The sequence below is a fragment of the Stenotrophomonas sp. STEN054 genome, from assembly GCF_056854535.1.
Genome location: NZ_JBXFWG010000003.1, coordinates 1 through 57671 on the forward strand (window position 1 = coordinate 1; position 57671 = coordinate 57671).

Consider the following 57671-nt stretch of genomic DNA (forward strand, 5'->3'; position numbering starts at 1 on the left):
CATCCGTCAGATATCGATATCCGACTCCGTGCCGACCAACGGTCGGCACCCACCAGAGCAATGCGCTGTTCCGACAGATCGCGGGAAACTGTCGAAGGCGGGGTAGGTCCGGTTGAGGGGGTGTGAGCGGCATGGATGCCGCGACCAGGCCCCCATGGACGGGTTTACGGCGTCCCCCTCAACCGGACCCACCCGCCATCCCACGGAATGCCAGCTTTTGAAGTTGACGTTGCCGTGGCTTGGAGCGGGTGCAGGGCTGCAAGCCCTGCAATCCCAAACCACTCAGTAAAGCGTGCGCTCCGGCGCGCCGGCCGGCGGCGGGGTGTACTGGTACAGCCAGGTCTCGGTGAGCGGCTTGCCACCACTGCGCAGGTACAGGCGGATGTCGATCTGCTCGGTACTGCCCTCCGGTGGCACCAGGTCGAACATCGCGCGGTAGCCCTTGATCTCGCGCAGCGGCCGCGCCGACACGATCTCCACCCGGCCGCGGCTGGCTTCCACCACCGCCTCCACCTCGCCCTTGTCGATCAGGCTGGCCAGCTCGCCGCCTTCGAAATCCACCGCGAAGCGCCAGCTGAAGTACTCGCGCTTCTTGCCCACCACGCCACCCAGCCCGGTGTGGGTCGCCACGCAGTGCGCCAGCGGTGTGCGGGCCGGCGGTTCGGCACCCCAGAACAGGCGGTAGCCGACCAGCAGTTCCTGGCCCGGCTGCGGCTTTTCCTTCGGGTTCCAGAACGCCACGATGTTGTCGAAGGTCTCGTCCACGGTGGGAATCTCCACCAGCTGCACCGAGCCATCGCCCCACTCGCCCTTCGGTTCCACCCACAGGCACGGGCGCTTCTCGTAGAACACGCCGTCATCCTGGTAATGGTCGAAGTTGCGGTCACGCTGCAGCAGGCCGAAGCCGCGCGGGTTGCGGTCGACGAACATGTTGAAGCGCAGGTTGCGCGGGTTCACCAGCGGACGCCAGATCCATTCGCCGCCACCGGTCCACATCGACAGGCCATCGGTGTCGTGGATTTCCGGGCGCCAGTCCCAGCCCATGCGGCGGTCGTTCTCGCCCACCTGGTACATGCTGGTGCACGGAGCGATGCCCAGGCGTTCGATGGCCTTGCGCGGATACAGCGCGCTGTCGATGTCCATCAGCAGCACGTCGCCATTGGTGATGGCGAAGCGGTAGGCGCCAGCCACGCTGGGCGAATCCAGCAGGCCGTAGACCACGATCGTGTCCGAGTCGGCCGCAGGCTGCTCCAGGTAGTACGCGATGAAATCGGGGAATTCCTCCGGCTTGCCCATGCCGGTATCGATGGCCAGCGCACGCGCGGACTGGCCGTACTGGCCTTCCTTGCCGACGGCGCGGAAGTAGCTGGCACCGAGGAAGGCAGCAAAGTCGCGGTCGGTGTCCTTGCGGGTGTTCAGGCGGAAACCGGCAAAGCCCAGGTCCGCCGGCAGCTCGCCGTTCTTCAGGCCGCTCTTGCCGTAGTTGAACGCCGCACCGTCGTAGGCCAGTTCCTGCGCCTTGCCATCGACCACGTCGAACATCCGCACCGGCGAATGGAAGTACAGGCCCAGGTGGAAGAACTTCGCTTGGAACTTGCCGGGCTGGTCGGCCCACAGCGCATGGTCCTGGCGGTAACCAATCGACTGGTACTGGTCCCAGTCCAAGGCTTCCAGCGGCTTGGGCAGCACCCGCTTGTGGCTCTGGTAAGGCGCCTGCGCCAGCGCGCGGGCCTGGCCCTTCAGGGTGGCGAAATCGAACGGCTGCGGCTGGCCGAGCCGGCGCAGGCCGAGCTGTCCACTCTTGCCGGCCGCGCAGGCCGGCAGGGTCGGCAGGCCGAAGGCGGCCAGGGCCAGGGAGGCATTGCGGAGGAAGTCGCGTCGTTGCATGCAGGCGCGGAAGCAAGGGGAAGGTCGGCCATCATAGGCAGACAAACGTTAACGGGCAGCGGAGGGCTGTATGGCTGGTTCAGCCTGCGCCAGCGCGGCCAGCCGCTCGTCCAGCTCACGCAGGGCCGGGGCCTGTGCCCCGCGCTGGGCCAGCAACAGCTGGCGTGCTTCGGCCAGCGCCGCGTGTGCCGCGTCCGGCTGGCCGGCCTGCTGCAGCGCGCCTGCCTGCGCCAGCAGCGCCTGCGGCAGCAGGGCCGTATGGTCGGGCTGACGCCAGATCGCCACCGCCCGCGCGTAGTGCCTGGCCGCCAGGGCAGCATCGCCGTGATCGCTGGCCCATTGCCCCAGCGCGAACTCACCCTGGCCAACCTCGCGGTGGGCCGGACCCAGCGCGGCAAGCAGCTGTGCCTGGACCTGCTGCAGTTCCTGCCCGGCCTGCTGGCCCTGCCCTCGCTGCAGGGCCAGCATCGCGCGCGCACGGCGCACCACCAGCGCCTCGGGATGGCGAGGGCCCCAGGCATCCTGTGCCGCCTGCCAGGCCAGTTCCAGTTCGGTGGCGGCCGCCTCGGTCTGACCCTGCCGTGCGAGTACCTCGCCCAGCTGGCGGTGCAGGCCAATCACCTGCGGGCTACGGCCATCGGCCGGTTGGTCCAGCAGGGCCAGTGCCTGCCGGTAACCGGCCAGCGCGGCAGCCAGGTGGTCGGCGCCGGCAGCCAGCCCGGCGAGGTCGGCGAGTGACTCGGCGCGACCAAAGCGCTGGCCGATGCCCTGGTGGCGCAGGGCGAGCGCTTGTTCGAACGAGGCACGCGCGTCGTCCGCGTTGCCCAGCTGGGCCTGGCAGCGGCCCAGCTGGCTGTGGAATTCGGCCACCGTCGCCGGTAACGCATCGGCCTCGCGGGCCGCCAACGGCTGCAGCGGCTGCAGGTGCGCCAGGCAATCGCGGTCGCGGCCCAGCATGCGCAGCGCGCGACCACGCTGGGTCACCGCTTCCAGCTGCAGGGCGGGCGGCACGTCGTCCACCTGCTGCAGCAGCCGGCGCTGCTGGTCTAAGGTCTGCAGGGCCAGTTGGTAATCCCCCAGGCCGATCCGCAGGCGGCCGATCACCCCTTCCAGCGCGGCCAGCGCCAGTGGCTGGTCGGCCAGTTCGGCCTCGCCACGCTGCTGCCCGGTGGCCAGCAGCTGCGGCACGTCGAAATGGCCGTGGCGCTCGCTTGCCGCCTTGTCGAACAGGCTGACGGTGAAATCCTGCATGGCCTGCGCGCGGGTCATTTCCACCTGCGCCTGGCGTGCCTGCCACAGCGCGATGGAGGTGGTGCCGAGCAGGGCCAGCACGGCCACCGAGGCCAGCGCCACGCCCCAGCGGTGGCGGCCGATGTATTTGTTCACGCGGTAGCCCACGCCGGGCGGCCGGGCCTGGATCGGCCGGCCCTGCAGATAGCGCTGCAGGTCGCCGGCCAGCGCCTCGGCCGAGGCGTAGCGCTGCACGGGATCCTTCTGCAGGGCCTTTTCCAGCAGCACGTCGAGGTCACCACGCAGCTGCCGGGCCTGACGCTGCAGCGCACGCCGCGCGGCGCCGGGCTGGTCGGCCAGGCGCAGCAGCAGTGACGATGCACGGGGCACCTGCACGTCGAGGATCGAGCGCTCCCATTCGACATCGCTGTGCCGGCGCAGGCGGTAGGGCTTGTGCCCGGTCACCACTTCAAACAGCACCACGCCCAGCGAATAGACGTCGGTGAGGGTGGTCACCGCCTCGCCGCGTACCTGTTCCGGCGCGGCGTAGTGCAGGGTGAACGCGCGTACTTCGGTGGGCGGCTGGGTGGCGTCGGCGGTGTCGTGGTCGAGCAGCGCGGCGATGCCGAAATCCAGCAGCTTCACCGTGCCGTCGGCGCGGACCAGGATGTTGGAAGGCTTGAGGTCGCGGTGCACCACCAGGTTGGCGTGGGCATGGCTGACCACCGCGCAGACCTGCAGCATCAGCTGCAGGCGCGTTTCCAGCGACGGTTCCAGGCGTCGGCAGTAATCGCTGATCGGCTCGCCTTCCACGTAGTCCAGGGCCAGGTAGGGCTGGCCATGCTGGTCCACGCCGGCATCCAACAGCTGGGCCAGGTGGGGGTGCTGCAGCCGGGCGAGGATCTGCCGTTCGCGGCCGAAGCGCTGGCGCAGCCCGGGATCGGCCACGCCGCTGCGCAGCAGCTTCAGCGCCACCTGGCGCTGGTACAGGCCATCACAACGCTCGGCCAGCCAGACCTCGCCCATGCCGCCCTCGCCCAGCGGGCTCAGCAGGCGGTAGGGGCCCACTTGGCTGCCCGCGCGCCCGGGTGGCGCCGCGGTCCACAGCGGCTGGGCCATGAACTCCTGGCTGTCGGCCTCCTGCAGCAGCAGGTGTTCCAGGTCGCGGCCCAGGGTCGGGTCGTGCTCGGCCAGACGCTCCAGGCGCATCTGCCGTGCCTCCGGGGCCAGCTCCAGCAGCTGGTCCAGCCAGGACGAAAGCAGCTGCCAGCGCGCGGCATCCATGGTCGGCCTGTGCGCCTCAGTCGCCGCGCATCGCCGCCAGCAGGAACAGCCGCGCCTTCTGCCAGTCACGGCGGATGCTGCGCTCCGAGCGTTGGCTGAGTTCGGCGATCTCCTGTTCGGACAGGCCGGCGAAGTAGCGCAGCTCGACCACCCGCGCCAGGTGCCCATCGACGGCCTGCAGGCGCTCCAGGGCCACGTCCAGGGCCAGCAGGTCCTCGTCCAGGCGCACGCCGCTGCTGCTGTTCTCGGGAATTTCGGCCACCCGTTTCAGGTCGCCGCCGCGCTTGCGCGCCAGCCGGTTGCGCGCGTAGTCGACCACCACGCTGCGCATGGCCGAGGCGGCATAGGCGAAGAAATGCGCGCGGTCCTCGAAGCGCGTCGCGCCGCGGCTGCCGAGCAGTTTCAGGTAGGACTCGTGCACCAGCGAGGTGGCGTCCAGGGTGCGTCCCTGCTGGCCGGCCAGCTGGCGCCGGGCCATCCCGTGCAGCTCCTGGTACAGCGCGGTCAGCACGCGGTCCAGCGCCGTGCGGTCACCGCCGCGCGCAGCGTCCAGCCAGACGGTGATATCCGGTCCTTCGTCCATCGCAACGCCCCCCGCAGCGGATGCTGAGCGGACTATAACGCTGCCGGTGTGCGCTGCATGAAGAGATTCAGCGCTGGCAGCGGCTGCACCACACGCTGGCGCGCTGGCCGATCATTGCGTGCTTGAGCGGGCGACCGCACTGCGGGCAAGGCAGGCCATCGCGGCCGTAGACCAGCAGCTCCTGCTCGAAGTAGCCCGGGGCGCCATCGGGGCTGATGAAATCGCGCAGGGTGGTGCCGCCACGGGTGATGGCGTAGCCGAGGGTGTCCTTCACTTCGCGGGACAGGCGCCGGTAGCGTTCGCGCGAGACCTTGCCGGCCTCGCGCAGCGGGCTGATGCCGGCCTTGAACAGGCTTTCGGCGGCGTAGATGTTGCCCACCCCGACCACCACCGCCTGGTCCATCAGGAAAGTCTTCACCGGGGCGCTGCGGCCACGACTGCGCTCGAACAGGTAATCGCCATCGAAAGCCTCGTCCAGCGGCTCCGGGCCCAGCCCCCGCAGCAGCGGGTGCACCTCGCCGGCCGGCTGCCAGAGCAGGCTGCCAAAGCGGCGCGGGTCGTTGAAACGCAGCAGGCGGCCGTTGTCCAGGCTGATGTCCACGTGGTCGTGCGTTCGCAGCGGCGTGTCACCCGGCAGCACGCGCAAGCTGCCGGACATGCCCAGGTGCAGCACGGCGCTGCCCACGGCGGTGTCCAGCAGCAGGTACTTGGCCCGCCGGTGCACCGCGTCGATGCGCTGCCCCGGCAGCAGATCGGCCACTTGCGGTGGAATCGGCCAGCGCAGGTCGGCGCGGCGCAGGATCACCCCATGGACGCGGCGGCCTTGCAGATGCGGCGCCAGGCCGCGGCGGGTGGTTTCTACTTCTGTCTCTTATACACATCTGACGCTGCCGACGACGAAAAAAAAAAGGGGGGGGGGGGGGGGGGGGGGGGGGGGGGGCGGCGGGGGCGGCTCGTGCGCGCGGGGCGGCGGCGGCGGCCCCGCCGCGGGCCCCCCCCGCGACCGCGGAACTGCAGATTCAGCGCGGCGGCGCCGAAAGTTCACGTGCATCCAGGTAGCCATCGCCGTTGGCATCCTGCTTGTGGAAGCGCTGCACGATCATCTGGCGCTGCTGCTCGCGGATGATCGGCCTGCCCTTGCCACCGGGCAGTTCGTCGGCGGTCAGCACGCCATCGCCGTTGCTGTCCATGTGGTCGAAGGCATACAGCATCCACTGCACGTACTCGGCTTCGCTCACCTTGCCATCGCCGTCGCTGTCCATGCGCTGCAGGTAGGTGGCGGTGTCAGTGACCTGCGCGGAGGCGACCAGCGGCAGCAGGCACAGCAGCGGAACCAGCAGCTGCCTCATACGCCCACCAGGGTGTAGCCCTTCAACCGCGCGGCGTAGGCCTGCAGGGCGGCAATGCCGCTTTCCTCGGCCTCGTGGCACCACGCCTGCAGGTGGCGCAGGCGCTCGGCGGCGTCATGGCCGCGGGCTTCCAGCAGCGCGGCCAGGCGCGCGCGGTACTCGACCAGGGTGCGGATGCGCGGGCGCTGCGCGACCCATTCGCTGAGCTGGGCGCGGCTGTCCGGCTGCAGCCAGCGGCCATCGTTGACCAGGCCCCGGCGCAGGCGGCGCGGCAGCAGGCGACGCAGCTTGGCCCCGGCCTGGGCGGCTTCTTCGCGCAGGGCCGGCATGAGCACGTTGCGCTGGTAATCGGTCATTGCCTGGAAGCGGTGCGACAGCAGCGCCTTCAGGGTCTCGGCATCGGGCACGGCGATGTTCGGGCGCACGTCCATGGCCGGCGCCACCCGCAGCACCTTGGCCAGTCGCAGCGCCTGCAGCAGTCGGATCGCGCTCCAGCCGATGTCGAACTCCCAGCGGCGCATCGCAAAGCGCGCCGAGCTGGGGAAGGCATGGTGGTTGTTGTGCAGTTCCTCGCCACCGATCCAGAACGCCCACGGCGTCAGGTTGGTGGAGGTGTCGGCCGACTCGTAGTTGCGGTAACCCCACCAGTGGCCCAGGCCGTTGACCACGCCCGCGGCCCAGAACGGAATCCAGGCCATCTGGATCGCCCACAGGGCCACGCCGGGCAGGCCGAACAGCACGCTGTTGATGACCAGCAGCAGCACCGGGCCGAGGGTGGCGCGCGGGGTGTACAGGTGGCGCTCGATGGCGTCGTCCGGCGTGCCGCGGCCGTACTGTTCGATGTCCGCAGGCATGCCGCGGGCTTCGCGGTACAGCTCCACGCCATGCCAGAACACTTTGCCGATGCCACGGGTAACCGGGCTGTGGGGGTCGTCCTCGGTTTCCACCTTGGCGTGGTGCTTGCGGTGTATGGCCACCCACTCGCGGGTGATCATCGAGGTGGTCAGCCAGAGCCAGAAGCGGAACACATGCGCGACGGCGGGATGGAAATCGACCCCGCGATGGGCCTGGCTGCGGTGCAGGTAGAGCGTGACCGAGAAGATGGTGAGCTGGGTGAACACCAGCAGCACCGCCAGCATGGCCCAGCCGCCCAGGCCAAGCACGCCACCGGTGAGCAGGGAGATCAGGGCATCGGGCATGGCGGCACTCCAGATCGACGCGGGGATGACAGACATGATGGGCGCTTAAGCTGCAAACTGCACCCTCGCGGCGGTGTTCGTGCACCGTCATAAAGTGCCACCGTTCACAGTTGGGGACCTGAGTTGTCGAGCCTTGATCCGCGCGCCCATGCCGTTACCGCTGCCCCGTCCACCGGGGCGCTGCCTCCGCTGATCGAACTGGACCAGGCCAGCGTGGTCCGCGGACAGGTGAAGGTCCTGCACGGGCTCAGCCTGCGCATCGCGCAGGGCCAGCACACCGCGCTGCTGGGCCCGAACGGCTGCGGCAAATCGACCTTCATCAAGCTGATCACCCGCGAGCTGTACCCGCTGGCCCTGGCCGACGGCCGGGTCGCGGTGAAGGTGCTGGGACAGAACCGCTGGCAGGTTGATCGCCTGCGCTCGCAGCTGGGCATCGTCACCGGCGACCTCAGCAGCAACCTGTCCGACAGGCCGGGCCTGACCGTGGAACAGGCGGTGCTGTCCGGCTTCTTCGCCAGCTATGTGGTGCCGGCGTTCCGCGAGGTGACGGCGGACATGCAGGCGCGGGTGGGCGAGACGCTGGCAATGACCGGCGCGCTGGCCCTGCGCGAGCGCGCCTATGCGGAACTGTCGGCCGGCGAGACCCGCCGCGTGCTGATCGCCCGTGCCCTGGTCAACCGGCCGCAGGCGCTGCTGCTGGACGAGCCGTCCACCGGCCTGGACCTGGTGGCGCGGCAGCAGCTGGTGGCGACCATGCGCGTGCTGGCCCAGCAGGGCATCACCCTGGTGCTGGTGACCCACCATATCGAGGAAGTGATTCCCGAGATCGAGCGCGTGGTGCTGCTGCGCGATGGCCGCGTGCTGGCCGACGGCACCCGCGAAGAACTGCTGCGCGACGAGCCGCTGTCGGCGGTGTTTGGTGGTGCGATCAGCGTGGTGGAACAGAATGGGGTCTTGACCGCGTACGCGGGGTAATCGGCAGCCGAGCATGGGCTCGGCTCTACATCATGCAACGCAGCGGGCCGGGGTATCCGGCCCGCTGCCTTTACTCAGAACCGCAGCGCCAGCGCGCGCGATTCGATCGGGGCCATCCGGCTCTGGTCCTGCAGTTGCAGGTCACGCAGCTCATACGGTGCGCCGAAGCCGGCCGGCAGCGCGGCCTGGTCGAACGGCAGCACCAGCACGCCACGGCCGGCACCTTCGAACCACGCCGCTGCATGTGCCTGTGCCACCGGCTTCAACTGGCCATCGACGCCAGTGGCGTACAGCGTGCCGCGCGCTTCGTAACGGCCCGCGGCGGCCACCTGCAGCGGCAGGCTCACCTGGCGGCTGGCGGCATCGGGCGTGGCCTGGCCGCTGAAGCGCGCGGTCGGCTGCGCCACCGCGAAGGCCACCTTGCCATCGCGCAGCACGCCGTCGGCCTGGGTGAACACCTGCAGTTCCCACAGGCCCTGCGCCGTGCTGGCTTCGGCCGGAATACGCACCTGCGCGCCCAGGCTGCCATCGCTGGTGCGCCGCAGCCGTTGCGGCCAGCTGCGGCCATCCGGCGCCACCAGCAGGGCTTCACCGCCCAGGCTGCCGCGGCGCGTGGCCAGCGTCGCGGTGCTGGCACCATCTTCCAGCAGGCGTGCCTGCAGCTGCACGCTGCCGCCGGCCAGCACCTGCGCCGGGTTGGCCTGTACCTCCAGCCGCACCGGGCTGTTGGGTTCCAGCACCTGCACCACGTAGCGGCCCTGCGCCTGCGCGCTCTGCAGCCGGTAGGCGCCCACTGCGCTGCTGGCACCGGTGCGCAGCATGCTGCTGCCATCGTTCACCGCCATGCCCGCGGCGTGCAGCTGCCGCGCATCGACGCTGCGCGCCACGCTGGTGCGGCCGGCCGCATCGCGCACCTGCAGGGCATCGGCGGGCAGCGCGCGGGCACCGGCACCCGGGCTGACCTGGATCACCGCATCCGGCGCGGTCAGCGGCAGGTCCAGGCCGCGTTGCAGTTCAGCGGCGTCGACCTGCTGCCAGTAGCTGCGGCTGACCGCCGCGTAGGCGCCCGGTGCCTGCAGCGGCTGCGCCGGGTCCAGGGCCCAGGCGAAGGCCAGCGGCACGCGCTCGCTGTCATCGGCCGGCAGCGGTGCGGCCACCAGTGCCGCGGGCACCTGGTCACCGGCAGCGGCGGCACGCAGCGCCTGTGCGGCATGCACCGGCGCGGCGGCAAGTGCGGCCAGTACGGCTGCGGCCAGCTGGGTGGAATGGATCTTCATGGTCATCTCCCTCACTGGGTCAGGTCATTGCGCAGGATCGTGCCGAGGCCGAAGCACTCGCGGCGGCTCTGGTTATGGCTCAGCGGCTCGGCGCCCTGGGTACGCGCCTTGTCGGTGAACCACAGGCTGCCCGCCGCCTTCTGGCTGCTGCATTCCAGGAAACCGTCCGAGCAGGACGACAGCCAGTTCTGGGTGAACTCCAGGCCTACGTTGGCCGCATAGCCACCGCAGTAGCTGTTGCTGTCCCACACGGCCGATTCGACATCGCTGCCGACCACCGCGCGGAAGGGCTTGGGCAACGCCGGGCGGCCGGCGGTGCCGTACAGGTTCTGCGCGTTGTAGGTGGCCATGTGGCCGACCTGCTGCATGCGCACGGCATCGCTCTTGTAGCCCAGCAGCCAGCCCAGCGAGGTTTCGAAGGTGTTGCCGTTGAGCACCGCATCGGCCAGCGGCGTGCCCGCCGAGGACGGCGCGAGCGCGGTGACCTTGCGCACTGTGCTGATGATCTTCGGGTAGCGGCTGTCGTAGGTGGGGTTGGACAGGATCCAGCGCACCACGTTGCCGCCATTGGAATGGGTGATGACCACCAGCTGGGTGATGCCGCGGCTGTCGATGAAGCGGGTCAGCTGGTTGGCCAGGCAGCCGGCGGCCTCAGGCTTCCACATGTACTGGGTGAAATCACAGTTGATGACCACGTAGTTGCTGCTGTTCGGCAGGCCCTGGCGCACGGTGTCGATGATCGCCGGCTGCCAGTAGTCCTGGGTGGCATCGGTCTGTGCGCCGGTGCCGTGCACGAAGGCCACGCCGTAGACATCGGCGGCCTGCGCCGGGGTGCAGGCCAGGCCCAGCAGCAGGGCCAGGGCGGTACTTCCTGTTGCGGTACGGCGCATCGCATCTCTCCCTCGTCAGCGGATCCCCCCGGCCCGGCTGTGGGCCGATGCTCGCTGCGAACGTGCGTGAAAGTCCGTGCGCTGCGCCCGTTTTCGGGAGATTGGCGACGTTGGATGCTGTTGTTGCAGGATCGTGACCGGAGCACGCCACCATGCCGGGTCTGGCCGTATGACCCATGGACGCTGCGGGCGGCAGGAGGGGCTGCGATCATGGCCTCTGTGTTTCCTGTCTCGAGCCTGCCCATGTCTTTGCCTGCCCTCCCCGCCCGCCCCCTGCTCGGCTTGGCCATCGCCCTGTCGCTGGCCGGTTGCGCGTCCACCGCCACCGCACCGACCGCGGTGGAATCCAACGTCACCACCAAGGCGGTGGGCTACCTCGACAAGGCCGCCGTGCCGGCCAGCATCGCCCTGGTGCCGGCGCCACCGGCAGCCGGTTCGGCCGGCTTCGCGCTGGATGAGCAGGTCAGTCGCGAAGCCCGCGCCCTGCGCGGCACGCCGCGCTTCAGCCAGGCGACCCGCGATGCCGAGCTCGGCTTCCCCGAGGGTGCCAACCAGTTCTCCTGCGCCGCCGACATCGACGTGGACGCGGTGAAGACCCCCGCCCTGTACCGCCTGCTGGAGCGCAGCCGCATCGATGCCAGCGCGGCCACCAAGGCCGCCAAGAACCAGTACCAGCGTCCGCGCCCCTTCATGGTCAACGGCGAGCCGACCTGCACGCCCGACGATGAAGCCGGCCTGCGCAGGAACGGCTCCTACCCTTCGGGCCACACCTCCATCGGCTGGGCCTGGGCCCTGATCCTTTCGGAGATCGCGCCGGACCGCGCCGATGCCATCCAGGCGCGTGGCCGCAACTACGGCGAGAGCCGCCTGGTGTGCAACGTGCACTGGCAGAGCGACATCCTCGAAGGGCGTTTCATGGGCGCCGCCGCGGTGGCGCGCCTGCATGACAACGCGGCGTTCAACAAGGATCTGCTGGCGGCGCGCAAGGAGATTGCTGATGCACGCAAGGCCGGCCTGCATTCCAGCCGCGACTGCGCGGCCGAGGAAGCGGTGCTGAAGGTGCGGCCGGAAAGCGCGCTGTAAAGCATCGTCGCTGCGCTCGCCGGGGGCGGGCCCGCCCGGCCCCCCGCCGGGGGGGGGGGGGGGGGGCGGGGGGCGCGCGGCGCCCCGCCACCCCCGGCGGCGGGGGGCGGGGCGGGCGCGCGCGCGCCCCCCCGCGCGGGGGGTGGGGCCGGGCGCGCCCCCCCCCCGGCGGCCCAGGAAAACAGAAGGGCCGGCATTTCGCCGGCCCTTCTTCATTGCATCACGCCTGCAACCGCATCAGAACTTCGCGGTGAACTCGACGCCGAACGTGCGCGGCTCGTTGAGGAAGCCGGTCAGGTTGTTGAAGTCGATCGCACCGACCACGCGGGTCTGGTTGGTCAGGTTGCGGCCGAACACGGCCACGTCGTACTGGCCGTAATCCCAGTTGTAGCCCACGCGCAGGCCACCTTCCAGCGAGCTGCGGCTGCGGAACTCCGGCGACTCGTACAGGAAGAAGTTCACAGCACTCTTGTACGCCCAGTCGGTGTAGACGTAGACCTCGCTGGCATCGTTCACCGGGAAGCCGGCACGCAGGGTCAGGTTGTGGATCCACTTCGGCGCCTGCGGCAGCGGGTTGCCGTTGACCAGCGCGTAGGTGCCACCGTTGATGAGGGTGGTCGGGTCGGTGATGGTGCAGCCACCGCCACAGATCGCCACGGCCAGATCCTTGTCCTTGATCTCGGTGTCGTTGTAGCTGCTGCCCAGGGTCATCAGCACGTGGTCGGTCAGGTACGCCTCGAAGTCCAGCTCGAAGCCCTGGCCGATGGTCTTGTCGGCGTTGAGCAGGGTGGCGGTGTTGTTGCTGCCACCCACGGCGATCAGCTGCTGGCCATCGACGTTGTAGCGGAACACGTTGAAGCCGAGGCGTGCGCGACGGTCGAACAGGTCGGCCTTGATGCCGGCTTCATACGAGATCACCTTCTCCGAATCGGCCTGGGTGACGCCGCCGAAGGCCAGGCGGCCCTGGATCGACGGTGCACGGAAGCCCTTGGCCACGCGCGCATAGGCGTTGATGTTGTCGGTGATCTGGTAGACGCCGCTCAGGTCCCAGCTGACGTCGTCGACATCGCTGTTGGCCAGGTACGGGCCGCTGACCGGCGTACCGCCCGGCACGGCCTGCAGCACGCTGGCGGTGAAGTCCTTCTTGTCCTGGGTGTAACGCACGCCGGCACGCAGCTTGAAGCGGTCGGTCACGTCCAGGTCGCCCGAGGCGAACGCGGCCCAGGCCTTGTTGCGCTGGCTCTGCACGGCGTGGCCGGTCTGCGGGTTGCCCGGGGTCAGCGAGTCGTAGTTGAAGCTGTCGATGGTGACGTCTTCATCGAAGTAGAAGACGCCGGCCTGCCAGTCGAAGCGGCCCCACTCGTTGGACTCGACGCGGAATTCCTGCGTCCACTGGCGGTGATGCGGCAGGCCGTCAGCCGATTCGGACGGGAACGGAATGTTGCCCGGGCCGTAGTTGCCGGCGCCCAGGAACGAAGCACCATAGCCGCCATCGACGTCGCCGTGGTTCAGCGATTCGGCGGTTTCATAGCCGGTGATCGAGTGCAGGGTGACACGGCCCAGGTCCCACTTGATGCGTGCGCTGCCGCCCCAGGTTTCCAGGTTGGAGAAGTTCAGGCCGTCGGTGGAGACCTTGTCGCGGTCGAAGTTCTCGACCAGCGCATTGCTACCCGGCTGGATGATGTTGGCGCGGAACAGGCGCGCGGTGCCGTTGAGCTTGCGCTTGTGCAGGTTGAACAGCGCTTCGACGTCGTCACCTTCGTACAGGAACTGCACGCGGCCAGCGGCCTCGTCATAGCCTTCGAAGCCCGAGCTCGGCGCGTTGGCGACGGTGTTGTCGACGTAGTTCTCGCGGCGCTGGTACAGCGCCGACACGCGCGCCGACCAGCGGCTGGTCAGCGGCCCGCCGTAGGCGCCCTGTACGTTCCAGGTGTCATACGTGCCGTAGGACATCTTCACGTAGCCATCGGCGTCCTGCGAAGGACGGGCCGAATCGAACTTCACCACGCCGGCCGGGGTGTTGCGGCCGAACAGCGTGCCCTGCGGGCCACGCAGCACTTCCACGCCAGCCAGGTCGAACAGCGGGAAGCCCTTCAGCAGCGGGCTTTCCTGCACCACGTCGTCGTACACCAGCGACACCGGCTGCGAAGCGTTGAGATCGAAGTCGGTGTTGCCCAGGCCGCGGATGTAGAAGCGCGGGAAGGCACGGCCGTACGACGATTCGATGTTCAGGCTCGGCACGCGCGCGGACAGGAAGCGGATGTCGTCGCCGGCGGAGCCGAGCACATCCAGCTTCTCGCCCTGGATCGCGGTGATCGCGACCGGCACGTCCTTGGCGTTCTCGACGCGGCGCTGCGCGGTGACCTGGAGGGCATCGAGGGCAACCGGATCCTTGGCAGCAGGGGTTTCCTGGGCGGCTGCTACCAGCGGCAGCAGGGCGGAAAGAGCGGCAACGAGGGGACGCGCGACCGGAGTGCGGCCACGGAAAGTGCGGGTCGGAGACATGGCGGTAGGCTGTGTTTGGAGGGGTGGTGAAACGGCGCTACCAGATAATTGTTGCAATACAGCACCTGCGTCGCAAATGCCGATCGTTCATGGCCCCTCACCGGCAGGGCCCGCGTCGGGCCGCTAGACTCGGTATTTCCCCTTGCCAAAGAGCTGCTGCGATGACCCAGTGGTACTTCCATGCCGCCGGCCAGGCCGAGCGGATCGGCCCACTCGACGAGGACGCTGCGCGCCATTTTGCGCAGGCCAACCCGCGCGCGCTGGCCTGGCGCCAGGGCATGGAAGGGTGGGCACCCGTGTCCGAAATCAACCTTCTGCATGGCGCTGCGGCCCCTGCCGCACCCGCCCCGGCACCGCCGGTCCTGCCCGCTGCCGCACCAGCGGCGACTGAAACCGTCAGCAGCAGCGGCGGCCACGGCGATCCGATCGATTTCCGCATCGTCGGCCATGAAATGCAGTTCGTGGAAATCGGCCTGGACCCGGGCGAGAGCGCGATCGCCGAAGCCGGTGCGCTGATGTTCAAGGAATCCACGGTGCAGATGGACACCGTGTTCGGCGATGGCTCGCAGGCCAGCAGCGGCTTCATGGGCAAGGTGATGGCCGCCGGCCGCCGCGTGGTGACCGGCGAGAGCCTGTTCGCCACCGTCTACACCCAGACCGGCACTGGCCGCGGCAAGGTCGCCTTCGCCGCGCCCTACCCCGGCACGGTGCTGCCGATGAAGCTGGACCAGCACGGCGGACGCCTGATCTGCCAGAAGGACAGCTTCCTGGCCGGCGCGCGCGGCGTGCGCATCGGCGTGCAGTTCCAGCGCAGGATCATGACCGGACTGTTCGGCGGCGAAGGCTTCGTCATGCAGAAGCTGGAAGGCGACGGCTGGGTCTTCATCCATGCCGGCGGTTGCGTGATCGAGCGCGAGCTGGCTGCCGGCGAGCGCCTGGACGTGGATACCGGCTGCGTGGTGGCCTACCACCCGACGGTGGAGATGGACGTGCGCCGGGTCAGCGGCATCAAGAGCATGCTGTTCGGTGGCGAGGGCGTGTTCCTGGCCACCCTGACCGGGCCGGGCAAGGTCTGGCTGCAGTCGCTGCCGTTCTCGCGCCTGGCCGGGCGCATGTGGATGGCCGCGCCGCAGGGTGGCGGCAAGCGCCGCGGCGAAAGCGGGTTCCTGGGCGGCGACAGCCGGTTCTGACCCCGCACGGTAGCGCCGGGCCATGCCCGGCGAGCACAGCGGCACCTGAACCATCCGCCGGGCATGGCCCGGCGCTACCCATGGATTTTGCATCCTTCGGTATGCTGGCGCCCTTTCCTGAATCCGGCGCCCCGAGCGCATTGCCGATGAGCCTTTTCCGCCCCCGCGTGCTGCTGTCCGTCGCCCTGCTCGGCCTGCTGGCCGGTTGCGGTGGCGAAGAGGTCCGCCCCACTCCGCCGCCGCAGCCGACCCTGGTGCCGCAGGCCAAGCCGATCAAGATCGGCATCGCCCTCGGTGGTGGTGCGGCCAAGGGCTTTGCCCACATCGGCGTGATCAAGATGCTGGAAGCCAACGGCTTCGAACCGGTGGTGGTGTCGGGCACCAGCGCCGGCAGCGTGGTCGGCGCGCTGTATGCCAGCGGCATGGACGCGTTCCAGATGCAGAGCAGGGCCGTGGCACTGGATGAAGCCAGCATCCGCGACGTGCGCCTGTTCTCCGGCGGCCTGGTGCAGGGCCAGAAGCTGCAGGATTACGTCAACGAACAGGTGGCCAACCGCCCGGCCGAAAAGCTGAAGAAACCGTTCGCCGCGGTCGCCACCCAGCTGGAAACCGGCGAGCGCGCGATCTTCGTGCGCGGCAACGTCGGCCAGGCCGTGCGCGCGTCCAGCAGCATTCCCGGCGTGTTCGAGCCGGTGAAGATCGGTGGCCGCAACTACATCGACGGTGGCGTGGTCAGCCCGGTGCCGGTGGATGCCGCGCGCCAGCTGGGCGCCGAGTTCGTCATCGCCGTGGACATCTCCAGCAAGGCCAGCGGCAAGGCGCCGACCGGCATGCTGGGCATCGTCAACCAGTCGATCTCGATCATGGGCCAGCGCCTGGGCGAACAGGAACTGGCACGCGCCGACATCGTCATCCGGCCGAAGGTGCTGGACATCGGCGCTGCCGATTTCAGCCAGCGCGGCACCGCCATTCTCGAAGGCGAGAAGGCCGCGATGGCGGCAATGCCGCAGATCCGCGCGAAGATCCAGCAGCTGCAGAAGGCACGTGCCGCTGCACTGGCACCGGCCGCACCGGTGGCACCGAAGTGCGATGAGCCCTCGCGTCTGGGCAAGCTGATGGGCCGCAAGGACAAGTGCTGAGTGTTGCGGCGCGCCGCTGCTGAGCGGCGCCTGATCGTGTCCTAGCGCGCAGGCCGGTATCCGCTGGCGTGCTGCCGCTCGCGCTTGCGTGCCTGCCGCGCCTGTTCCTGCAGTGCGGCCGTGTGCTGCAGGTGTTCCATGCCATCGACAGGCACATGCAGCTGGCGCCGCGCGCGGGTCATGGCCAGATAGGCCGCGCGCACCGGGTTGTGCCAGATACGACTGCCCTGCCCTGCACTGAAGCAGCTGGGCGACAGTGCAACCACGTCGAACTGCAGGTTCTTCGCGTGTTCGGCCAGGCACAGCACTACTCGCGCCTCCGCAGGCGTGTCCTGGTCGTCCAGCGCCTGCAGCAGTGACTGCACGCGGTCGGCGGAGGCGAACAGTTCCAGCAGCGCGCCCTGCCCTTCGCCGGCCTGCGCGGCCAGCGAGCGCTCCCATTCGGGGTTCGACGCGCCGTCGCGGTGCCGCCGCCATGCATCCAGCGGCCCCTGCAACGCACTGCGCAGCGCGCGCAGCGATGCCGGGTGCAGGTAGGGGTGCAACCCGTGCGCGTGCAGCCGGGCGGCATCCAGGGCCAGATCGGCGGCATTGCCGTGGATGCGCAGGCCCTCGGCCGGCACCTGCGACCAGTCGCGGTAATGCAGCACGCCGGTGGCGCGATCGGCGGCACCGACGAACGGACCGCTGTCCTGGCCCAGGCCGTCCAGCGCCAACGCCTGGTTGACCAGGCCATCGACCTGGTTGCCCTGGCGCACTGACTGGTGCATTTCCAGCACCTTCGAGGCGGCCCAGCGCGGCACGGTGCCGGACAGGCACTGGTGCGGATCGCCGAGGCTGACCACACCCGGGGCGTGACCGGCCAGCAGCTGCTTCCACGACGCACTCAGGTCGTGCGCCTCGTCCACCAGCAGCATGCCCATGTCCTGCGGCGGGGTGACGCCGCGCAGTGCCAACCATTTGCCGATGTGCGCGGGGCTGAGGCTCAGCAGCGTGCTCCGCTGCAGCTCGGCATCGAACATGCTGCGCCAGACGTGCTCGGCCGCCGCCAGGTAGGGCGCCACGTCGAGCATCGCGGCCGGCACCGACCGGTCGAAATGCTGGAACGCCATGCGCGGTGCGGACGAGGCGCACCAGCGGTTGATGGCCTCGAAGGCGGTCAGCAGCACCTGCTCCGGGCTGCGCCCGCCGATCCCCTGCAGGCCGATGCGGCCGGCGATCTCGCGCGGGGTGCGGGTGCTGCGCCGGTAGCTGGCGACGAAGCCGTCGGTCTGGCCGTTGCGCGCGGCGTGCCGGGCCACGCGGTTGGCGAATTCGATCTGGGTCAGCAGGCGCACCGCGGTGCTGGCCGGCAGGCGGGCGCGGAAGGCTTCGACCTGGCCGCGCGACGGCGCGATGTAGGTGTAGCGGCCCGGCCGCGCATCCATCAGCGCCAGCACCAGGTGGCCCTTGCCGGTACCGGCGTAGCCATCGAGGTCGATCAGCTCATCCGGATTGGCGGCGATCGCGCGCAGCACGCGGGCCTGCTCGGAGGTGTACAGGCCATGGTGCTCGACTGCACGCGCGTCGCTGGCAACGGCCTCGTCCTGGTCGTCGTCCTCGTCGTCGCTGGCGAACGCGGCCGGGAAACGGATCTCATGTTCGGCCAGGGTTTCCTGGCAGGCCTGCTGCAGGGCCAGGCCGGGGTACCCGCTGGGCGACTGCACGATGAACTCCTGCAGGATCTCCGCCGGGGCCAGCAGCACGCCATGGGCGGCCAGCGCGGCCAGCCAGGCATCGAGTTCCGGTTGGCCACCGCCGCCGGCGCCGGCAAGCTGCGCCGCCGCGCCGTCATGGCTGGCAAACAACGCACAGGCCTCGTGCAGCAGGCGCTCGATTTCCGCGGGTGTGTGCAGGCGCGCGCGGCACAGCTGCGCAGCCATCAACCCGGCCTGTTCCAGCGCGGTCTGCGGCGGCGTGCCATGGGCGATGTAGCGCGCCAGCGACTTGCGCTGCAGCGGCAGGAAGGTGGTGGTAAGCACCGGGTGCTGGAGTTCGGACATGCCTGGAACCGGAAGGGAACGCTGCGGCGCGCGCAGGGCGGTGATGCTCGGCTACCCGCCCGGCGCCGTCAAATCGCGGGGGCCGTTCATTCCAGCTGCGACAGCGGCAGCGCCTGGAAGCCCTTCACCGTGCGCAGCACGAAGCTGGAATTGGCATCGGCCACGCCTCCCGCGTTCAGCAGCTTGTCCAGCAGGAAGCGCGAGAAGTGTTCAAGATCGCGCACGTAGACGTGCAGCAGGTAGTCCATGTCGCCGGTCAGGGCGTGGCAGGCCACCACCTCATCCCAGCCCTGCACGCTGTCCACGAAGTGGCCGATGGCGGCCTGGTCGTGCTTTTCCAGCTGCACGCGGACGAAGGCCTGCAGGCCCAGGCGCAGCTGGCGCGGCTCCAGGCGCGCACCGTAGCCGACGATCACCCCTTCGCTTTCCAGCCGCTGCAGGCGGCGCAGGCAGGCCGACGGCGACAGGTTCACCCGCGTCGCCAACTCCGCGTTGGTGGCGCGACCATCACGCTGGATCTCGGCCAACAGGCGTATATCCGTGCGATCGAACTGGACTTCTCCGGCCATTGTTGCCCCGCAACACGGTGAGTACGCAAGGATATTGCGCCACAAGCCCCGTTACGCGCAACTTTTGCAACCCTGTTGCGCGCGCCCTGCCATAGCATCGTCCTATCCCTTCAAGGAGTGCCCCATGGACCTCGCCCAGCCCCGCCGCGTCGAACACCAGCAGACCGACAAGGGCTACGTGCCGGTGTACACCACCGCGCTCGTCGAGCAGCCGTGGGAGACCTACACCGCCGACGACCACGCCACCTGGAGCACGCTGTACCAGCGCCAGCGCGAGCTGCTGGTCGGCCGCGCCTGCCAGGAGTTCCTCGACGCGCAGGACGAGATGGGCATGAACGCGCACATGATCCCGCGCTTCGACCAGCTCAACGAAGTGCTGGGCGCGGCCACCGGCTGGACCCTGGTGGGTGTGGAAGGCCTGCTGCCGGAACTGGATTTCTTCGACCACCTGGCCAACCGCCGCTTCCCGGTGACCTGGTGGATCCGCCGCCCGGACCAGATCGACTACATCGCCGAACCGGACCTGTTCCACGACCTGTTCGGCCACGTGCCGCTGCTGATGAACCCGGTGTTCGCCGACTTCATGGAGGCCTACGGCCGCGGCGGCGTCAAAGCCCACGCGATAGGCCCGGACGCGCTGCAGAACCTCACCCGCCTGTACTGGTACACGGTGGAGTTCGGCCTGATCGACACCGCCGACGGCCTGCGCATCTACGGCGCGGGCATCGTCTCGTCCAAGGGCGAATCGCTGTACTCGCTGGAATCGGCCGCGCCCAACCGCATCGGCTTCGACCTGCAGCGGATCATGCGTACGAAGTACCGCATCGATACCTTCCAGAAGACCTACTTCGTCATCGACAGCTTCGAGCAGCTGATGCAGGCGACATCGCCGGACTTCAGTCCGATCTACGCCGCACTGGCCGACCAGGCGCACCTGCCAGCCGGCGACTTGCAGGCCGACGACCACGTGTTCCAGGCCGGTACGGGTGAAGGTTGGGCGGACGGCGGCGACGTGTGATGCGCGCTGCCGCGCGGGTATCCTGCTCGGCATGACTGATGCATTTGCTTCGCTGCGCGTAACCGACGTCGCCTTCAACGACGACTTCATCCTGCTGACCCTGGCCGATGGCCGCCGCACCCGCCAGCCACTGCGCTGGGCGCCCGCGCTGTTCGAAGCCACGGCCGAACAGCGCGCGCACTGGGTTGCCACGGCCAATGGCCTGGGCGTGAACTGGCCGGCGCTGCTGCCGCCGAGCGAGACAGGCGTGGTCGATATCCCCAACCAGGTGTGGGATGACCGCTACGAGGCCGCGCTGGCGCGCCTGCAGGCGGCCGCGTGGACGCTGGATGCGCTGTCCGATGAGGACCAGCAGGTGGTGGCGCTGTGGCGCATGGAAGCGGACATCAACAACGGCGGCTTCATGCAGTTCCTGTGCAACTGGGGCGACCCGACCTGCCAACTGGCGCTGCGTGCGCTGCAGGCGATGGGCGCGGTGCAGACCCACGCGATCCTGGCCGGCATGCGCGGGCTGCTGGATCGGCTGCAGGACGACCCGGCGATCAAGCAGCTGCACGACCTGTACGGCGCGATGACCGAGGACGAGCAAGCCGCCCTGCACGCCTTCGACGAAGCCTATTTCGAGCGGCCGGAAGACTTGGCGCGGCTGGGGCTGAAGCACTTCGGCCCGGAGCCGTTGTAAGGCCGGGCCGAGCATGGGCTCGGCACTGCCCGTGTAGAGCCGAGCCCATGCTCGGCTGCGGTCAATCGGTTGCAAAGCAGCCGAGCATCGGCTCGGCTCTACAGGTTCACCGTGGGTACGCCAGCAGCACCACCAGATCCTCCTCACCCACCTGCTGCAGCGCGTGCGTGCTGCCCGTGCGGGTCAGCAGTGCGTGGCCCGCACGCACGTCGTGCTGCTTGCCATCCAGCACGTAGCTGCCCTGCCCGCTCACGATGTAGTAGATCTCATCCTTGTGCTGCGGGTGCAGGCCGATGCCGGCGCCCTTGTGCAGCACGCGCTTGCGCAGCACGAACGGAAGGTCCGTCGCGTCGGCGAAGGAGGGGTACGCAGTGGTCGGTCCTGCGCCGCCATGCGGGCCGGGCTGCATGCGGGCAACCGTGTCTTCATGCAACACCTGGGAAGGCCGCTGCACATCGGCGCCCTGCCCTGCGCCCATCACATCGCAATCGATGTCACGCACCAGCGCTGGTTTCAGCGCCGGGAGCAGCGGCACCGCCTCGCGCAGCACCAGGCAGGCCACCGCATTGGCACCGGCCACGCTGAAATGCGTGCCGTCGGCCTTGTTCTGCTCGGGCACGAACAGGAAATACGGCCGCGCACCCTGCTCGCCCAGCGCACGGATCCAACGCGTGCTGTGATCGTTGAGCTCGATCAGCGCGACGTGCTCGCGCGCCGCCAGCTGCTGCATCGCCAGCGTGTAGCGCGCATGCGTATCCAGCAGCGATCCGAAGTCATACAGCAGCCGCGCCACGGGCGTGACCAGCACCGGCGTGGCGCCCTGGTCGCGCGCCACCTGCACGTAGCGCATCAGCAGGCGCGGATAGTCGCTGTCCGGATCGGTGTAACGCGTGCGGTCTTCGAACTTCGCATCGTTGTGGCCGAACTGGATCAGCAGCACGTCGCCGCGGCGCAGCTCGCGGGCGATCGCCTCCAGCCGGCCTTCGTCGATGAAGCTGCGCGTGCTGCGCCCGCCCTTGGCGTGATTGTGTACCTCGAAGCGTGCCGGGTCCAGGTAGCTCTGCAGCGCCTGGCCCCAGCCCGCCTGCGGCGCACGTTCCGGTCCGTACTCGGCGGCGGTGGAATCGCCCGCGATGAACAGCCGCACCGGCGCCGCCTGCGCGGTGGTGCACGAGAGCAGCAACAGCAGCAACAGGTTGCGCATGGCGGAGCCCCTGTGGAGCCGAGCCATGCTCGGCTGCTTTTTCGATCAGAGCGCGACAGCCGAGCATGGGCTCGGCTCTACCGAACGGCGCGCCTCAGCGCGCCAGCCAGCCGCCATCCACCGGCAGCACCGCACCGTTGATGTAATCCGACGCCGACGACGCCAGGAACACCGCTGCACCGGCCAGGTCTTCCGGGTTGCCCCAGCGGCCTGCCGGAATGCGCTCGAGAATCGCCTTGTTGCGGTCCGCATCGGCACGCAGGGCGGCCGTGTTGTCGGTGGCCATGTAGCCCGGCGCGATGGCGTTGATGTTCACGCCCTTGCCCGCCCACTCGTTGGCCAGCAGGCGGGTGATGCCGGCGATGCCGCTCTTGCTGGCGGTGTACGACGGCACGCGGACGCCGCCCTGGAACGACAGCATCGAGGCGATGTTGATGATCTTGCCGTGGCCCTGTTCGATGAAGTGGCGGCCGGCCGCCTGCGAGATGAAGAACGCAGACTTGATGTTGACGTTCATCACGTCGTCCCAGTCCTGCTCGCTGAAGTCCACCGCATCGGCGCGGCGGATCAGGCCGGCGTTGTTGACCAGGATGTCGAGCCCGCCCAGGCCTCCGATGGTTTCGCGTACCACGCGCGCCACCGGCTCGATGCTGATCAGGTTGGCTTCGATGGCCAGGCAGCGGCGGCCCAGCGCGGTGATTTTTTCGATGGTTTCGGTGGGCGGGGCGATGCCGGCCACGGCGACGTCGGCGCCAGCGGCAGCCAGTGCCACGGCGATGCCCTGGCCCAGGCCGGTATTACCACCGGTTACCAGAGCGACCTTGCCTTCCAGGCTGAAGGGATTAGCCATTGCGTGTGCGTTCCTTGGTAGAGGCGAGCGGGGGATGCGGCGACGGCCGCCGGCACGCGGTGCACGGCGGCCGCGCAGGGCTTACTTGAGCTGGCAGATGTCCAGCACGTGCATGTCGGTGTAATCCAGGTTCTCGCCACCCATCGCCCAGATGAAGGCGTAGTTGCTGGTACCGGCACCCATGTGGATCGACCACGGCGGCGACACCACCGCTTCGTTGTTCTGCATGACGATGTGGCGCTGCGCGTCCGGTTCGCCCATGAAGTGGTAGACGCGGTCGTTGGCGCCGAGGTCGAAGTAGAAGTAGACCTCGCTGCGGCGGTCATGCAGGTGCGGCGGCATGGTGTTCCAGACGCTGCCCGGCTTGAGCACGGTCAGGCCCAGCAGCAGCTGCGAGGACTGGCAGGTGGCCGGCACGATGTACTGGTAGATGGTGCGCTCGTTGCTGGTTTCCAGCGCGCCGCGGTCCAGCGCCACCGCATCCTTGATCGACAGCTGCTTGGTTTCGAAGCGCGCGTGGGCCGGGGTCGAGGCCAGGTAGAACTGTGCCGGGTTGGCGGCGTCCTGCGAAGCGAACACGACGTCCTTGCTGCCCATCGCCACGTACAGGCCATCCTTCGGCCCCAGCGTGTAGACGGTGCCGTCGACGGTGACCGTACCGGTGCCGCTGCCGACGTTGATCACGCCCAGCTCGCGGCGCTCCAGGAACGGATGACCGGCGGCCGAGGCCGGTTCGGTCTGCGCCGGCAGGGCCAGCGGGGCATCGATCGGGGCCGCGCCGCCAAGCACGAAGCGCTCGTAGTGTGTGTACTTCAGGGTCACCTCGCCGGCATTGAACAGGCCGTCGAGCAGGTACAGCTCGCGCAGCTGGTCGTTGCTGGCGCCCTTGATGGCGTCGGGATGGGTGGCGTAGTGGGTCTTGCAGTACATGGCTTCTCCAGAGCAGGGGGCGGGCCGAAGGGTTCGGCCCCGGCGCGGTTCGCGGTCGATTCTAGCGACGTTGGTAACCGGTGTCATTTTGCGCCGCACGATAGCGGGGGCTGGGTGGGGGCGATCAATAGGGGGGAAGAGTCACCACCAACGGTGGTGACCTACCGGATTGAGGCCTGAAGGTGTCACGACCAACGGTCGCGACCTGCAGGACTGCTGCCGCAGGCATCAGTCCTCTGGCGGCTGGCAGGAGTCGCGCACGATCAGGTGCGGGCGCACGCTGGCGATCTGCAGCGCGGCCTGGCTGTCGGGCTGGATCAGCATCGCCGCGGCGGTGCGGCCGGTGTCGCGGGTATGGCGGCGCACCGAGGTCAGCGACGGCCACAGGCGCGAGGCCAGCGGGCTGTCGTCGTAGCCGACGATGGACAGCTGGCGCGGGATGTTGATGCCCGCACGCAGCGCCACCTTGTAGATGCCCGCGGCCATTTCATCGTTGCCGGTGAAGATGGCGGTCGGCCGGCGCTTGCCCAGCAGCAGCTTCTCGGCGGCGGCCACGCCCGATTCGAAGGTGTAGCCGGCCTCGATGATGCGGTCCTTCGGCAGCTCGATGCCACGCTGTGCCAGCGCGTCGATGAAGCCGGCGGTGCGCTCGTGCGCGGAGCGATAGGCGCTGGGGCCGGTCACCAGGGCAATCTCGCGGTGGCCCAGCGAAAGCAGATAATCGGCCGCTTCGGCCGCACCGTCGCGGTCGTGGGTGACCACCATCTGCGAGGTTTCATCCAGCGGCAGCGCGGCCACGCGGGTGAAGCGGCAGCCGATCTCATCCAGCATGTCGGCCAGCGCCTGGTCTTCGGAGGCACGCGGCACCAGGATCACCCCGTGCAGCTTCTGCTGCTGCACGAAGCGGCGCACGCCGTCGATGTAGCCCGGGCTGCGGCTGTCGCAGGGGTGCACGACCAGTTCGAAACTGGAACCGCGCAGCGCGTCCAGCGCGCCGTACTGCATGTCCACGATGTACTGGGCGGTCGGGTTGTCGTAGACCATGCCGATAAGGAAGGAGCGGCGGAAGGCCAGGCCACGGGCCAGCGGATCAGGCGTGTAGCCGACCTCGCGCATCAGCGCCTCGACCTTGTCGCGCGTGTCCTTGCGCACCAGGGGCGAGTTGTTGATGATCCGTGAAACCGTTTTCTTCGATACTCCCGACAGTCGCGCGATGTCGTTGATCGTGGCGGCCTTGCCCTTCGCCAATGCCGGCGTGGCGGCATCGTTCTTGTTGCGCACTGACATGTAGTGAACCCGGTAAGTCTGGGGATTCCAGCGCGCGCTCAGTCCAGCGCGCGATAGCGGAAGCTGCGGAAGGTTACCGCACCGTCGCCGGCCGCATACAGCGCCGGTTTCAGTGCCAGGAACTTGCCAGCCACATTGTGATGGTAACCGGACACTTCCATCTGAACCGGGTACTTCTCCCAGCGCTGGCCATCGGTGCTGGAGTGGATCGTCACGATGTGGCGGTTGTTGGTCACCCGCAGCCACAGCTTGCCGCCCTTTGCGCTGTCCGCCAAGCGGGTGGGGCGCTCCTCGCCGTAGCGGTGCATGATGAACTTCTCGCCGTTGCTGCCCACGCCCACGTACAGGCGGTCGCTGTAGAACAGCAGGGCGCCGCCCACCGCGCCCGGGGCGATGTCCATCTCCACCTCGAACTGGTAGGCCTTGTCGCCGGCGATGGCGGTCAGCGGCGAGCTGTCGCGCGGGGTCTCGCCCTTGCCCTGCAGCACCAGGCCCTGGCCGCTGAAGCCCAGCCGCCGGTACTCGTCCTGGGCCGGGTTGAAGAATGACCATTGCGGGCCGAGCACCTTGCCGCGGAAGTCGTCGGACAGGGCCATGCCATGTGCGCCCACCGATTCACCGGACGGCTTGCGCAGCGGCTGGCCGAGGTCGCCGCCCTTGGCCAGGAACCAGCCGTCGGCGGTCCACTCGATCGGCTCCAGCAGGGCCTGCCGGCCCAGCGTCCAGTACCCGTTCTCGTAGCCGTGGTACATCATCCACCAGCGCCCGTCGGTGCCTTCGATCACCGTGGCATGGCCGCGCGACCACCACGGCTCGGCGGCCGACTGGGTGCGCATGATCGGGTTGTTCGGCGCGTTCACCCACGGCCCATGGATCGAGCGCGAGCGCGCGGTGATCACCATGTGTCCGGTCGGCGGGCCGGCGGTGCCGCCCACGGCGGTGGTCATGTAGTACCAGCCATCGCGGAAGTGGATCTTCGGGCCTTCCTGCGCATAGGCCTCCACGTCCCAGCTCTGCGGGTACTTCCAGCCGTCGTAGACGTGCTTGGGCGTACCCACCACGCTCAGGCCATCGTCGGCCAGCTGCACGTAGTCGCCGCCGCTGAGGAACAGGTAGCGCCTGCCGTCCTCGCCCACGGCGTGGCCGGGGTCGATGTAGCCGCCCAGGCCGATGTCGATCGGCTCGCTCCACGGGCCCTTGATGCTGTCGGCCCAGACCACGAAGTTGCTGCGGCTGTCGCCGGTGCGGGCCGGGAAATAGATGTAGTAGCGACCCTCGTGCTTGACGATGTCCGGCGCCCAGATCGCGCCCACGTTCTTCGTGATCGCATGGCCCAGCGGCTGCCAGTTCACCAGGTCGCGCGAATGCCAGATCGGCAGGCCGGGGTAGGCATCGAACGAGGACAGGGTGAGGTAGTAGTCCTCGCCGTCCTTCAGCACCGACGGATCGGGCCGGTCACCGGCAAACACCGGGTTGAGGAAGGTGCCGTCGCCGAGGTCGGCCTGGCGCTGGTTCTCGATGCCACGCTTCCACGAGGTGCCGGGTGCCTGCGCCTGCGCGAGGGCGGGCACGGCCAGCAGAAGCGTAGCGGCAAGCAGGGACTTCAGAGCGGTGCGCGAGAGCATCGGGTTCCTCCGTGGTGCGGGTGCAGTGACAACGTCAGGGAGCAGGCCGGCCAATGCGGGCGCGCCAGGCGGGCGCGTCGCGGTCGAGCAGGGCCTGCGGCCAAGTGCCGTACCAGTGGTAGCCAGTGCGCCGCTCGCGGCCGACCTGTTCGTAGGTCTGCAGGCGTTCGCCCTGGCGGTTGGCCAGCACTACGCTGTTGTCGGCGAGGTCGTGGAAGCGGCCCCACAGCAGCGGTGCAGCCGGGTCGGCCAGCAGGCGGCGATCAACGGTGCTGCGGTGGTGGGCGAACTGTTCGGCCGGTGCGTCGACGGTCTGCAGGCGCAGGCCGTGCAGCGCGTTCGCCTGGAACCACGCCAGCGCGCCCTCGATGGCCTGCACCGTCTGCGGCGACGGATCGGGAATGGACATCAGGTAACGCACCACGCCCACGCTTTCGTCGGTCACCAGTGCGGCCAGTTCGAATTTTCGTCCGGGTGCCGGCTGCAGCGTGGTGGCATCGTACTGGCCGGCCCAGAGCGTCGGCTGGCCGTGCTGGCGTACCTGCAGGCGCAGCAGGCAGGCATCACCGCGCTGCACTGCCGTGGCCACCCGCGCGCGGCGCGCGGCGTCGACGAAGGCGAAGCGCGGTGCGTCCTGCACCTGGCGCAGGGTGGCCAGCACGCCGCTGGTGACGTCGTCGGCGAAGGTGATGCGCTCGTGGTAATCGGTGCGCGCCGGCACCGAATGTGGCCAGCCGCCACACCTTTGGATCTGCTGGTCGAGGATGAAGTCGAGCCCGCGCAGTGCGGCGTCGCGATAGCGGCTGTCGCTGCTGCGGGCGAAGGCTTCGGCGAGGTAGTCGACCTGGGTGTAGGTGGTGCGGTTGTCGAAGCTGCCGCCAGGCTCATCCCGGGCAGCGCGGGCGGCCTCGCGCGCTGCGGCGTCCAGCACCCGCAGCGGGTCCTGGTTGACCGGCCAGCCGCCAGAGCGGCGTTGCAGCAACAGCAGGTTGTCGGCGATCTGCCGGTACTGCTGCGGTTCCAACCGCGCGTAACCGTCCGCATGGCCGCTGCGCCAGTGGTTCACCCCGTCGTTGAAGCCGCCCACCGGGATGGCAGGCGCTGCCGCTGGCGGCGCGGCATGGGCTGCGGTGGCGGCCATGCCCACACCCAGCAGCAGCGGCAGCGCGCGACGCCGGATCACGCGCGCAGCGCGGCCGGCAGCCAAAGCGACAGCTGCGGGAAGAAGGTGACGATCAGCAGCACCGCCAGCGCGGCGAACCAGAACGGCCAGATGGTGCGCATGCTCTGGCCGACGGTGATCTTGCCGATCGACGTACCGATGAACAGCACCGAGCCTACCGGCGGCGTCACCAGGCCGAGGCCACCGGTCAACACCAGCACCAGGCCGAAGTGGATCGGATCGATGCCATAGGCCCTGGCCACCGGCAGGAAGATCGGCGTGCAGATCAGGATCATCGGCGCCAGGTCCATGAAGGTGCCCAGCAGCAGCAGCATCACCACGATCATCAGCAGCACCATGAACTGGCTGTGCGCGAACGACTGCAGGAAGTCCACCGCGGCGGTCGGCACCTGCAGGTAGGCCAGCAGCCAGCCGAACACCGCGGCGGTGGCGATGACGAACAGGATGACGCCGGTGCTGCGTGCGGCATGGATGACCGTGTCGAAGAATTCGCGCCAGCGCAGCTGCCGGTACAGCACGGTGGTCACCAGCAGGGCGTAGACCACGGCGATGGCCGCGCTCTCCACGGCGGTGAAGATGCCGGCACGGATACCGACGAAGATCAGCGCCACCAGGCCCAGGCCGGGCAGGGCGGAGATCACGCGCAGCAGCACCGCGCGCCAGCCCGGGAACACTTCCACGCCATAGCCGCGGCGGCGTGCCACGGCGTAGCCGGTGAGCATCAGGGCGACGGTCATAAGCAGTGCCGGCACGATACCTGCGGCGAACAGATCCGCGATGGACAGGCCACCACCGGCCGCGGCCGAGAACAGGATCAGGTTGTGCGAGGGCGGCACCAGCAGCGCCACCAGCGCGGCGGTGATGCTGACGTTCACCGCGAAATCGCGGTCGTAGCCGCGCTTGACCATCTGCGGGATCATCGTGCCGCCGACCGCCGAGACATCGGCGATGGCCGAGCCGGAAACGCCGCCGAAGAAGAGCGACGACAGGATCGAGACCTGGCCGAGGCCACCGCGCAGGCGGCCGACCAGCGAGGACGCCAGTGCGATCAGGCGCTCGGAGATGCCGCCGCGCATCATGATTTCGCCGGCGAAGATGAACAGTGGAATGGCGATCAGCGAGGCCGAGCCGGTGCCGGCCGAGATCTGCTGCACCAGCACGATGCTGGGGATATCCAGGTAGAGCAGGGTGGCCAGTGCGGCCGCGGCCAGTGCGTAGGCCACCGGGACGCCGAGCAGCAGCAGCACGGCGAATACGGCGAACAGGATGGTGATGCCCATGGGTCAACGATCTCCTTCAGCGTCGTCGCTGCCAGCGTCGCTGGCCTGCAGCGCTTTCCACGCACGGTTGAGTGCGAACAGCACCATCAGCGCACCACCCACCGCCAGCGGCAGGTAGTTGATGCTCTGCGGCAGGTTGGCACCGGCCGCCTTGATGTCCATCCCGTCCAGCAGCAGGTCGGCCGACCAGAAGGCGATGAAGCCGCCCAGCACTGCCACCACCAGCTGGATCAGCACATCGACGGCACGGCGCAGGCCGGGGGCCATATAGGCGTGCAGCAGGAAGAAGCCGAAGTGGCGATTGGTGTGCACGCCACAGGCCGCGCCCAGGCTCATCGCCGTGGCCAGCAGCAGCAGGGTGACCGGCTCGGTCCAGCTGGGCGAATCGTTGATGACGTAGCGGGCGAACACCTGCCAGCCCTGCACCACCACCAGCCCGAGGAGGGCGGCGACGGCACAGTAGATGGCGATGTCGGCGATGCGGTCCAGCAGGCGCTGTCCCGGCCCGGCGGCGGGCGACAAGGTCTCGGTCATGGCAGGTTCCTCAGGCAGCGCGGATGCGGTCGACCAGCGCGGCGATGTCCGGCTGTTGCAGATACTCCTTCAGCAGCGGCTGGGCCGCGGCGCGGAAGGCGGGCATGTCCACTTCGTTGGCTTTCACCCCGAAGTCGAGCACCGCGCGGCGCGCAATGCTTTCCGATGCATCCCACTGTTCGCGCATCACGGCCACCGAAGCACGCGCGGTGTGCAGCAGCAGCTGGCGGTCATCCGGCGAAAGGCGTTCGAAGCTGGCGCGCGACATCAGCAGCACGTCCGGCGCGTAGGAGTGATCACTCTGCGACCAGTAGTGCGCGGCCTCGAAATGGCGGCTGGAATGGAAGCTGCGCATGTTGTTCTCGGCACCGTCGATCATGTGCGTTTCCATGCCCGAGAACGTGTCGCCCAGCGACATCGGCGTGGGGTTGGCACCGAGCAGGCGCATCAGCTGGATGAAGATGTCCGAGGAGGCCACGCGCAGCTTCAGGCCATGCAGGTCCTTCGGCGAAACGATCGGATGCTTGGTGTTGTAGAAGCAGCGCGCGCCGGAATCGTAGATCGCCAGACCGACCAGGTCGCGGCTTTCGAAGCCGCGCAGCACGGCCTCGGCCACGCCGTCGTCCAGTGCGGCACGCTGGTGCGCCACCGACTTGAACACGTACGGCAGGCACAGCGCCTGGGTCAGCGGGAAGGCGTTGTTCAGCGCACCGGCGTAGACACGGGTGATGTCGATGGCACCGAAACGGGCCATGTCGATCGCTTCCGACTCGCGGCCGAGCTGGCCCGAGTGATACTGGCGCAGCCGCAGGCGGCCATTGGTCTCGCGTTCCAGCGTCTGCCCGATCCACTTCACCGCAGTGACGGTGGGGTAGTCGGCCACGTGCACGTCGGTGGCGGTCAGCAGGGTGCCGCCGTCAACGCCAGCAGCCCGCCCGCGGCCACAGGCCGCGAGCATCGGCGTGGCCAGGGCTGCAGCGCCACCGGCCAGGAAGTTACGTCGTGTGATCATCTGCGCCCTCCCGCGCGTGTTCACCAGGGCTGGCCGGCGGTCATCCCGCTGGCACGGCCCGGCAGGCAATGTCGCCGAAGCCGGCAAAACGCACCAGCGCGGTCTGCCCGGCGGTGATGTCATGGATGCCGGTGGCGTTGCCGGTGGCGATCAGGTCGCCCTTGCGCAGCGGCCGGCCACGCAGCGCCGAACGGGACAGCGCGAACGCATAGGCGGCGCGCAGGCCACCGGGCAGGCGCGTTGCACCACCGGTGCCGACCACTTCGCCCTCGATCAACGTCTCGGCGCGCAGCGAGGTTTCATCGCGCGCGGTCCAGTCGACGATTTCCGGCCCCAGCACCAGGCCGTTGTTGTTGCCGAAATCGGACACCACCACGCGCGGACCGAGTTCATTGATGGTGGCCAGCGGGCTGCTGGCCACTTCCACGCCGATGTAAAGGCGCGCGGGCAGCGCTTCGGCCTGTTCCGGCGACCAGTGCAGTTGTCCGGCCGGAGCATCCTCCAAAAGCTCCAGCACGTACTCCGCTTCGACCGCGGCAAAGCCGCCGACGAACACCGGGATGTCCGTTGTTCCACCGGTAGCATTTTTCAGCTGACGAGAGAAAACCGGGCCCAGCAGGCGGTCATCCGCGGAAACATCACGGCGCTCGGCGGCGATGTAGCCCACTTTCCAGCCGACCAGGCGGTCATCCCAGGCGGCGATGGCCAGGTCCTGTACCTGGTAGGCACCCACCAGGGTGTCCGGGATCGTGCCCGGGAATGCGGCCAATGACTTCCCCGCGCGGCGGGCGGTGGTGAAGGCCTGGGCGATCGCGGCCGCATCGTCCGGCGGCGGCGTCTGCCCATGTGTGCCGTGTTCGTTGCTCAAGAACGGTCTCCCTGTGTTTGTTGCACTGCCCATCGACAGCGTCTGCAGGAGGTGTATATGGTAAACCGGTGTCATCGTGCAAGCCGCAGCGCATCACATGCTGCCACCGGATGCACCAGGCACCCTGTCCCCGTCCTGCCGGAGCCGTTGCCTGCCATGCGTCTGCGTCCTGTCGTGCTGTTGTTGTGCGGGCTGTTGCTGGCCCTGCCGTTGACCTCCACCGCCGCGCCGCCGCGCGACAACGAACGCCCCGGCCAGGAGCTGGCCGGCGAGCGGATCGCCCTGTGGCCGGACGGCCAGGTCCCGGGCGAGCAGGGCCCGGCACGGCCGGCGCGGGTGGTCGAGCGCAGCAGCGACCCGGCGCACCCCGACCGCTACATCGACCAGGTCGATGCGCCCTACCTGCTGGTGCATGCACCGGCACGGCCGAACGGGCGCGCGTTGCTGGTCATCCCCGGCGGCGGCTACCAGCGCGTGGTGATCGACAAGGAAGACAGTGCTCTGGTGCCGGAATGGGTGGACCGCGCCGGCTACACCCTGTTCGTGCTGCGCTACCGCCTGCCGCAGCCCGGCCGCGACCGCCAGGCCGCGCTGGCCGATGCGCAGCGTGCGCTGCGGGTGGTGCGCGGGCAGGCCGCGCGGCGCGGGCTGGATGCCGACAGCATCTCGGTGATGGGTTTTTCCGCCGGCGGCCACGTCGCTGCGCGGCTGGCCACCGGCTTCGATGCCGCGGTGTACCCGGCACGCGATGCCATCGACCGGCTGAGCGCGCGCCCGGCTCGCGCGGTGCTGGTGTATCCGGTCATCGACATGGGCGCGCATGCGCACAGCGGCTCGCGCGGGCGCCTGCTCGGCGATCACCCCGATGCGGCGCTTGCCGCGCGGTATTCGATGCAGCAGCAGGTGAGCGTGGACATGCCGCCGACCCTGCTGATCCACGCCAACGACGACCGCGTGGTGAGCGTGCACAACAGCGAGCTGATGGCTGCGGCACTGGCCACGGCCGGGGTCGAGCACGAGCTGCATGTGTTCGCCCACGGTGGCCATGGTTTCGGGATGCGCGTGCCGGCGGGGTCGACGCTGGCGGTATGGCCGAAGCTGGCGCAAGCGTGGTTGGCGGCTGGGTCAGAGCCCCTCTCCTCCGGCGAGGGGATCCGACCCCGGGGTGGCCGATGAACACCGCACCGAACGATCTGCAGCGCCGCCGTTTCCTGCGCGACAGCGCGCGCTGGGCATTGGCCACGGCCACCGTGGCGGCACTGCCGGCCGCGCTGGCGGCACCGGGCCCGCGCGATGACACCCAGGTGCTGGCGCGGGTTCGTGGCGGCCGCGTGCGTGGCCAGCGCGAACAGGGCGTGCTGGTGTTCCGTGGCCTGCGCTATGGCGCGGACACGGCCAGCTACCGCTTCCAGCCACCGCGGCCCGAAGCGGCCTGGCGCGGCATCGCCGACGCACTGGACTACGGCGCGGCGGCACCGCAGGGGGGCACCGAGGGCCCCGGCAGCGAGGACTGCCTGTTCCTCAACGTGTGGACGCCGGCGCTGGATGCGCGCGCGCGGCGGCCAGTGCTGGTCTACATCCACGGCGGTGGCTTCAACAACGGCTCCGGCAGCGACCCGCTGTACGACGGCAGCGCGCTGTGCCGGCGCGGCGACGTGGTGGTGGTCACCCTCAACCATCGCCTGAACACCTTCGGCTACCTGTACCTGGGCGCGCTGGGCGACCCGCGCTACGCCGCGTCCGGCAATGCCGGCCAGCTGGATCTGGTGCAGGCGCTGCAGTGGGTGCGCGAGCACGCCACGACCTTCGGCGGCGACCCGGGCAACATCACCGTGTTCGGCCAGTCCGGCGGCGGTGCCAAGATCGCCACGCTGATGGCGATGCCGGCCGCACGCGGCCTGTTCCAGCGGGCGTGGACGATGAGCGGCCAGCAGGTCACCGCCGCCGGCCCACGCGCGGCCGCACAGCGCGCGGCGGTGGCGATGGACGCGGTGCACGCGCCGGACCTGGCCGCGCTGCTGCGCCTGCCGGCAGCCGATCTGCTGGCAGCCACCCGCGCCCGCGATCCGTCGCGGGTGGAGGACACCGCGCTGTACTTCGGGCCGGTGCTGGACGAGGTGGTGCTGCCGGTGCATCCGTTCTGGCCACAGGCACCGGCACAGTCGGCCGCCATCCCGATGGTGATCGGCAACACCCACGATGAAACCCGCGCCTTCCTCGGCAACGACCCGGGCAACTTCGCGCTGGACTGGAACACCCTGCCGGCGCAGCTGGAAAAACAGCAGTTCGTCGATCTGCTGCCGTCGGTGGTGATCGCGCACTACCGCCGCCTCTATCCGCACTACACGGCGTCGGAGGTGTTCTTCGCCGCCACCACCGCCGGGCGCTCCTGGCGTGGCGCGGTGGAGGAGCTGGAAGCACGCGCGCGGCAGCCGGCCACGGCAGCGCCGACCTGGTCCTACCAGCTCGACTGGCCCTCGCCGGTGGAGGAGGGACGCCTGCGCGCCTTCCACACCCTGGATATCCCGCTGGTGTTCGACAACGCCGGCCTGCCCACGGCGCGCACCGGCGGTGGCGAAGACGCGCGCGCGCTGGCAGGCACCATGAGCGACGCGCTGATCGCCTTCGCCCGCCACGGCGACCCCAACCACGCCGGGCTGCCGGACTGGGCGCCGTACACCCTGCCGCAGCGGCGCACGATGCTGTTCGACGTGCACAGCCGCGGCGCCGATGACCCGCGCGGTGGCGAGCGCGAGCTCTACCAGCGCGTCCCCTTCCTGCAACGAGGTACCGCCTGAGATGCGCCTGCTGCCTGTCCTGTTTGCCCTGGCCGTGGCCGGCGCGGCCCACGCCGCTGTCGACCCGTCGATCAACGACCGCCCGGCACCCACGCCGATCCGCGCCAGCAAGATCGTGCTGGTCGGCGATTCCACCACCGCCGTGCAGGGCGGCTGGGGCCCGGCCTTCTGCGCCGACCACGTGACCTCGTTCGCCGCCTGCCTGAACCTGGCGCGCGGTGGCCGCAGCACCTACAACTATCGCGCCGAGGGTTCGTGGGCGCTGGTCGAGGCAGAGATGCGTACGCCGGGCTACGCCGCCATCTGGGTGCTGATCCAGTTCGGCCACAACGACCAGCCCGGCAAGCCGGGGCGCTCGACCGACCTGCAGCATGAGTTCCCCGACAACCTGCGCCGCTACGTGCAGCAGGTGCGCGCGGCCGGCGCCAGACCGGTGCTGCTGACCCCGCTGACCCGACGCCAGTTCGTCGATGGCGTGCTGGTGGACGACCTGGCACCGTGGGCCGACAGCGTGCGGGCGGTGGCGCGCGAACTGCAGGTGCCGCTGGTGGATCTGCATGGCCGCAGCCGCGCCCTGGTCCAGGCGCTGGGGCCGGTAGCGGCGATGCGGCTTGCGCAGGCACCCGCCACGCAGGCGCAGGTGGCCAGCGCCCTGGGCGGCACCACGGTCGGCGCCAGCCCGGCCCTGGCCGGCGCGCCAGCTTCGGTGCAGAACGCCGCGCTGGAACCGATGGGGCAGGCCAAGCAGGCCTTCGATTACACCCACCTGGGCGACGAGGGCGCGCGGGTGTTCGCCACCTTGGTGGCCACGGAACTGGCGCGCGAGGTGCCGGAGCTGCGCGCACTGCTGCTGCCATGATGGCGGCAATATCGCTTAATTGCGTCTAATTGCGCGTAACGTCGTGGCAATCCGCGTCATCTGAAAAAGATGAGGGTCTGAAAACATTCTGTTAACCCGGCTCGCCTAGACTGGCCGACATGGGAGCGACGTTCACACCACTGCCGTTCACGGGCCGGGATCGCCTGCTGGCAGCCATTGACGGCGCGGTCTGCCTGGCGGATCCGGCGCTGATCACCCACGCCCTGCAGAAGGTGCTTCGCGAGGCCATCATCGATCCGCTCATTGAATTGCCGCCGTGCGTGCGCCGCCCGGTCGACGGCCACTACGCACGCCGCGAACTGCACCGCAGCCCGACCTTGGGCTACAGCGTCATTGCCATGTGCTGGGGCCCGGGGCAGGGCACGCCGCTGCACGACCACGATGCGATGTGGTGCGTGGAAGGGGTCTGGCAGGGCGAGCTGATCGTCACTCCGTATGCGCTGCTGGAACGGCAGGGCGACCGCCACCGCTTCGCCGCGCAGGACGCCCTGTACGGCTACCGCGGCAGCGCCGGCAGCCTGATCCCGCCGCACGAGTACCACACGCTGCGCAACGCCAGCGAGACCGACCTGGCAGTGTCGGTGCATGTGTACCAGGGCGTGATGGAACGCAGCGCCGTGTTCGATCCGCTCGACGATGGCTGGTACCAGCGCCGGGTGAAGATGATGGAGACCGACGCGGCCTGACCGCGTCCCGCCGGGCCATGCCTGGCGGCTCCATCAACGCGGCACGTCCGCCACGTTGTTCAACCGGGTCACTTCCTCGCCGCCATCGGCCAGCGCCACGCGCACGCGCAGGCCACTGCGGTCACCCGCTGGCAGCGGCAGCGACACCACCACCGTCTTCGGCTGCAGGTCCACCGGTGCGGCCATGGCCGGCACCTCGGTGCGCGCGATCTCGCGACCACGCGCGTCCTCCAGCACCGCCACGCCCACGCCGCTGCCGGCATGGCCCAGGCTGTGCACGGTCACGTGCACCTGGCGCCCATCCACCCGCACATCGCCACGGCCGATGCCCAGGTCCGCACGGGTCTCCACCGGCGTGCCGGCGCTGATCCGCTCGAACTCGAACACCTCGGTGCGGCCCGGGCGGAACTGCATCGGTACCGAGGCGCTGGTTTCCAGCTTCACGCTGCGTTCGGAGGCGGTGCCGTCGATGCGGCCATCGCCATCGGCGTCCATGCCGCTGCGTACGCGCCAGGTGCCGCTGGCGACGTTCCAGCCGGTCATGTCGGCGGCGATGGTGCGCGTGCCCAGGTTATGGCTGGTCACGGTGAAGCGTTCGCGCGAGGGCGCATGCACCAGCAGGGCGACCTGTTCGGCGGCACCGTCGCGGTCGAAGCGCCAGCTGACGGTGTGGCCGGGCCAGCTCTGGTTGCGCTTCAGCGCAATGCCACCCAGGCGCGCGCGCTGCAGGAACTCGCTGGGCGCTTCCACGCGATCGGACCACCAGTGGCCCTCGGTGTTCATGTAGGCGCGCTGGACCTTGGCCTGCAGGCCGTCGGCGTGCAGCGCGTCGATGTACTTCGTATCGCCGCTGGCCTGCCAGGCCATCAGGCTGGCGAAGCCGGTCTTGCCGGCGTCGGCCTCGGCGGTGAGCGTCGGATACCAGTCATGCTGCCGGCCCAGGACGTCGACGTAGTTCTCGCCGAGGTTGGCCAGCGCGCCCGGCCCGCCCCGGACCACGCGGTAGTCCAGCGCCTGCAGGTACTTCGCATCGCCGGTCCAGCGCCACGCGGCCCAGAACGTGTGCATGGTGTCGCCGCCGCCGGAGCCATTGTTCAACTCACCGCCGCGGGTGGCACCGGTGGCCCAGTTGATCTCGTTGGGCAGGGTGAAGCGGCCCTTCTCGTCGGTGCCCGCATGGGCCAGGTAGCCATCGGCCAGGCCGATCACGAGTTTGCGGCCGGTCGGATCGGCGTTGTACTGGCCGAGCAGGAACGCCGGGTGCAGCACCGGGAACGAATAGGGCTTCTGCCACTGCCAGTTCGGCTCGCGGTAGACCTTGTTGCCACCGAACCAGTTGCTGGAGAACAGCAGATTGCCCTGCGGGTTGCGCAGGATGATGCGCTCGTCGAAGGCCTTCACCGTTTCCATCAGGCGCTCCAGGGTCAACGGGTCGCCCCAGTTGAGGTAGAGCATCGCGCTGTTGGTGTTGATGCCTTCCTCGTAGGAATGCAGTTCGTCGGTCTCGATCGTGCTCAGGCCATTGCTGAACATGCCATTGCGGTACACCGCATCGGACAGCGCGGTCAGCGAGGCATTCAGGCGATCCGGCTGCACGCCCATCAGCGCCAGCCCCGGCCACTGCTGGGTCAGGTCGGAATCATCGGAAATGCCGCCGCCGAAATCGCCATAGGCCACCTGCCGTTCGTCGATCCACCAGTCGACGAACTGCCGCACCTGGGCCAGGTCCTGCACCTGGTTGAACGCCCACGCCGGCACGCCCTTGGGCACGGCCGGTGCGGTGTAGGGCGGGCGGCCCTGGCTGTTGTAGCTGATGTAGTTCCAGTACAGGCGGCCGAGCTCGTGGTCCGGGTCCACCCGCAGCAGGTCGCTGAGGTCGGCATACACGCGCGCATACAGGCGCTGGCGCTTGGAGGTGGTGTGTTCCTCGACCAGGAAGCCCCAGTTGTCGCGCACCTGGTTGAAGCGGTCGGCCACGTGTTCCTTGAGCGCTTCGGCGCGCGGCTTGAACACCAGGCGGATCTGCGCGCCGTCCAACGCGGCGGCATCGAAGCCGGGCGCGGCCGAGGCGATGCTCAGCCACAGGCTGTCGGGAGTGAGGATGCGGTCGCGCAGGTCCAGCCACAGCGTGCGCTTCTGCCCCGGCGGCACCGACACCGAGACATCGATCATGTCGCGTGCCGGCCAGATCGGATCCTTGATGCGGAGGTTCAGCGGAATCAGGCCGTCGTGGGTGGCCGGCAGGTCCAGCGCGGGAAGGTCGATGGCCACGCCGTCCAGGCCGTCGTGCATGTTTTCCCAGCTGTAGGCCCAGCTGCGGATCAGCGGCTGGTTGGCCGGAGCATCACCGACACCCGAGGGGATCAGCACGTGCACGATCGGCCGCGGCTGCGTCGGCAGGCTGTCGGCACCACGGCGACGCGAACCCGCACCCTTGGGCAGCGCCATCACCGTGCTGCGCTCGGCGGCCGGGAAGCGGCCATCGATGTAGTGCCGCAGCGCATCGAGGTTGGTGTAGTCGGGCAGGGCCTGGCTGTCGATCACGTAGGTCTGCTTGACCGTGCCTTCCGGCTCGGTGCCTTCGCTCACGTTGTAGGCCCAGACTTCCTGGATCGGGGTTTCCTGTTCGACGTTGCTGAAACGCAGCACGCCGCCCTGCTGCGCGGCAATGTCCTGCACGCTGCGCACCACGCCGCGCGGGCGCGTGGCCAGCACCTCGGTGGCATGTTCGGCGTCGGGCCCATGCGCCAGGCTGCCGAACGCCGCACCACGGATCTCCATGCGGTTCACCGTCTCGCCGGCCGGCAGGGTCAGGTCCAGGTGCTGGCCGCTTTCCACGTAGGTGTTCCAGTCCGGCAGCTGGAAGTAATCGTTGCGGCCGGGCAGGCGCGAGCGGTTGTAGACGCCCGGCCAGGTGGTTTCCGCGATGCCGTCGGTGGCCTTCCACATCCACGCCTTGTGGTCGCGCGTATCGGCGAACTCGATCTTGCGGATGCGCGTGCCGGCCGACGCCAGTGCCGGCGGTGCCGCACCTTCCCAGCCGAAGCGATGGCGCCACGCGCGCTCGTCGCTGGCCGGCGCCACCGCGCTGGCCGGCGCTTTCCCACTCGCCAGGGTCTGCATGGCGGGGGCATCCAGCATGCGGTCGTACACGCGGATGTGCTGGAAATCGCTGCCACGCAGGAAGTTGTAGCGGCTCTGCACCTGGTAGGGCGCCATCACCCGCCCGGCCAAACCCAGCTGGTCCAACGCCGCATCGTAATCACCGGTCGCCTGCGCGCGCGCCACTTCACGGCCGTCGACGAACAGGCGCACGCCCTGGTCCTCATCCCAGGCGAAGGCCAGGTGCAGCCACTGCTCCGGTCGCGGCGGCGTGTCCATGCGGAACGACACGCGGGTGCGTGCGAGGTTGGCATCGGTGACGAAGGCATCGAAGCCATGGCCGTTCCAGTCGATGCGCAGCCACGCCATGTCCCAGCTGCTGTGGTCGGCATAGCCGACGCGGAAGATCACGAACGGCGCTTCGCCCACTGCGTAGCGCGGGCGCCAGTCGAAGGCCAGGGTGCCGCGCTGGGCCTGGATGTTGCCCGGCGCATCCCAGGCCAGCACGCCATCGTCTTCCCACTGGATCGCCTTGCCGCGCGCCCCGTCATCGACCACCGCCGCCTTGTCGCGGAAGTTCGGCACCGCTTCGCCCTGCGCCGTCACGGCGGTCAGTCCCTGGTTGGCGTCGACGTGGAACAGAAGCGTCGGCGACGGTGCGGCCAGCGCGGGCAGCGCGGTGGCCAGCGACAGCGCGGCCACCAGCAGGCGACGGCGCGGGAGGGGCAGGACAGAAGCGGTACGGTGCATGGAACCTTCCTTTCAGCAGCATTCGACGGTGCAGCGGCATGGCGGCGGTGCGGTACGGCGGTGCAGGGCGTGCGCTCAGAACTTGTAGCGCAGCCCCAGGTAGTACTGGCGCCCGGTGTGGGTGTAGCGGTCGGGCAGTGACAGCGCCGAATCGACGTAGCGTTCGTCGGCACTGTCCAGCAGGTTGATCGCCTCGAAGCTGACGGTCAGCTGCTTGTTGAACTTCCAGGACATGTTGAAATCCACGTTCTTGACGCTGTACTTGCCGGTGACGTCGGCGGTGGCGTACGGGTTGCCGTCCAGGTCCCAGACGTTTTCCTGCGTGAGGATCTGGTTGATGTAGGCATCGCGGTAGCTGGTGGACACGCGCGCGCTGAAGCGGCCGTCGTCGTAGTACAGGGTGGCGTTGTACGAGTTGGGCGACAGGTTCAGCAGGTCGTTCTCGGTGTAGGTGGTGACGATGGTGTCGCCACTGCCGGAGCTGAAGAGATATTTGATCTTCGAATCGACGTGGGTGTAGTTCAGCTGCACGCCGAAGTTCTTCCAGAGGCCGGGCAGGAAGCTGAAGGGCTGCTGGTAGGTCAGCTCATAGCCCTTCAACGGACCACCCGGGGTGTTGAAGTAGCTCTGCACGTTGAACAGCGTGTTCGGGCTGAAGCCGGCCGGCAGCAGGTCCAGCGAGTAACCCATGTCACCCCAGGTGGTCAGCAGGCGGGTGCGCTGCACGTAGGTTTCGATGTCCTTGTAGAACACCGCCGCCGACAGCAGCGCGCCTTCCTGGAAGTACCACTCCGCGCTCAGGTCGTAGTTGGTGGAACGGAACGGATCCAGCTTCGGGTTGCCCAGGTTGATCGAGTAGTAGCGGTCCTCGTCGAGGAAACTGGTCGGGCCGCCGCTGACGCTGGGCGAGAGGTTGGACAGGGTCGGCCGGGCCATGGTTTTGGCCGCACCGAAGCGCAGCACGACGCTGTCGGTCAGGTCCCAGGCCAGGTTCAGCGAGGGCAGCCAGTCGTCGTAGCGGTGCCCGACGGTGGTGGCCACCAGCAGGCGCTCGCCTGCATCGGCGGTGGCACTGGCAACGCCCAGGAACGGTTCGCAGGCTGCCGACAGATCGCTGCTGCTGGCCGCCTGGCACGGCGCGTAGCCGCTGGCGTCGATCTCGGTACGCACGTAGCGCAGGCCGAGGTTGCCGCGGAACGGGCGGTCCCACAGCTCGGTGTTGAAGTCCAGCTGCAGGTAGCTGGCGTAGCTCTTTTCGGTCACGTCGAAGTTGTTGTTCGATGCACCGAAGTGGCCGACTCCGGCCAGGCGGTAGTCACCGCCGAGGGTGCCGGTGTTGCAGTTGCAGTAGATGTCGAGCAGCTCGGCGATGCGGTTGAAATCAGGGATCAGCCAGCTGGCCGGCGTGCTGCCGTCCAGGCCCTTGCCGAACCCACCGAGCGTGGTGGACAGGTCGCCCACGCTGACGCCGTCGGGCAGCGCCTGCGACATGCGTCCGTAGCTGATGTTGCGGTACTCCTGCGTGCGCATGCCGTAGTCCTTGTAGGCCAGGCCGCCGCGCAGGGTGAAGGTGGGCGAGACGTTGAAGGTCAGGTCGACCTTGGCGGTGTCGAAGCTGTTGTCGACGTACTGCGGGTTCAGGCGCACTTCGCTGATGTTGCCGCCACGCGCGGTGCCGTTCGCGCTCACCGGCGCGGTGCCGTAGCCCAGCCACTGCCACGAGGCCGCATCGCCCAGCGCGAAGGGGAAGGTCATCGACGGCATGCTGGCGCCGTTGCGCATGTCCAGCACGAAGCCATCCAGGTTGCTGTTGTCGAAGCTGACCATGGAGAACACCGGCCGCTCGAAGCTGGACGAGGAATGGCCGACCAGCGCATCCAGGCGCACCGCGTCATTGAAGCGGTGCTCGAAGTTCAGGCTGGCCTGCTTGAACTCGGTGCTCTCTTCGATGGCGGTCGATTCGGTGCGGAAGTCGACGTTGTCGAACACGCCGTAGACCAGCCGGTTCTGCGCATCCACCTGCGCCTCGCGCACCACGATCTGGGTCTTGCCGCCGTACTGCGCGGTGCGGTGCAGGTTGGCGCCGATCGAATCCTCGCGCTGGTCCTTGTCCAGCTTCGAATACATCAGGTCGAGGTTGAGCAGGCTGTCCGGGCTGAAGCGGAACTGCAGCGCGCCGGTGACACCGAGCCGTTCGATCTCATGCTCGGTGCGGATGTAGCGCGGGTAACGCGGGATCCACGCATTGGTGGCCGTCTCGTAGGCGGCGATGTTCCCGGTGGTCGCCTCCGGGCGGTCGATGCCGGTGCCGCAGTGGGTGGCGTCGATGCCGTAGCTGCCCCAGCCGTTGCTGCGCGCCTGGTTGGCGGCGCTGCCGACGCCCTGCGCGGTTTCATTGGCGGCCGGGTTGCGCGGCGTCTGCGGGTCGTAGCCGGCCGGGCTGCAGAAGCCGTAGGTGCCGTTGTTGGCGGCGGTGGCCTGGTTGGAGTTGCGGTAGTTGCCGTGCTCCCAGCGCACCGGGTTGTAGCCTTCCTCGAAGATCGTGCGCCTGCTCCACGCCACCGACATCAGCGCACCGAAGCGGCCGTCGGCCCAGGTGTTGCTCAGCAGCGCCGATACGCGCGGGTCTTTCGAGCGCGACAGTTCGTTGTAGCCGTACTGGCCGTTGAGCGAGGCCTGGAGGCCTTCGAAATCGAACGGCCGCGATGCGCGCAGATCGACGGTGGCACCCAGCGAACCTTCGTCCATCTGCGCCGACTGGGTCTTGTTGACCTTGACCCGGCTGAACAGTTCGGAGGCGAAGGTGTTGAAGTCGAAGCCGCGGCTGCGGTTGACGCCGGTGGTGCCGCTGCCGGCGGTGGACAGCGCTTCCAGGCCATTGATGCGCACGCGGGTGAAATCCGAACCCAGGCCGCGCACGGAAATCTGCTGGCCTTCGCCGCCTTCGCGGTCGATGGAGACGCCGGCGATGCGCTGCATCGATTCAGCCAGATTCAGATCAGGAAACTTGCCGATGTCCTCGGCGTAGATCGCATCGACCTGCTCGACGCTGTAGCGCTTTTCATCCAGCGACTGCTGCAGGCTTTCGCGGTAGGTGGCCTTGACCTCCACCTTGTCCAGGTCGACCGCATCGGCCACAGCCGCTTCCGGGGTCTGTTGTGCATGCGCGGCGTGGCTCAGCACCAGTCCGATCGACAGGGCAAGCACGGTGAGCGGCGCGCGGCCGCGGTGAAGCGCGAGCGACGAATCCATCTGAAATCCCCTCCCAGGGTGTCCTCAAGCGTTGCGAAGGCGTTCTAGCGCTCGTACCGGCCTCCTCCGGTACGACGCAGGTGCAACGACTTGCTGACACCGCTGGTCACGCATGAACGTAGCAAAGCACATGGCGCGCGGCATCTTGCGCCGCAGCAGCTGCAGCGGCGTTTTCGTTGCACTCCAAGTGCGGCGGCGTGACTGCACGCCGCCGCGTCAGCGGTCAGAACTTGTAGCGCACGCCCAGCAGGAACTGGCGGCCGGTTTCGGTGTACTGCAGCGGCAGCTGCCCGGTGGTGGGCGAATACACCCACTCATCCGATGCTTCATTGGTCAGGTTGATCCCTTCCAGGCTCAGTTCCAGCTGGTCGCTGATGCGGTAGCGGATGGAGGCATCAAGCACGGTGGTGCCGGTCATGCCGTGGTAGCCATCCAGGTTGAAGCCGGTTTCCTGGCCGGGCGCCTGGGTGAGGTAGTCACTGCGGTTGGTGGCCGAGACACGGCCCGACCAGGCATCGCCTTCGTAGAACAGCGTGGCATTCCACGCATTCTTCGAGGTGCCGGTCAGCTGGTTCTTCATGACCGCAGCGCCGGTGCCGTTGACGTACTGGATGCTGGTATCGACCCAGGTGTAGTTCAGCTGCACGCCCAGGTTCGACCACTTGCCGGGCAGGAATGTGAAGGGCTGGGTGTAGTTGGCTTCCACGCCATACAGCTCGCCGCCGGGGGTGTTGAGCGGGATGCTGAAGGTGAAGTCGTCGTTGACCGACGCGCCGGTGCCGTCGAGCAGGCTGGCCGGCAGACCGCTGCTGGAGTACGGCCGCACTTCGCGGGTGGTCTGCACGAACGAGTCGATGTCCTTGTAGAACAGGCCGATGCCGGCCATGGCGCCTTCGGCGAAGTACCACTCGAAGCTCATGTCCACGTTGGTGGCGCGGAACGGATCGAGGTTGGGGTTGCCGCCGGCCACGGTGCGCGCGCCGCCGGCCACGGCCACGGTCACGCCCGGGGTCAGGTTGCCCAGGCCCGGGCGGCTCATCACCTTGGCCGCGCCAAGGCGGATCAGGAAGTCCGGGGTGATCTCCGCCACCAGGTTGAACGAGGGCAGGGTGTCGTTGTACTTGCGGTTGGTGGTGGCATCCACCAGCACGCCGCCCACCGTGGCCGCACCGCTGGAGGTCTGTTCGGTCTGCACGTAGCGCACGCCGACGTTGCCCGACAGCGGGATGGAACCGAGGTCGGTGGAGAACTCACCCATCAGCCATACGCCACGGTCCTTCTCTTCGACGCTGCGGCTGTTGTTGGCGCGCGGGGACACGGCGAAGGTACCGGTGTTGCTGTAGATGTCCAGCAGGTCGGCGATGGCACCCAGGTTCGGCACTACCCAGTTCGAGGGCGAGCCGTTGATGCCCTTCAGGCCGGCCTGGCTGGTGAGGTCGGCCGACACGATGCGGGTGCCGTCGGCCAGCAGCGGTACCGCGCCTTCGCTGCTGCGGCGCAGTTCCAGCGTGCTGAAGGTGTAGTCCTTGGCCAGCACGCCGCCCTTCAGGCGGAAGCCGGGGCTGAGGTTCCAGTTGAAGTTGACCTCGGCGGTATCGAAATCGTTGTCCACGTACTGCGGGCGCAGGCGGATCTCGGCCAGTTCCCAGCCGTTGGGGTTGGTCGGGTCGATGCCGTAGTTGAGGATCGGCGCCCGGCTGTTGCCACGGTAGTCGTAGCTGTAGCCGTCGACGTCGTACTTGTCCATGATGATGGTGGTCTGGACCGGGTTCTCGTGCGCCGAGCGCGAGATGCCGACCTTGCCGGTCATCTGGAAATCATCGGTGAAGCGATGGTCGAAGTTCAGGCTGACCTGCTTGAACTCGGTGTTCCATTCGTCGTGCCGGTTTTCGGTGCGCAGGTCGACGTTGTCGAACTCGCCGTAGAGCAGCGCATTGTTGCGGATCTCACCGTTGCGCACGATGGTTGACGGCTTGCCGTCGCGGTCGGGGCGGCGGTTGGCGCCGGTGGCCGAGTCTCGGTTGCGGCTGAAGGAGATCGCTTCGATGTAGTGCTCGTCACGCGTGGCGTCGATCTTCGAGTACAGCGTGTCCAGCGAGATCTCGGTGCGGTCCGACGGCTTCCACTGCAGCGAGCCGGTGATGCCCAGGCGCTTCTGCTGGTGTTCCATCTGCACGTAGCGCGGGAAGCGCGGGTGGTAGACATCGGCGCTGCGGGCGGCGGTGAACGGCGAGGCCGCACTGAAGCCGCCATTGCTGGTGCCGTTGGCCCAGCGGCCGGTGTTGGAGCCTTCTTCCAGCGCCTGGCGCTCGGAGTAGGCCACCGACAGCAGCGCGCCGAAGGTGCCATCGGCAAAGGTGTTGGAGATCAGCGCGGCCAGGCGCGGGTCGGCCTTCTCGGCCATCTGGTTGTAGCTGGCCTGGCCACTGGCGACGAAAGTGAAACCGTCATAGTCGAACGGGCGCGCGGTGCGCAGGTCGACCGTCGCGCCCAGCGAACCTTCTTCGACGTCGGCCGAGGCGGTCTTGCGCACCACCATCTGCGAGAACAGGTCCGAGGCGAAGACGTTGAAGTCGAAGCCACGGCCACGGTTGGTGCCGCCGCTCTGGTCACCGGCGCCGACCGTGGTCAGCGCTTCCATGCCGTTGATGCGCACGCGGGTGAAGTCCGGGCCCAGGCCGCGGACCGAGATGTTGCGGCCCTCACCGGCTTCGCGGGTGATCACCACGCCCGGAATGCGCTGCAACGACTCGGCCAGGTTCAGGTCCGGGAACTTGCCGACGTCCTCGGCCACGATGGCATCGACCACGCCGGCCTCGCCGCGTTTGATGTCCAGCGCTTTCTCCACGCTGGCGCGGTAGCCGGTGACGTTGACCGTGTCCAGGTTGGTGGCGCTGGGCGCCTCGCTCTGCTGCTGGGCAGCGGCGCCTGCCGACAGGGCCAGGCTGACCGCCATGGCGAGTAAGGTAACCGGTGTCTTTTTTGCGTGGTTCCGAGAATGCATGCCTTTCCCCTCTCCCAAAGGTCTGGTCTTGCGAGTGTTTCAGCGGAATGACACCGCTGGTCAGATCCGACGGTAGCAGCACCTCCCCTCGGCGGCATCTTGCACCGCAACAGACCTGTAATGTCTCCAAGACGCTTGCAGGACAATGGTTCCGACAGTTTGATAGGCTGTACCCACGACCGTTCAGTGTCTTGATGACACCGATGGTCAACCGCCACGCGGGTGCGTGGCGCGATTCCACGCCGCCCAGCAGTCGCTGCTGGCGGCCAGCGTAAGGGAGCGGAAATGGGTCGTGTCGTATGTTTCGGGGAATTGCTGCTGCGCCTGGGCGCACCGGGTAACGAACTGCTGATGCAGTCGCCGCAACTGCTGGTGCACGTGGGCGGTGCGGAAGCGAACGTGGGTGTCTCGCTGTCCCGCTTCGGACATGAGGTCGCCATGGTCAGCACCGTGGCCGGCAACGCACTGGGCGCCCACGTGCTGGGTGAACTGCGCCGGCACGGGGTCGACACGCGCAGCGTGCGGCAGGATCCGGACGGGCGCATGGGCCTGTACTTCCTGACTACCGGCGCGGTGCAGCGCGCCAGCGAAGTGGTCTATGACCGCGCCGACTCCGCCTTCGCGCGCAGCACCGCGGCCGACTACGACTGGCCGGTGCTGCTGCAGGGCGCGCAGTGGCTGCATCTGTCCGGGGTCAGCCCGGCGCTGGGCCCGGACGTGGCCCAGGCCACCCTGGCGGCGGCGCGCGCGGCACGTGCACTGGGCGTGCGCGTGTCCTTCGATGGCAACTTCCGGCCCAAGCTGTGGCAGCGCTGGGGCGGCGATGCGCAGGCGATCCTGCATGAGCTGTTCGCCCAGGCCGACATCGTCTTCGCCGACTACCGCGATATCGAAGTCATCCTCGGCCAGCGCTTCGAACAGGCCGACGTGGTGGCCAGGGTCGAAGCCGCGGCCACGGCGGCGTTTGCCGCTTTCCCGCAGCTGCAGTGGATGGCGTGCACCCAGCGCCAGGCCCTCAGCGTCGACCACCATGTGCTGGGCGCGCTGCTGCTGGGCCGCGATGGCACCCGCGCCCAGGCACCGGTGCGCCAGCTGCAGGGCATCGTCGACCGCATCGGCGGTGGCGATGCATTCGCCGCGGGCATCCTGCATGGCATCCTGTCCGGCTTCGATGCCGACGCCACCGTGCGTTTCGGCCTGGCTGCCGGTGGACTGAAGCACTCGATCCCCGGCGATTTCAACCCCGTCAGCGAAGCTGACGTACTGGCCCTGGTGGGCGAGGAGCGATTCGATGTCCGGCGCTGATCCGCGCGTACGTGCGGTACTGAAACTTGCACCGGTGATTCCGGTGTTCACCCCCGATGACGTGGACGATGCGGTGCAGGTGGCACAGGCACTGTTCCGCGGCGGCCTGCCGGTGATCGAGGTGACCCTGCGCACGCCGCGTGCGCTGGACGCGATCAGGGCCATGGTCGAGGCCGTGCCGGATGCGGTGGTGGGTGCCGGCACGGTGCTGACGCCGGCGCAGATGGACGCGGCCAAGGCCGCCGGCGCGCGCTTCGCGGTGTCGCCCGGCGCGACGCCGACGCTGTACGCAGCCGCGCGCGATGCCGACCTGCCTTACCTGCCTGGCGTGGCCACGGGTTCGGAACTGATCCTCGGCCTCGAGGCCGGCCTGGACACGTTCAAGTTCTTCCCGGCGGTGCAGTCCGGCGGCGCGCCGCTGCTGTCGGCATGGCACGGCCCGTTCGCTGATGTGCGCTTCTGCCCGACCGGTGGCATCAGCGCGCAGACCGCACCACAGTTCCTGCACCTGCCCAACGTGCTGTGCGTGGGCGGTTCGTGGTTGACCACCGCGGCCCTGATGCAGTCGCGCGACTGGGACAACATCGAGCGTCTGGCCCGCGAAGCAGCGGTGCTGGCCGGCTGAGCCACTGCCCGTTGAGTCGAGCTTGCTCGACTGCTTTTCGCCAGGATCAAGAGCAGTCGAGCAAGCTCGACTCTACAGGCCCCGTTGGCCCAGGCGCCGGTACAGCGTGCTGCGGCTGATACCCAGCTGCCTGGCTGCGGCGGTGACATTGCCGTCGGCGTCCTGCAGGGCCTGCCGCATCGCGTCCTCGGCGATGTCACGCAGCCCGCCCGATGCAGTGCTGGCGTTGGCCGCCTGTACCATCGGCACCTTCAGCAGTTCGGCAGGCAAGTGCGCAGGCGTGATCTCCTCACCCGGGTCGCTCAACGCCACCAGCGTGCGCAGGCAGGCCTGCAGCTGGCGCAGGTTGCCTGGCCAGCGCTGCCGCTGCAGCACCTGCAGAACCTCCGCCTGCAGCACGCGGCCCTGCGCCATGGGTGACCACAACGCCTGCAGCAAGGCACCGCGCTCGTCCAGCTCACGCAGGGCCGGCAGATGCACGACATGATCGGCGATGCGGTAGTAGAGATCAGCCCGGAAGCGCCCCTCGGCCACGGCCTGCTGCAGGTCGCAGTGGCTGGCACAGACCAGGGCGAAGTCCAGTTTCACCGGGCGGCCACCGCCCAGCGGTGACAGCTCGCGTTCCTGCAGCACGCGCAGCAGGCGCGGTTGCAGGGCCAACGGCATGTCGCCGATCTCATCCAGGAACAACACGCCGCTCTGCGCCTGCCGCAGCAGGCCGGTACTGCCCTGCCGGCGCGCGCCGGTGAACGCGCCTTCCTCATAGCCAAACAGTTCGGCTTCGATCAGGCCTTCGGGCAGTGCCGCGCAGTTCACCGCCACCAGCGGTTGGCCGGCACGCGCGCAGCGGCGATGCAGCTCGCGCGCGAAGACTTCCTTGCCCGTGCCGGTTTCGCCCTGTACCAGTACCGGCAGCCCCGCATCCAGCACCCGCACCGCCTGGCGCAACTGCCGCTGCACCGGCGCCGCCAGCACCGTCCCGGGTGCCGCCAGAACCGCGGGCGCGGCCGCAGCAGGGGCCACGCGGCGCGTGCGCGCAACCACGGCGCCAGCGGCACGCGTGTGGCGCCTGCCGTCACTGTGGCCGTACAGCGCACGCCCCTGCCGGTCCAGCAGCATGCCGTCGTCATGCAGGCGCGACAGCGGCTGGTCGAACAGGGCCTCGTAGGACGCGTGGCCGATGTCGTGGCGGTCCAGCCCGAACAGGCCCAGCCCGACCCGGTTGGCGGCCACCAGGCGTCCGTTGCGGAAGCCGAGCAGGGCCTCGCGCGGGCTGCCCAGCAACAGCGGCTGCGCATGCAGGTGCAGCAGCTCGCAGTCATCGAGCCCGTCGGCGAAATAGCGATGCTCGATCTGGTCCACCGCGTGGCGGCCCAGCGCCAGCGCATGCAGGTGGGCGTGGCGCGCATCGCCGGAGATGTCGAGCACGCCCACGCGCTGCCCGAGCGGATCGAAGATCGGCGTGGCCGAGCAGGTGAGGATGGCGTGCGGGGCGAAGAAATGTTCGCCGCCGCGCACCTGCAGGGCACGGCCTTCGACGATGGCCGTGCCGATGGCATTGGTGCCGACCGTGCCTTCGTCCCAGCGCACCCCCGGCATCAGCGCGACCTGGCCGGCGCGGTCGAGGAAGCTGTTGCTGCCCTCGGCGTCCAGCACCCAGCCTTCCTCGTCGGTGAGCAGCACGATGCCATCGCTGCTGGCCAGCGAGCTTGCCAGCCCTTCCAGCTCGGGGCGGGCCAGCCGCCACAGGCGCTCGCGGCGCTGGCGCAGTTCACGCAGCGACAGCTCGGGTACCGGCGCCACGTCGGGACGTGCGTCCACCGACAGGCCCTGGCGCTGGCAGCGCCGCCACGACTGCAGGATGGCATCGGGCACTACCCCGGCCGGCGATGCGCCGCGCTCGAAGAAGGCACGGCGCGCACCACCCACGCGCTCGGGAAGAATCGGCTGGGACACCCTGACGCTCCTGTGTCGCATTCTGCGACAGTTGTTGCGGGCACTGTCCCGATTAAAAGCACATCCGCGCTTCAGTTGCGATGACGACCGCTGGTGCGCCGCCGCATACCGCCAGGCGGGTCTTAGACGCCGCGCCGCCGAACCTCGTGATGCGCCGCAGCACGTGCGTGGTTGGCACGCTCGTTGCGGTAGGGACGGCAGGCCCCGGGTTGTCCGGGCCATCCAAGGAGTGCCCACGATGAATGCCGTTGCCTCGCCCTCGACCGATCCGGCCGACCCCAGCGCCCTGTTCAAGCCCCGCTACGACAACTATATCGGTGGCCAGTGGGTGGCCCCGCGCAGCGGCCAGTACTTCGACAACACCACGCCCATCACCGGCAAGGTGCTCACCTCGGTGGCGCGCTCGAATGCCGAAGACATCGAGGCTGCGCTGGATGCCGCGCACGCTGCCAAGGATGACTGGGGCAAGCGCTCAACCACCGAGCGCGCCAACATCCTCAACCGCATCGCCGACCGCATCGAGCAGAACCTGGAGCTGATCGCGCGCGCCGAGACCTGGGACAACGGCAAGCCGATCCGCGAGACGCTCAACGCCGACATCCCCCTGATGGTCGACCACTTCCGCTACTTCGCCGGGGCCGTGCGCGCGCAGGAAGGCAGCCTGTCGGAGATCGACAAGGACACCGTGGCCTACCACTTCCACGAGCCGCTGGGCGTGGTCGGGCAGATCATTCCGTGGAACTTCCCGCTGCTGATGGCCGCGTGGAAGCTGGCCCCGGCACTGGCCGCCGGCAACTGCGTGGTACTCAAGCCGGCCGAACAGACCCCGGCCTCGATCCTGGTGCTGATGGAGATCATCGGCGACCTGCTGCCGCCGGGCGTGCTCAACATCGTCAACGGCTTCGGCCTGGAAGCGGGCAAGCCGCTGGCCAGCAGCCCGCGCATCGCCAAGATCGCCTTTACCGGTGAAACCACCACCGGCCGCCTGATCATGCAGTACGCGAGCCAGAACCTGATTCCGGTGACGCTGGAACTGGGCGGCAAGTCGCCCAACATCTTCTTCGCCGACGTGATGGCCGAGGACGATGATTTCCTCGACAAGGCGGTGGAAGGCTTCGTGCTGTTCGCGCTGAACCAGGGCGAGGTGTGTACCTGCCCATCGCGTGCGCTGGTGCAGGAATCGATCTACGAGCGCTTCATGGAACGCGTGCTCAAGCGCGTGGCGGCGATCAGGCAGGGCGATCCTCTGGACCCGGACACCATGATCGGCGCGCAGGCGTCGTCCGAGCAGCTGGAGAAGATTCTTTCCTACATCGACATCGGCAGGCAGGAAGGCGCCGAAGTGCTGATCGGGGGCGAGCAGAACACGCTCGGCGGCGAACTGGCCGGCGGCTATTACGTGAAGCCTACCGTGTTCAAGGGCCACAACCGCATGCGCATTTTCCAGGAGGAAATCTTCGGACCGGTGGTGGCGGTGACCACCTTCAAGACCGAGGAAGAAGCGCTGCAGATCGCCAACGATACGCTGTACGGCCTCGGTGCCGGCGTGTGGAGCCGCGATGCCTCGCGCCTGTACCGCATGGGCCGCGCCATCCAGGCCGGGCGCGTGTGGACCAACTGCTACCACGCCTACCCGGCGCACGCGGCGTTCGGTGGTTACAAGCAGTCGGGCATCGGCCGCGAGAACCACAAGATGATGCTCGACCATTACCAGCAGACCAAGAACCTGCTGGTCAGCTACTCGCCGAAGAAGCTGGGCTTCTTCTGATGGATTGATCGGGATCAAGGCGCGGGCGTGGGGCCGGCGCCATCCTGTCTGCAAGCGCACTACGGAGTAACCCGCATGAACAGAACCATGAAGGCTGCCGTCGTCCGTGAGTTCGGCAAGTCGCTGGTCATCGAAGAAGTCGTGGTACCGCGCCCGGGGGCGGGCGAGGTCCTGGTCAGAATCGAGGCCTGTGGCGTCTGCCACACCGACCTGCACGCCGCCGAGGGCGACTGGCCGGTTAAACCCAACCCGCCATTCATCCCCGGCCACGAGGGCGTGGGGCACGTCGTGGCCGTGGGAGGCGGGGTAGGGCACGTCAAGGAAGGCGACAGGGTCGGCATCCCCTGGTTGTACTCGGCGTGTGGCCATTGCGAACACTGCCTGGGTGGCTGGGAAACGCTGTGCGAAACGCAGCGCAACACCGGTTACTCGGTCAACGGCGGCTTCGCCGAGTACGCACTGGCCGATGCCAACTATGTCGGCCTGCTTCCGAAGGAAGTGGGCTTCGTGGAGATCGCGCCGGTGCTGTGCGCCGGCGTGACCGTCTACAAGGGCCTGAAGGTCACCGACACCAAACCCGGTGACTGGGTCGCGATCTCGGGCATCGGCGGCCTGGGCCACATGGCGGTGCAGTACGCACGTGCAATGGGCCTGAACGTGGCGGCCATCGATGTCGACGACAGCAAGCTGGCCCTGGCCCGGCGCCTGGGCGCGCAGGTCACCGTCAACGCACGCACCACCGATCCGGCCGCGTTCCTGAAGAAGGAGATCGGCGGCGCGCATGGTGCGCTGGTCACCGCGGTATCGCCCAAGGCCTTCGAACAGGCGCTGGGCATGGTCCGCCGCGGCGGCACGGTGTCGTTGAATGGCCTGCCGCCGGGCAACTTCCCGCTGGACATCTTCGGCATGGTGCTCAACGGCGTGACCGTGCGCGGCTCGATCGTCGGCACCCGCCTGGACCTGCAGGAATCGCTGCAGTTCGCTGCCGAAGGCAAGGTCGCGGCGACGGTCAGCACCGACCGCCTGGAAAACATCAACGATGTGTTCGCGCGCATGCACGCCGGCACCATCGAGGGCCGGGTGGTGCTGGACTTCGCCGCCTGATCATCCCGCGCATGGCTGCCGCGCCCGTCCCCCTCTCCCGCGTGCGCGGCGGCCATGCAGCGGTACCCTGCAAGGGGTCTGATCCCTCCCACTCCGCCAGGAGTGGAGGGCTCTGACCCCGAACGAGGCACTCATGAACGAACTTCCGCACCAGGTCATCGCCACCCTCGCAGCGCTGCAGCTGATCGAGACGCTGCGCGCGCGCCACGGGCCGCTGCTGTTCCACCAGTCCGGCGGCTGCTGCGATGGCTCCTCGCCGATGTGCTTCGCGCAGGGCGATTTCATCGTCGGCGATCGCGATGTCTGCCTGGGCGAGATCGGCGGCGCGCCGTTCCACATCAGTCCCTCGCAGTTCGATTACTGGAAGCACACCCAGCTGATCATCGACGTGGTGCCCGGGCGCGGCGGCATGTTCTCGCTGGAGAACGGCGAGGGCGTGCGCTTCCTGGTGCGCTCGCGCCTGTTCAGCGACGAGGAGTTCGCCGCGCTGCAGGCCGCCGGCAAGGCCTGAGCCTCTGTAGAGCCGAGCCCATGCTCGGCTGCACCGTCGCGCACGCCTTACAATGACGGCATGCCCGAGATGCTCAAGACCGTTTTCCTGTCCGTCGTCGCCCTGGTCGGCGCGCTGCTCGCGCTTGCCCTGGTCAGCAGTGCCGGCGGCTGGCTGCCGCCGTTGTTCGGCCTGCACCCCGGCAGCGAAGCGCAACTGGGCTGGGACCTGGCCTTCACCGTGCTCGGCGGCATCGCCGGCATCGCCTTCGCCACCTACTACGCGCCGTGCTGGCCGCGTGCGCATGGCACCTCGATCTGGACCCTGCTGGTACTCGGCAGCGGCTACGGCCTGTGGGTAATGGGCGGCGATTTCCCGCGCTGGTTCGCCATCGCGCTGCTGGTGTCGCTGCCGGTGCAGCTGCTCGGTGGCTGGTGGTTCGGTCGTCGTCCGTCCCGCAGCGCAACACAGGCTTAACAATTCCCGCCTAGGCTCGGTGCCCGCCGAACGTCGGCAACGCGGCGCAGGGGCCTGCACCCACGGAGCACGGGCAGGCGCGGCGTAAGTCACCACAGGGAACCGGGAAATCATCCGATGCGTTACCAGAACCGGGAGGCCGCCGCTGCGGCCCCCCATGCGAAGCTTTTGTCCCGCGCCGTGCATGCGGTGCTGATCGGGGGCCTCGCCGTACTGCCCATCGATGCAATGGCTGAAGAAGCCGCCGATGGCGATACCCGCGAACAGCTGCAGCAGCTGGACACCGTCACCGTCTCCGGCAGCTATGCCAGGAGCCTGGAGCGCGCGGTCGACCTCAAGCGCGCCAACATCGGTTTCTCCGATTCGATCGTCGCCACCGACGTGGCCGATTTCCCGGAGCAGAATCTCGCTGAAGCGCTGCAGCGCATGCCGGGCGTGACCATCGAGCGCAACAAGGGCCTGGGCAGCAAGGTCAGCGTGCGCGGCCTGCCCAGCGAGTTCACCCTGGTCTCGATCAACAACCTGGCCACCGCTTCGGGTAGTGGCGGGCGCGACGTGCAGTTCGACATCTTCGCCGCCGACGTGGTGCAGACGGTCACCGTGCAGAAGTCGCCGACCGCCGCCGACGAGGAAGGTGGCATCGCCGGTTCGGTCTACATCGAAACGGCCAGGCCGTTCGACTTCCCCGAGCCCAGGTTCAGTGCCTCGGCCGAAGCCTCGCACAACTCGATCAACGGCAGGATCGATCCGAAGATCTCCTTCCTCGCCAGTGACACCTGGGGTGACTGGGGCGGCCTGGTGTCGTTCTCCAAGGCCAAGCGCAGCAACCGCACCGATTCCAACTCGGGCATCAACTTCCGTCCCATGGGCCGCTTCCTGGAAGCGTCGGGCACGCGTGGTTCGCAGGCCGCCGCCGTGCTGGCGCGCGATGCCGGCATCGTCGTGCAGGACCGCATGGACAAGGACGAGACCAGCCGCGTCATCTTCCAGGACAAGGTCGGCGACCGCATCTACCTCAATGCGCAGGACCAGTGGGGTGCCACCGCGTCGCTGCAGTTCAAGCCCAGCGACACGTTCTCGCTCAGCTTCGATGCGATGCTCGGCGGCTATGACACGCACGAGGACGAGTACGATGCCGCGGCGTACTCGGCGTCCAGCCGCAGCACGCTGGACCGCATCTACGACTACGACAACACCACGCTGGGCGACTACGGCATCACCGTGCTGAAGGACGTGGCCTATACCGCCACCCAGCACGAGATCCTCAGCAAGGAACGCAACGCCAACACCGGCTACCGTCAGTTCAGCAGCAAGCTCGACTGGAAGGTGGGTGGCTGGGACATCGACGCGCTGGTCGGCTACTCCGGCGCACGCAAGGATTCGGACTACGCCAACCTCAAGCACGTGGCCTACGCGCCGTCGCGCACGCGCTGGACCAGCAACGGCGGCGAGACCGTGCCGAGCACCACCGGCGGTTTCGACATGTACCGCGGCGCGGACAAGTACCTGTTCGAAGCGTACGAGACCGAGCTGGAGAAGGTGAAGGATGACAAGTACGCCGCGCAGCTCGACCTGCGCCGGCAGATGAACCTGGCGTTCTTCCCGGCCCTGAGCGGCGTGCAGTTCGGCGCGCGTTACACCGACAAGACCAAGGAACGCGAGTTCGGCAGCGGCAAGATCCAGGGCCCGGCCGCCGGCAGCGCCGCGTGGGTCAACACGCGCACGCTGGCCGACAGCAACCCGGTGTGGATCAGCCAGCTGGCACCGGGTGGTGCGTATCGCCCGAGCGACCTGGACTGGCAGCAGGTGTCCAACGCCTATGCGCGCGCCACGTTCCGCTACCCGGGCCATGAAACCCCGATCGATCCAGGCCAGTACTATGAGGTGAAGGAAAAGACCCTGGCGCTGTATGCGATGGCCGACGTCTACTTCGACATCGGCACCGTGCCGGTGTACGCCAACCTGGGCGTGCGCTCGATCGACACCGATGTCGACTCGGCCGGCTTCCACCCGGTGCAGAATGCCGATGGCAGCAACGGCTACACGCCGACGCCGATTTCCAGCAGCGGCGACTACAGCAGGATCCTGCCCAGCTTCAACATGACCGCCGAGATCGCCGACGGCCTGGTGCTGCGCGGTGCCGCCTCGGAAACGCTGATGCGTCCGTCGCTGACCGACATCGCCTACCGCCGCACCGTCAGCTGGAGCAGCTTCCGCTTCATGGACGGCAACCCGGCGCTGAAGCCGACCACCGCCAAGCAGTGGGAAGTGGGCCTGGAGAAGTACCTGCAGAACGGTGGCCTGCTGGCTGCGTCGTACTTCTCCAAGAAGATCGACGGCGTGGTGCGGCAGTCGCTGACCGGCATCGTGCCGAGCGTCGAGAAGCTCAACGCCAACGGTTCGCTGGACGGCTACTACGACTTCGAGGTCTACCAGCCGGTCAACGCCGACGGTTCCTACAAGATCACCGGCGTCGAGCTGGTCGCGCAGCTGCCGCTGTCGATGCTGCACCCGGCACTGGAAGGCTGGGGCATCAACGCCAACTACACCCAGCTGGACAACTCGCTGACCGGTGCGTCGGACCTCGATATCCCGACCCCGCCGGAAGGCCTGGCCGAGAAGGCGTACAACTTCACTCTGTACTACGAGAACGACCGCCTCAGCGCGCGCGCCTCGTACAACTACAAGGACAAGTACGTCGAATACATCCACCTGAACATGTATCCGGTCTACCGCGATGCCTATGGCCAGCTGGATGCCTCGATCGGCTTCCGCCTCAATGACACCTGGAAGCTGAATCTGGAAGCGATCAACCTGCTGGACGAGAAGACCAGCGGTTACACGATCGACAAGGCGTTCCCGACCCAGTACGAGTTCTCCGGCCGCCGCGTCACCTTCGGCATCCGCGCGGACTTCTGATCCACGCTGCACTGATCTGGCAGCGCCGGGCCGTGCCCGGCGACACGCAACGTATCCGCGCTGCGCGCTCACCGGACGCGGCCCGGCGCTACCGATCAACGGTCGGCAACACCTGCTTCAACGGTTCCATCCCGCGCCACGGGTCTTCCTTCAGGCGCTTCGCGCGCGCAAGCGCCTTCTCCAACGGGAACGCATCGGCGGCGCTCACTCTCGCCAGCTCCTCCCAGCGCAGCGGCACCGCCACGCCTGCGCCCTCACGCGCGCGCAGCGACCACGAACACACGCTGGTGGCGCCGCGCGTATTGCGCAGCCAGTCGATGAAGATCACGCCCCCGCGCTTGGCCTTGCTCATCGTCGCCACATAGCGGTCGGGCTGCTCCAGCGCCATCGACTGGGCGAAGGCTTCGCAGAACGCCTTGACCTGGTCCCAATCGGCTTTCGGCTGCAGCGGCACCACCACGTGCACGCCCTTGCCGCCGGACAGCCGCACGAAGCTCTGCAGGCCGACCTGCAACAGGCGGTCGCGCACATCGCGCGCACCCGCCTTCACCTGCGCCCAGCTCACGCCTTCGCCGGGGTCCAGATCGAACACCAGCCGGTCCGGATGCTCGGGATCCTCGACCGTCGCGCCCCACGGGTGCAGCTCCAGCGTGTTCATCTGCACCAGCTGCAGCAGGCCACGCGCATCATCGATGTAGACGTAGTCCTCGCGGCCGCTCTTCTGCTGCAGCGGCACCGCATGCACGGCGTCGCCCAGGCCGGGGCCATGGTGCTTCTGGAAGAAGCAGGCCTTGCCGACGCCATCCGGGCAGCGCAGCAGTGACAGCGGGCGGCCGGCGATCTCCGGCAGGATCCAGCGCGCCATCTGCTGGTAGTAGTC

Annotated in this window: 42 protein-coding genes and 1 pseudogene (1 of these 43 running past the window's edge); 17 read left to right on the plus strand and 26 right to left on the minus strand. The window is 68.5% G+C overall.

Annotated features, from left to right (window positions below; all coding sequences use genetic code 11):
* Positions 1-282 precede the first annotated feature (282 nt).
* The 6 genes and pseudogenes from AC1VXD_RS01695 to AC1VXD_RS01720 all read right to left on the minus strand — a co-directional run bounded on the left by AC1VXD_RS01695 (position 283) and on the right by AC1VXD_RS01720 (position 7532).
* A complete protein-coding gene (locus AC1VXD_RS01695; RefSeq protein ID WP_482990546.1) occupies positions 283-1887 on the minus strand; it encodes an OpgD/OpgG family glucan biosynthesis protein in 1605 nt (534 codons plus the stop codon).
* 48 nt (positions 1888-1935) lie between these two features.
* Entirely contained in the window at positions 1936-4401 is a 2466-nt protein-coding gene (locus AC1VXD_RS01700; RefSeq protein ID WP_482990547.1) for a serine/threonine-protein kinase, read from the minus strand.
* A gap of 16 nt (positions 4402-4417) precedes the next feature.
* Positions 4418-4984 carry an ECF-type sigma factor gene (locus AC1VXD_RS01705; RefSeq protein ID WP_482990548.1) on the minus strand — a complete coding sequence of 189 codons (567 nt, stop codon included), beginning with the start codon at positions 4982-4984 and terminating at the stop codon, positions 4418-4420.
* Positions 4985-5051: 67 nt separating this feature from the next.
* A pseudogene (gene mutM / locus AC1VXD_RS01710) lies at positions 5052-5849 on the minus strand (bifunctional DNA-formamidopyrimidine glycosylase/DNA-(apurinic or apyrimidinic site) lyase); the annotation flags it as partial.
* Between the two features lie 154 nt (positions 5850-6003).
* Complete coding sequence (locus AC1VXD_RS01715) at positions 6004-6333, minus strand: EF-hand domain-containing protein (protein WP_482990549.1); 330 nt, start codon at positions 6331-6333, stop codon at positions 6004-6006.
* Positions 6330-7532: a DesA family fatty acid desaturase gene (locus AC1VXD_RS01720; RefSeq protein ID WP_482990640.1), complete on the minus strand. Its 1203-nt coding sequence runs from the start codon at positions 7530-7532 to the stop codon at positions 6330-6332. The genes AC1VXD_RS01715 and AC1VXD_RS01720 overlap by 4 nt, the downstream gene beginning before the upstream one ends.
* A gap of 189 nt (positions 7533-7721) precedes the next feature.
* Between AC1VXD_RS01720 and AC1VXD_RS01725 the strand changes: the two genes are divergently transcribed.
* Positions 7722-8507, plus strand: coding sequence for an ABC transporter ATP-binding protein (locus tag AC1VXD_RS01725; protein ID WP_482990641.1), 786 nt, complete (start codon positions 7722-7724; stop codon positions 8505-8507).
* 74 nt (positions 8508-8581) lie between these two features.
* Here the strand turns inward: AC1VXD_RS01725 and AC1VXD_RS01730 are convergent, their stop codons facing one another.
* Positions 8582-9784 (minus strand): DUF4785 domain-containing protein, encoded by a 1203-nt coding sequence (locus tag AC1VXD_RS01730; RefSeq protein ID WP_482990550.1) that lies wholly within the window; start codon positions 9782-9784, stop codon positions 8582-8584.
* Between the two features lie 11 nt (positions 9785-9795).
* On the minus strand, positions 9796-10674 hold the full coding sequence (locus AC1VXD_RS01735; RefSeq protein WP_482990551.1) for an esterase/lipase family protein: 879 nt from the start codon (positions 10672-10674) through the stop codon (positions 9796-9798).
* 243 nt (positions 10675-10917) lie between these two features.
* Here AC1VXD_RS01735 and AC1VXD_RS01740 point away from each other — a divergent pair, with 243 nt between their 5' ends.
* Positions 10918-11757, plus strand: coding sequence for an acid phosphatase (locus AC1VXD_RS01740; RefSeq protein ID WP_482990552.1), 840 nt, complete (start codon positions 10918-10920; stop codon positions 11755-11757).
* 237 nt (positions 11758-11994) lie between these two features.
* Here the strand turns inward: AC1VXD_RS01740 and AC1VXD_RS01745 are convergent, their stop codons facing one another.
* The gene (locus AC1VXD_RS01745) at positions 11995-14262 is read right to left on the minus strand and encodes a TonB-dependent receptor (protein ID WP_482990553.1); all 2268 of its coding nucleotides are present in this window, start codon (positions 14260-14262) and stop codon (positions 11995-11997) included.
* A gap of 161 nt (positions 14263-14423) precedes the next feature.
* Between AC1VXD_RS01745 and AC1VXD_RS01750 the strand changes: the two genes are divergently transcribed.
* Positions 14424-15452, plus strand: coding sequence for a TIGR00266 family protein (locus tag AC1VXD_RS01750; RefSeq protein WP_482990554.1), 1029 nt, complete (start codon positions 14424-14426; stop codon positions 15450-15452).
* Positions 15453-15598: 146 nt separating this feature from the next.
* Positions 15599-16591 carry a patatin-like phospholipase family protein gene (locus AC1VXD_RS01755; protein WP_482990555.1) on the plus strand — a complete coding sequence of 331 codons (993 nt, stop codon included), beginning with the start codon at positions 15599-15601 and terminating at the stop codon, positions 16589-16591.
* Positions 16592-16632: 41 nt separating this feature from the next.
* On the opposite strand, the gene AC1VXD_RS01760 is transcribed toward AC1VXD_RS01755, so the two are convergent.
* On the minus strand, positions 16633-18633 hold the full coding sequence (locus AC1VXD_RS01760) for a hypothetical protein (protein WP_482990556.1): 2001 nt from the start codon (positions 18631-18633) through the stop codon (positions 16633-16635).
* An 86-nt stretch (positions 18634-18719) separates the two neighbouring features.
* A complete protein-coding gene (locus AC1VXD_RS01765; RefSeq protein ID WP_116864382.1) occupies positions 18720-19202 on the minus strand; it encodes an Lrp/AsnC family transcriptional regulator in 483 nt (160 codons plus the stop codon).
* 124 nt (positions 19203-19326) lie between these two features.
* Between AC1VXD_RS01765 and phhA the strand changes: the two genes are divergently transcribed.
* Together phhA and AC1VXD_RS01775 are read left to right on the plus strand one after the other, a co-directional pair.
* The gene (gene phhA / locus AC1VXD_RS01770) at positions 19327-20220 is read left to right on the plus strand and encodes a phenylalanine 4-monooxygenase (RefSeq protein WP_482990557.1); all 894 of its coding nucleotides are present in this window, start codon (positions 19327-19329) and stop codon (positions 20218-20220) included.
* 31 nt (positions 20221-20251) lie between these two features.
* Positions 20252-20902: a DMP19 family protein gene (locus tag AC1VXD_RS01775; protein ID WP_482990558.1), complete on the plus strand. Its 651-nt coding sequence runs from the start codon at positions 20252-20254 to the stop codon at positions 20900-20902.
* Positions 20903-21008: 106 nt separating this feature from the next.
* Here the strand turns inward: AC1VXD_RS01775 and AC1VXD_RS01780 are convergent, their stop codons facing one another.
* From AC1VXD_RS01780 to AC1VXD_RS01825, 10 genes are all read right to left on the minus strand, one after another.
* Positions 21009-22106 carry a GDSL-type esterase/lipase family protein gene (locus AC1VXD_RS01780; RefSeq protein WP_482990559.1) on the minus strand — a complete coding sequence of 366 codons (1098 nt, stop codon included), beginning with the start codon at positions 22104-22106 and terminating at the stop codon, positions 21009-21011.
* A 94-nt stretch (positions 22107-22200) separates the two neighbouring features.
* Complete coding sequence (gene kduD, locus AC1VXD_RS01785) at positions 22201-22956, minus strand: 2-dehydro-3-deoxy-D-gluconate 5-dehydrogenase KduD (protein WP_482990560.1); 756 nt, start codon at positions 22954-22956, stop codon at positions 22201-22203.
* Positions 22957-23037: 81 nt separating this feature from the next.
* The gene (gene kduI, locus AC1VXD_RS01790) at positions 23038-23886 is read right to left on the minus strand and encodes a 5-dehydro-4-deoxy-D-glucuronate isomerase (protein WP_482990561.1); all 849 of its coding nucleotides are present in this window, start codon (positions 23884-23886) and stop codon (positions 23038-23040) included.
* 228 nt (positions 23887-24114) lie between these two features.
* A complete protein-coding gene (locus AC1VXD_RS01795) occupies positions 24115-25173 on the minus strand; it encodes a LacI family DNA-binding transcriptional regulator (RefSeq protein WP_108767196.1) in 1059 nt (352 codons plus the stop codon).
* Between the two features lie 38 nt (positions 25174-25211).
* Positions 25212-26798 (minus strand): family 43 glycosylhydrolase, encoded by a 1587-nt coding sequence (locus AC1VXD_RS01800; protein WP_482990562.1) that lies wholly within the window; start codon positions 26796-26798, stop codon positions 25212-25214.
* 34 nt (positions 26799-26832) lie between these two features.
* The gene (gene pelA, locus AC1VXD_RS01805) at positions 26833-27981 is read right to left on the minus strand and encodes a pectate lyase (protein WP_482990563.1); all 1149 of its coding nucleotides are present in this window, start codon (positions 27979-27981) and stop codon (positions 26833-26835) included.
* Positions 27978-29261, minus strand: a complete 1284-nt coding sequence (locus AC1VXD_RS01810; RefSeq protein ID WP_482990564.1) for a TRAP transporter large permease — start codon at positions 29259-29261, stop codon at positions 27978-27980. The genes pelA and AC1VXD_RS01810 overlap by 4 nt, the downstream gene beginning before the upstream one ends.
* Positions 29262-29264: 3 nt before the next feature.
* Positions 29265-29795, minus strand: a complete 531-nt coding sequence (locus tag AC1VXD_RS01815) for a TRAP transporter small permease (protein ID WP_482990565.1) — start codon at positions 29793-29795, stop codon at positions 29265-29267.
* A gap of 10 nt (positions 29796-29805) precedes the next feature.
* A complete protein-coding gene (locus tag AC1VXD_RS01820; RefSeq protein ID WP_482990566.1) occupies positions 29806-30807 on the minus strand; it encodes a TRAP transporter substrate-binding protein in 1002 nt (333 codons plus the stop codon).
* 40 nt (positions 30808-30847) lie between these two features.
* Positions 30848-31675 carry a 2-keto-4-pentenoate hydratase gene (locus AC1VXD_RS01825; protein ID WP_482990567.1) on the minus strand — a complete coding sequence of 276 codons (828 nt, stop codon included), beginning with the start codon at positions 31673-31675 and terminating at the stop codon, positions 30848-30850.
* A gap of 156 nt (positions 31676-31831) precedes the next feature.
* Between AC1VXD_RS01825 and AC1VXD_RS01830 the strand changes: the two genes are divergently transcribed.
* The 4 genes from AC1VXD_RS01830 (at position 31832) to AC1VXD_RS01845 (ending at position 36039) form a co-directional block, all read left to right on the plus strand.
* Entirely contained in the window at positions 31832-32851 is a 1020-nt protein-coding gene (locus AC1VXD_RS01830; RefSeq protein ID WP_482990568.1) for an alpha/beta hydrolase, read from the plus strand.
* Positions 32848-34473, plus strand: coding sequence for a carboxylesterase/lipase family protein (locus AC1VXD_RS01835; protein ID WP_482990569.1), 1626 nt, complete (start codon positions 32848-32850; stop codon positions 34471-34473). Before AC1VXD_RS01830 ends, AC1VXD_RS01835 begins: the two co-directional genes overlap by 4 nt.
* A gap of 1 nt (position 34474) precedes the next feature.
* Entirely contained in the window at positions 34475-35332 is an 858-nt protein-coding gene (locus AC1VXD_RS01840) for a rhamnogalacturonan acetylesterase (RefSeq protein WP_482990570.1), read from the plus strand.
* A 119-nt stretch (positions 35333-35451) separates the two neighbouring features.
* Complete coding sequence (locus AC1VXD_RS01845) at positions 35452-36039, plus strand: cysteine dioxygenase family protein (RefSeq protein ID WP_482990571.1); 588 nt, start codon at positions 35452-35454, stop codon at positions 36037-36039.
* Between the two features lie 33 nt (positions 36040-36072).
* Here AC1VXD_RS01845 and AC1VXD_RS01850 read toward each other — a convergent pair whose 3' ends face one another.
* From AC1VXD_RS01850 to AC1VXD_RS01860, 3 genes are all read right to left on the minus strand, one after another.
* Positions 36073-39891: a LamG-like jellyroll fold domain-containing protein gene (locus AC1VXD_RS01850; RefSeq protein WP_482990572.1), complete on the minus strand. Its 3819-nt coding sequence runs from the start codon at positions 39889-39891 to the stop codon at positions 36073-36075.
* 75 nt (positions 39892-39966) lie between these two features.
* Positions 39967-43143, minus strand: a complete 3177-nt coding sequence (locus tag AC1VXD_RS01855) for a TonB-dependent receptor (RefSeq protein ID WP_482990573.1) — start codon at positions 43141-43143, stop codon at positions 39967-39969.
* A gap of 223 nt (positions 43144-43366) precedes the next feature.
* Positions 43367-46147, minus strand: coding sequence for a TonB-dependent receptor (locus AC1VXD_RS01860; RefSeq protein WP_482990574.1), 2781 nt, complete (start codon positions 46145-46147; stop codon positions 43367-43369).
* 285 nt (positions 46148-46432) lie between these two features.
* Here AC1VXD_RS01860 and AC1VXD_RS01865 point away from each other — a divergent pair, with 285 nt between their 5' ends.
* Entirely contained in the window at positions 46433-47452 is a 1020-nt protein-coding gene (locus tag AC1VXD_RS01865) for a sugar kinase (RefSeq protein ID WP_482990575.1), read from the plus strand.
* Positions 47439-48077: a bifunctional 4-hydroxy-2-oxoglutarate aldolase/2-dehydro-3-deoxy-phosphogluconate aldolase gene (gene eda, locus AC1VXD_RS01870; protein ID WP_482990576.1), complete on the plus strand. Its 639-nt coding sequence runs from the start codon at positions 47439-47441 to the stop codon at positions 48075-48077. The genes AC1VXD_RS01865 and eda overlap by 14 nt, the downstream gene beginning before the upstream one ends.
* A gap of 72 nt (positions 48078-48149) precedes the next feature.
* Here the strand turns inward: eda and AC1VXD_RS01875 are convergent, their stop codons facing one another.
* Entirely contained in the window at positions 48150-50033 is a 1884-nt protein-coding gene (locus tag AC1VXD_RS01875) for a sigma-54-dependent Fis family transcriptional regulator (RefSeq protein ID WP_482990577.1), read from the minus strand.
* Between the two features lie 238 nt (positions 50034-50271).
* Between AC1VXD_RS01875 and adh the strand changes: the two genes are divergently transcribed.
* The 5 genes from adh (at position 50272) to AC1VXD_RS01900 (ending at position 56791) form a co-directional block, all read left to right on the plus strand.
* Positions 50272-51801 (plus strand): aldehyde dehydrogenase, encoded by a 1530-nt coding sequence (adh, locus tag AC1VXD_RS01880; protein WP_482990578.1) that lies wholly within the window; start codon positions 50272-50274, stop codon positions 51799-51801.
* A gap of 75 nt (positions 51802-51876) precedes the next feature.
* On the plus strand, positions 51877-52905 hold the full coding sequence (gene adhP, locus AC1VXD_RS01885) for an alcohol dehydrogenase AdhP (protein ID WP_482990579.1): 1029 nt from the start codon (positions 51877-51879) through the stop codon (positions 52903-52905).
* A gap of 133 nt (positions 52906-53038) precedes the next feature.
* Positions 53039-53416 (plus strand): DUF779 domain-containing protein, encoded by a 378-nt coding sequence (locus AC1VXD_RS01890; RefSeq protein ID WP_482990580.1) that lies wholly within the window; start codon positions 53039-53041, stop codon positions 53414-53416.
* Between the two features lie 60 nt (positions 53417-53476).
* Positions 53477-53872 (plus strand): hypothetical protein, encoded by a 396-nt coding sequence (locus AC1VXD_RS01895; RefSeq protein ID WP_482990581.1) that lies wholly within the window; start codon positions 53477-53479, stop codon positions 53870-53872.
* A 228-nt stretch (positions 53873-54100) separates the two neighbouring features.
* Complete coding sequence (locus tag AC1VXD_RS01900; RefSeq protein WP_482990582.1) at positions 54101-56791, plus strand: TonB-dependent receptor; 2691 nt, start codon at positions 54101-54103, stop codon at positions 56789-56791.
* Positions 56792-56879: 88 nt separating this feature from the next.
* Here AC1VXD_RS01900 and ligD read toward each other — a convergent pair whose 3' ends face one another.
* Positions 56880-57671, minus strand: partial view of a DNA ligase D gene (ligD, locus tag AC1VXD_RS01905; protein WP_482990583.1) — the final stretch only. It continues 1680 nt past the right edge of the window; 792 of the gene's 2472 nt are visible here — the last part of the coding sequence; its start codon lies beyond the right edge, outside the window — the gene reads right to left on this strand; it ends in the stop codon at positions 56880-56882.

What these genes read in the sequence shown, in the direction of transcription:
- AC1VXD_RS01695 (WP_482990546.1), bottom strand. Translation starts at nt 1,887, where the DNA reads ATGCAACGACGCGACTTCCTCCGCAATGCCTCCCTGGCCCTGGCCGCC.
- AC1VXD_RS01700 (WP_482990547.1), bottom strand. Translation starts at nt 4,401, where the DNA reads ATGGATGCCGCGCGCTGGCAGCTGCTTTCGTCCTGGCTGGACCAGCTG.
- AC1VXD_RS01705 (WP_482990548.1), bottom strand. Translation starts at nt 4,984, where the DNA reads ATGGACGAAGGACCGGATATCACCGTCTGGCTGGACGCTGCGCGCGGC.
- AC1VXD_RS01715 (WP_482990549.1), bottom strand. Translation starts at nt 6,333, where the DNA reads ATGAGGCAGCTGCTGGTTCCGCTGCTGTGCCTGCTGCCGCTGGTCGCC.
- AC1VXD_RS01720 (WP_482990640.1), bottom strand. Translation starts at nt 7,532, where the DNA reads ATGCCCGATGCCCTGATCTCCCTGCTCACCGGTGGCGTGCTTGGCCTG.
- AC1VXD_RS01730 (WP_482990550.1), bottom strand. Translation starts at nt 9,784, where the DNA reads ATGAAGATCCATTCCACCCAGCTGGCCGCAGCCGTACTGGCCGCACTT.
- AC1VXD_RS01735 (WP_482990551.1), bottom strand. Translation starts at nt 10,674, where the DNA reads ATGCGCCGTACCGCAACAGGAAGTACCGCCCTGGCCCTGCTGCTGGGC.
- AC1VXD_RS01740 (WP_482990552.1), top strand. Translation starts at nt 10,918, where the DNA reads ATGTCTTTGCCTGCCCTCCCCGCCCGCCCCCTGCTCGGCTTGGCCATC.
- AC1VXD_RS01745 (WP_482990553.1), bottom strand. Translation starts at nt 14,262, where the DNA reads ATGTCTCCGACCCGCACTTTCCGTGGCCGCACTCCGGTCGCGCGTCCC.
- AC1VXD_RS01750 (WP_482990554.1), top strand. Translation starts at nt 14,424, where the DNA reads ATGACCCAGTGGTACTTCCATGCCGCCGGCCAGGCCGAGCGGATCGGC.
- AC1VXD_RS01755 (WP_482990555.1), top strand. Translation starts at nt 15,599, where the DNA reads ATGAGCCTTTTCCGCCCCCGCGTGCTGCTGTCCGTCGCCCTGCTCGGC.
- AC1VXD_RS01760 (WP_482990556.1), bottom strand. Translation starts at nt 18,633, where the DNA reads ATGTCCGAACTCCAGCACCCGGTGCTTACCACCACCTTCCTGCCGCTG.
- AC1VXD_RS01765 (WP_116864382.1), bottom strand. Translation starts at nt 19,202, where the DNA reads ATGGCCGGAGAAGTCCAGTTCGATCGCACGGATATACGCCTGTTGGCC.
- phhA (WP_482990557.1), top strand. Translation starts at nt 19,327, where the DNA reads ATGGACCTCGCCCAGCCCCGCCGCGTCGAACACCAGCAGACCGACAAG.
- AC1VXD_RS01775 (WP_482990558.1), top strand. Translation starts at nt 20,252, where the DNA reads ATGACTGATGCATTTGCTTCGCTGCGCGTAACCGACGTCGCCTTCAAC.
- AC1VXD_RS01780 (WP_482990559.1), bottom strand. Translation starts at nt 22,106, where the DNA reads ATGCGCAACCTGTTGCTGCTGTTGCTGCTCTCGTGCACCACCGCGCAG.
- kduD (WP_482990560.1), bottom strand. Translation starts at nt 22,956, where the DNA reads ATGGCTAATCCCTTCAGCCTGGAAGGCAAGGTCGCTCTGGTAACCGGT.
- kduI (WP_482990561.1), bottom strand. Translation starts at nt 23,886, where the DNA reads ATGTACTGCAAGACCCACTACGCCACCCATCCCGACGCCATCAAGGGC.
- AC1VXD_RS01795 (WP_108767196.1), bottom strand. Translation starts at nt 25,173, where the DNA reads ATGTCAGTGCGCAACAAGAACGATGCCGCCACGCCGGCATTGGCGAAG.
- AC1VXD_RS01800 (WP_482990562.1), bottom strand. Translation starts at nt 26,798, where the DNA reads ATGCTCTCGCGCACCGCTCTGAAGTCCCTGCTTGCCGCTACGCTTCTG.
- AC1VXD_RS01810 (WP_482990564.1), bottom strand. Translation starts at nt 29,261, where the DNA reads ATGGGCATCACCATCCTGTTCGCCGTATTCGCCGTGCTGCTGCTGCTC.
- AC1VXD_RS01815 (WP_482990565.1), bottom strand. Translation starts at nt 29,795, where the DNA reads ATGACCGAGACCTTGTCGCCCGCCGCCGGGCCGGGACAGCGCCTGCTG.
- AC1VXD_RS01820 (WP_482990566.1), bottom strand. Translation starts at nt 30,807, where the DNA reads ATGATCACACGACGTAACTTCCTGGCCGGTGGCGCTGCAGCCCTGGCC.
- AC1VXD_RS01830 (WP_482990568.1), top strand. Translation starts at nt 31,832, where the DNA reads ATGCGTCTGCGTCCTGTCGTGCTGTTGTTGTGCGGGCTGTTGCTGGCC.
- AC1VXD_RS01835 (WP_482990569.1), top strand. Translation starts at nt 32,848, where the DNA reads ATGAACACCGCACCGAACGATCTGCAGCGCCGCCGTTTCCTGCGCGAC.
- AC1VXD_RS01840 (WP_482990570.1), top strand. Translation starts at nt 34,475, where the DNA reads ATGCGCCTGCTGCCTGTCCTGTTTGCCCTGGCCGTGGCCGGCGCGGCC.
- AC1VXD_RS01845 (WP_482990571.1), top strand. Translation starts at nt 35,452, where the DNA reads ATGGGAGCGACGTTCACACCACTGCCGTTCACGGGCCGGGATCGCCTG.
- AC1VXD_RS01850 (WP_482990572.1), bottom strand. Translation starts at nt 39,891, where the DNA reads ATGCACCGTACCGCTTCTGTCCTGCCCCTCCCGCGCCGTCGCCTGCTG.
- AC1VXD_RS01855 (WP_482990573.1), bottom strand. Translation starts at nt 43,143, where the DNA reads ATGGATTCGTCGCTCGCGCTTCACCGCGGCCGCGCGCCGCTCACCGTG.
- AC1VXD_RS01860 (WP_482990574.1), bottom strand. Translation starts at nt 46,147, where the DNA reads ATGCATTCTCGGAACCACGCAAAAAAGACACCGGTTACCTTACTCGCC.
- AC1VXD_RS01865 (WP_482990575.1), top strand. Translation starts at nt 46,433, where the DNA reads ATGGGTCGTGTCGTATGTTTCGGGGAATTGCTGCTGCGCCTGGGCGCA.
- eda (WP_482990576.1), top strand. Translation starts at nt 47,439, where the DNA reads ATGTCCGGCGCTGATCCGCGCGTACGTGCGGTACTGAAACTTGCACCG.
- adh (WP_482990578.1), top strand. Translation starts at nt 50,272, where the DNA reads ATGAATGCCGTTGCCTCGCCCTCGACCGATCCGGCCGACCCCAGCGCC.
- adhP (WP_482990579.1), top strand. Translation starts at nt 51,877, where the DNA reads ATGAACAGAACCATGAAGGCTGCCGTCGTCCGTGAGTTCGGCAAGTCG.
- AC1VXD_RS01890 (WP_482990580.1), top strand. Translation starts at nt 53,039, where the DNA reads ATGAACGAACTTCCGCACCAGGTCATCGCCACCCTCGCAGCGCTGCAG.
- AC1VXD_RS01895 (WP_482990581.1), top strand. Translation starts at nt 53,477, where the DNA reads ATGCCCGAGATGCTCAAGACCGTTTTCCTGTCCGTCGTCGCCCTGGTC.
- AC1VXD_RS01900 (WP_482990582.1), top strand. Translation starts at nt 54,101, where the DNA reads ATGGCTGAAGAAGCCGCCGATGGCGATACCCGCGAACAGCTGCAGCAG.